At 53.5% G+C, this 57,671-nt stretch carries 49 protein-coding genes (2 of these 49 cut by a window edge); 28 read left to right on the top strand and 21 right to left on the bottom strand.

Going from position 1 to position 57,671, the window contains the following annotated elements; genetic code table 11:
• Window positions 1-1,406, bottom strand: the start of a protein-coding gene (locus Q0835_RS24685) for a type I polyketide synthase (RefSeq protein WP_298965254.1). It extends 6,220 nt beyond the left edge of the window; only the first 1,406 of its 7,626 coding nucleotides appear in the window; its start codon is at window positions 1,404-1,406; its stop codon lies beyond the left edge, outside the window.
• 366 nt (window positions 1,407-1,772) lie between these two features.
• Entirely contained in the window at window positions 1,773-3,311 is a 1,539-nt protein-coding gene (locus tag Q0835_RS24680) for a trimethylamine methyltransferase family protein (RefSeq protein ID WP_298965251.1), read from the bottom strand.
• Window positions 3,312-3,552: 241 nt separating this feature from the next.
• Here Q0835_RS24680 and bmt point away from each other — a divergent pair, with 241 nt between their 5' ends.
• From bmt to Q0835_RS24665, 3 genes are all read left to right on the top strand, one after another.
• Entirely contained in the window at window positions 3,553-4,581 is a 1,029-nt protein-coding gene (gene bmt / locus Q0835_RS24675; RefSeq protein ID WP_298820855.1) for a betaine--homocysteine S-methyltransferase, read from the top strand.
• A 162-nt stretch (window positions 4,582-4,743) separates the two neighbouring features.
• Window positions 4,744-6,087 carry a ferredoxin reductase family protein gene (locus Q0835_RS24670; protein WP_298965248.1) on the top strand — a complete coding sequence of 448 codons (1,344 nt, stop codon included), beginning with the start codon at window positions 4,744-4,746 and terminating at the stop codon, window positions 6,085-6,087.
• A gap of 166 nt (window positions 6,088-6,253) precedes the next feature.
• Window positions 6,254-6,679, top strand: coding sequence for a PaaI family thioesterase (locus tag Q0835_RS24665; protein ID WP_298820851.1), 426 nt, complete (start codon window positions 6,254-6,256; stop codon window positions 6,677-6,679).
• Between the two features lie 20 nt (window positions 6,680-6,699).
• On the opposite strand, the gene Q0835_RS24660 is transcribed toward Q0835_RS24665, so the two are convergent.
• A complete protein-coding gene (locus Q0835_RS24660) occupies window positions 6,700-7,911 on the bottom strand; it encodes a GGDEF domain-containing protein (protein ID WP_298965245.1) in 1,212 nt (403 codons plus the stop codon).
• 313 nt (window positions 7,912-8,224) lie between these two features.
• Between Q0835_RS24660 and rplM the strand changes: the two genes are divergently transcribed.
• The 3 genes from rplM to Q0835_RS24645 all read left to right on the top strand — a co-directional run bounded on the left by rplM (window position 8,225) and on the right by Q0835_RS24645 (window position 10,762).
• On the top strand, window positions 8,225-8,692 hold the full coding sequence (rplM, locus tag Q0835_RS24655) for a 50S ribosomal protein L13 (RefSeq protein WP_298820847.1): 468 nt from the start codon (window positions 8,225-8,227) through the stop codon (window positions 8,690-8,692).
• 2 nt (window positions 8,693-8,694) lie between these two features.
• The gene (rpsI, locus tag Q0835_RS24650; protein ID WP_298820845.1) at window positions 8,695-9,171 is read left to right on the top strand and encodes a 30S ribosomal protein S9; all 477 of its coding nucleotides are present in this window, start codon (window positions 8,695-8,697) and stop codon (window positions 9,169-9,171) included.
• Between the two features lie 193 nt (window positions 9,172-9,364).
• Window positions 9,365-10,762 (top strand): MATE family efflux transporter, encoded by a 1,398-nt coding sequence (locus tag Q0835_RS24645; RefSeq protein WP_298965242.1) that lies wholly within the window; start codon window positions 9,365-9,367, stop codon window positions 10,760-10,762.
• Here Q0835_RS24645 and Q0835_RS24640 read toward each other — a convergent pair.
• On the bottom strand, window positions 10,751-11,203 hold the full coding sequence (locus tag Q0835_RS24640; protein ID WP_298820841.1) for a helix-turn-helix domain-containing protein: 453 nt from the start codon (window positions 11,201-11,203) through the stop codon (window positions 10,751-10,753). The genes Q0835_RS24645 and Q0835_RS24640 overlap by 12 nt on opposite strands.
• A gap of 69 nt (window positions 11,204-11,272) precedes the next feature.
• Here Q0835_RS24640 and Q0835_RS24635 point away from each other — a divergent pair, with 69 nt between their 5' ends.
• A complete protein-coding gene (locus Q0835_RS24635; protein WP_298965239.1) occupies window positions 11,273-12,514 on the top strand; it encodes an MFS transporter in 1,242 nt (413 codons plus the stop codon).
• A 23-nt stretch (window positions 12,515-12,537) separates the two neighbouring features.
• Here Q0835_RS24635 and guaD read toward each other — a convergent pair whose 3' ends face one another.
• Together guaD and Q0835_RS24625 are read right to left on the bottom strand one after the other, a co-directional pair.
• Complete coding sequence (guaD, locus tag Q0835_RS24630; protein ID WP_298965236.1) at window positions 12,538-13,842, bottom strand: guanine deaminase; 1,305 nt, start codon at window positions 13,840-13,842, stop codon at window positions 12,538-12,540.
• A gap of 153 nt (window positions 13,843-13,995) precedes the next feature.
• A complete protein-coding gene (locus tag Q0835_RS24625) occupies window positions 13,996-14,931 on the bottom strand; it encodes a hypothetical protein (RefSeq protein WP_298965234.1) in 936 nt (311 codons plus the stop codon).
• A gap of 390 nt (window positions 14,932-15,321) precedes the next feature.
• Here Q0835_RS24625 and speB point away from each other — a divergent pair, with 390 nt between their 5' ends.
• Complete coding sequence (gene speB / locus Q0835_RS24620) at window positions 15,322-16,278, top strand: agmatinase (RefSeq protein ID WP_298965231.1); 957 nt, start codon at window positions 15,322-15,324, stop codon at window positions 16,276-16,278.
• Window positions 16,279-16,321: 43 nt separating this feature from the next.
• Here the strand turns inward: speB and Q0835_RS24615 are convergent, their stop codons facing one another.
• A complete protein-coding gene (locus Q0835_RS24615) occupies window positions 16,322-16,918 on the bottom strand; it encodes a DUF6653 family protein (protein ID WP_298965228.1) in 597 nt (198 codons plus the stop codon).
• A gap of 314 nt (window positions 16,919-17,232) precedes the next feature.
• Between Q0835_RS24615 and Q0835_RS24610 the strand changes: the two genes are divergently transcribed.
• Window positions 17,233-19,557, top strand: coding sequence for an EAL domain-containing protein (locus Q0835_RS24610; protein ID WP_298965225.1), 2,325 nt, complete (start codon window positions 17,233-17,235; stop codon window positions 19,555-19,557).
• Between the two features lie 28 nt (window positions 19,558-19,585).
• On the opposite strand, the gene phaC is transcribed toward Q0835_RS24610, so the two are convergent.
• Entirely contained in the window at window positions 19,586-21,391 is a 1,806-nt protein-coding gene (phaC, locus tag Q0835_RS24605; RefSeq protein WP_298965222.1) for a class I poly(R)-hydroxyalkanoic acid synthase, read from the bottom strand.
• Between the two features lie 333 nt (window positions 21,392-21,724).
• On the opposite strand from phaC, the gene Q0835_RS24600 reads away from it, so the two are divergent.
• The 5 genes from Q0835_RS24600 (at window position 21,725) to recJ (ending at window position 27,795) form a co-directional block, all read left to right on the top strand.
• Window positions 21,725-21,973 carry a hypothetical protein gene (locus Q0835_RS24600; RefSeq protein WP_298820822.1) on the top strand — a complete coding sequence of 83 codons (249 nt, stop codon included), beginning with the start codon at window positions 21,725-21,727 and terminating at the stop codon, window positions 21,971-21,973.
• 382 nt (window positions 21,974-22,355) lie between these two features.
• Complete coding sequence (locus tag Q0835_RS24595) at window positions 22,356-23,573, top strand: LL-diaminopimelate aminotransferase (protein ID WP_298965220.1); 1,218 nt, start codon at window positions 22,356-22,358, stop codon at window positions 23,571-23,573.
• A gap of 23 nt (window positions 23,574-23,596) precedes the next feature.
• On the top strand, window positions 23,597-24,919 hold the full coding sequence (locus Q0835_RS24590; RefSeq protein WP_298820818.1) for a homoserine dehydrogenase: 1,323 nt from the start codon (window positions 23,597-23,599) through the stop codon (window positions 24,917-24,919).
• A 51-nt stretch (window positions 24,920-24,970) separates the two neighbouring features.
• On the top strand, window positions 24,971-25,966 hold the full coding sequence (gene glpX, locus Q0835_RS24585; protein WP_298820816.1) for a class II fructose-bisphosphatase: 996 nt from the start codon (window positions 24,971-24,973) through the stop codon (window positions 25,964-25,966).
• Between the two features lie 11 nt (window positions 25,967-25,977).
• Window positions 25,978-27,795 (top strand): single-stranded-DNA-specific exonuclease RecJ, encoded by a 1,818-nt coding sequence (gene recJ / locus Q0835_RS24580; RefSeq protein ID WP_298965218.1) that lies wholly within the window; start codon window positions 25,978-25,980, stop codon window positions 27,793-27,795.
• Between the two features lies 1 nt (window position 27,796).
• Here the strand turns inward: recJ and Q0835_RS24575 are convergent, their stop codons facing one another.
• Entirely contained in the window at window positions 27,797-28,423 is a 627-nt protein-coding gene (locus tag Q0835_RS24575; RefSeq protein ID WP_298965214.1) for a LysE family translocator, read from the bottom strand.
• 140 nt (window positions 28,424-28,563) lie between these two features.
• On the opposite strand from Q0835_RS24575, the gene Q0835_RS24570 reads away from it, so the two are divergent.
• From Q0835_RS24570 to Q0835_RS24555, 4 genes are all read left to right on the top strand, one after another.
• A complete protein-coding gene (locus Q0835_RS24570) occupies window positions 28,564-28,755 on the top strand; it encodes a hypothetical protein (RefSeq protein ID WP_298820810.1) in 192 nt (63 codons plus the stop codon).
• A gap of 83 nt (window positions 28,756-28,838) precedes the next feature.
• Window positions 28,839-29,726: a nitrilase-related carbon-nitrogen hydrolase gene (locus tag Q0835_RS24565; protein ID WP_298965211.1), complete on the top strand. Its 888-nt coding sequence runs from the start codon at window positions 28,839-28,841 to the stop codon at window positions 29,724-29,726.
• A 115-nt stretch (window positions 29,727-29,841) separates the two neighbouring features.
• Window positions 29,842-30,327: an NUDIX hydrolase gene (locus tag Q0835_RS24560; protein WP_298965208.1), complete on the top strand. Its 486-nt coding sequence runs from the start codon at window positions 29,842-29,844 to the stop codon at window positions 30,325-30,327.
• Between the two features lie 148 nt (window positions 30,328-30,475).
• Window positions 30,476-31,996, top strand: coding sequence for an inorganic phosphate transporter (locus Q0835_RS24555; protein ID WP_298965205.1), 1,521 nt, complete (start codon window positions 30,476-30,478; stop codon window positions 31,994-31,996).
• A gap of 17 nt (window positions 31,997-32,013) precedes the next feature.
• Here Q0835_RS24555 and Q0835_RS24550 read toward each other — a convergent pair whose 3' ends face one another.
• From Q0835_RS24550 to Q0835_RS24530, 5 genes are all read right to left on the bottom strand, one after another.
• Window positions 32,014-32,751, bottom strand: coding sequence for an endonuclease/exonuclease/phosphatase family protein (locus Q0835_RS24550; RefSeq protein WP_298820802.1), 738 nt, complete (start codon window positions 32,749-32,751; stop codon window positions 32,014-32,016).
• 119 nt (window positions 32,752-32,870) lie between these two features.
• Entirely contained in the window at window positions 32,871-33,446 is a 576-nt protein-coding gene (locus tag Q0835_RS24545) for a sarcosine oxidase subunit gamma family protein (RefSeq protein WP_298820800.1), read from the bottom strand.
• Window positions 33,439-36,441, bottom strand: a complete 3,003-nt coding sequence (locus Q0835_RS24540; protein ID WP_298965202.1) for a sarcosine oxidase subunit alpha family protein — start codon at window positions 36,439-36,441, stop codon at window positions 33,439-33,441. The genes Q0835_RS24545 and Q0835_RS24540 overlap by 8 nt, the downstream gene beginning before the upstream one ends.
• Window positions 36,438-36,743: a sarcosine oxidase subunit delta gene (locus Q0835_RS24535; protein ID WP_298965199.1), complete on the bottom strand. Its 306-nt coding sequence runs from the start codon at window positions 36,741-36,743 to the stop codon at window positions 36,438-36,440. Before Q0835_RS24535 ends, Q0835_RS24540 begins: the two co-directional genes overlap by 4 nt.
• 13 nt (window positions 36,744-36,756) lie before the next feature.
• On the bottom strand, window positions 36,757-38,010 hold the full coding sequence (locus Q0835_RS24530) for a sarcosine oxidase subunit beta family protein (RefSeq protein ID WP_298820794.1): 1,254 nt from the start codon (window positions 38,008-38,010) through the stop codon (window positions 36,757-36,759).
• A gap of 390 nt (window positions 38,011-38,400) precedes the next feature.
• Between Q0835_RS24530 and Q0835_RS24525 the strand changes: the two genes are divergently transcribed.
• The gene (locus Q0835_RS24525) at window positions 38,401-39,513 is read left to right on the top strand and encodes an S-(hydroxymethyl)glutathione dehydrogenase/class III alcohol dehydrogenase (protein WP_298965196.1); all 1,113 of its coding nucleotides are present in this window, start codon (window positions 38,401-38,403) and stop codon (window positions 39,511-39,513) included.
• 169 nt (window positions 39,514-39,682) lie between these two features.
• A complete protein-coding gene (fghA, locus tag Q0835_RS24520) occupies window positions 39,683-40,510 on the top strand; it encodes an S-formylglutathione hydrolase (RefSeq protein ID WP_298820790.1) in 828 nt (275 codons plus the stop codon).
• Here fghA and Q0835_RS24515 read toward each other — a convergent pair.
• From Q0835_RS24515 to Q0835_RS24490, 6 genes are all read right to left on the bottom strand, one after another.
• The gene (locus Q0835_RS24515) at window positions 40,507-41,595 is read right to left on the bottom strand and encodes a lysophospholipid acyltransferase family protein (RefSeq protein WP_298820788.1); all 1,089 of its coding nucleotides are present in this window, start codon (window positions 41,593-41,595) and stop codon (window positions 40,507-40,509) included. The genes fghA and Q0835_RS24515 overlap by 4 nt on opposite strands.
• Window positions 41,592-43,025, bottom strand: a complete 1,434-nt coding sequence (locus Q0835_RS24510) for a cytochrome P450 (protein WP_298820786.1) — start codon at window positions 43,023-43,025, stop codon at window positions 41,592-41,594. The genes Q0835_RS24515 and Q0835_RS24510 overlap by 4 nt, the downstream gene beginning before the upstream one ends.
• A 56-nt stretch (window positions 43,026-43,081) precedes the next feature.
• Window positions 43,082-43,501, bottom strand: coding sequence for a DUF423 domain-containing protein (locus Q0835_RS24505; protein ID WP_298820785.1), 420 nt, complete (start codon window positions 43,499-43,501; stop codon window positions 43,082-43,084).
• 51 nt (window positions 43,502-43,552) lie between these two features.
• Window positions 43,553-45,595 carry a M3 family metallopeptidase gene (locus Q0835_RS24500; RefSeq protein ID WP_298965193.1) on the bottom strand — a complete coding sequence of 681 codons (2,043 nt, stop codon included), beginning with the start codon at window positions 45,593-45,595 and terminating at the stop codon, window positions 43,553-43,555.
• A 104-nt stretch (window positions 45,596-45,699) separates the two neighbouring features.
• The gene (locus Q0835_RS24495; protein ID WP_298965191.1) at window positions 45,700-45,915 is read right to left on the bottom strand and encodes a hypothetical protein; all 216 of its coding nucleotides are present in this window, start codon (window positions 45,913-45,915) and stop codon (window positions 45,700-45,702) included.
• Window positions 45,916-46,077: 162 nt separating this feature from the next.
• Window positions 46,078-46,686, bottom strand: a complete 609-nt coding sequence (locus Q0835_RS24490; RefSeq protein ID WP_298965189.1) for a pyridoxamine 5'-phosphate oxidase family protein — start codon at window positions 46,684-46,686, stop codon at window positions 46,078-46,080.
• A gap of 489 nt (window positions 46,687-47,175) precedes the next feature.
• Here Q0835_RS24490 and Q0835_RS24485 point away from each other — a divergent pair, with 489 nt between their 5' ends.
• The 7 genes from Q0835_RS24485 (at window position 47,176) to Q0835_RS24455 (ending at window position 54,714) form a co-directional block, all read left to right on the top strand.
• Window positions 47,176-48,531, top strand: coding sequence for a substrate-binding protein (locus tag Q0835_RS24485; protein ID WP_298820777.1), 1,356 nt, complete (start codon window positions 47,176-47,178; stop codon window positions 48,529-48,531).
• A gap of 106 nt (window positions 48,532-48,637) precedes the next feature.
• A complete protein-coding gene (locus Q0835_RS24480) occupies window positions 48,638-49,669 on the top strand; it encodes a branched-chain amino acid ABC transporter permease (RefSeq protein WP_298820774.1) in 1,032 nt (343 codons plus the stop codon).
• 3 nt (window positions 49,670-49,672) lie between these two features.
• Window positions 49,673-50,881: a branched-chain amino acid ABC transporter permease gene (locus Q0835_RS24475; RefSeq protein ID WP_298820772.1), complete on the top strand. Its 1,209-nt coding sequence runs from the start codon at window positions 49,673-49,675 to the stop codon at window positions 50,879-50,881.
• An 11-nt stretch (window positions 50,882-50,892) separates the two neighbouring features.
• Entirely contained in the window at window positions 50,893-51,648 is a 756-nt protein-coding gene (locus tag Q0835_RS24470) for an ABC transporter ATP-binding protein (protein ID WP_298820770.1), read from the top strand.
• Complete coding sequence (locus tag Q0835_RS24465; protein WP_298820768.1) at window positions 51,645-52,424, top strand: ABC transporter ATP-binding protein; 780 nt, start codon at window positions 51,645-51,647, stop codon at window positions 52,422-52,424. The genes Q0835_RS24470 and Q0835_RS24465 overlap by 4 nt, the downstream gene beginning before the upstream one ends.
• A 142-nt stretch (window positions 52,425-52,566) precedes the next feature.
• Window positions 52,567-53,670 (top strand): calcium:proton antiporter, encoded by a 1,104-nt coding sequence (locus Q0835_RS24460; protein ID WP_298965187.1) that lies wholly within the window; start codon window positions 52,567-52,569, stop codon window positions 53,668-53,670.
• Window positions 53,671-53,769: 99 nt separating this feature from the next.
• Entirely contained in the window at window positions 53,770-54,714 is a 945-nt protein-coding gene (locus tag Q0835_RS24455; RefSeq protein ID WP_298965185.1) for an ornithine cyclodeaminase family protein, read from the top strand.
• A 27-nt stretch (window positions 54,715-54,741) separates the two neighbouring features.
• Here Q0835_RS24455 and Q0835_RS24450 read toward each other — a convergent pair whose 3' ends face one another.
• Window positions 54,742-55,593 (bottom strand): GNAT family N-acetyltransferase, encoded by an 852-nt coding sequence (locus Q0835_RS24450; RefSeq protein WP_298965183.1) that lies wholly within the window; start codon window positions 55,591-55,593, stop codon window positions 54,742-54,744.
• A gap of 280 nt (window positions 55,594-55,873) precedes the next feature.
• Here Q0835_RS24450 and Q0835_RS24445 point away from each other — a divergent pair, with 280 nt between their 5' ends.
• Window positions 55,874-57,671 carry the 5' portion of a caspase family protein gene (locus Q0835_RS24445; protein ID WP_298965181.1) on the top strand. 914 nt of this gene lie beyond the right edge of the window, so only the first 1,798 of its 2,712 coding nucleotides appear in the window; its start codon is at window positions 55,874-55,876; its stop codon lies off the right edge, out of view.

Genomic DNA, 57,671 nt, shown 5'->3' with positions numbered 1-57,671 from the left:
TAGTCCAGGTACCTGCCGGCAAGTTGCTGGAGCGCTTCCTTGGATCGTGCGCTAACTACAAGCGGAGCTTCAGCCGCAGGTGTTTGCTTTGATTTCTTTTTGCCTTTGCCAGGAAGCGGGTCCGCATCGCCAATGACGGCATGCGCGTTGGTGCCGCCAAATCCGAAGGAATTGATCCCGGCCAGTCGGCGTTTCCCATTGCGCTCAAGCGAAATCGCCTCTCCCGCAACCTTCAGATTCAGTTCATCAAACGGGATATCGGGATTGGGAGTGTTGAAATGCAAGGACTTTGGAAAGAGATCTTCCCGAAGCGCCATGACGGATTTTAAAAATCCAATCAGGCCAGATACCGGTTCAAGGTGGCCAACATTTGTCTTCACCGAGCCGATCGGAAGCACATCACTTCGTTTTTGGCCAATAACCTTGCCAAGTGCATCTGCTTCGGCTGGATCGCCAACACGCGTCCCAGTCCCGTGTGCTTCGACAAAGGCAAGTTCTGACGGGTCTATTTCCAATCCTTCATAAATCTCCCGAAGCAGATCTGCTTGGGCGTAAGGCGAGGGCAGAGAAAGACCCACTGTTCTTCCGTCGGCGTTGATCCCTGTCGCCAACAGTTTTCCGTGGCTCTTTGCACCTTCCGGTATTCCTGCGCGGTCAGCACGCAGAACAAGTACCGCGCCGCCTTCCGAACGCACATATCCATCTCCGTTGGCGTCAAAGGCCTGACAGAGGCCGGTTGGCGAGAGCATTGTTGCCCTAGAGAAACCGACAAATGCAAAGGGACTGAGAAGCAGGCTGACGCCGCAAACGATTGCGGTGTCGATCTGCCCGCTTTCAATGGCTGAAACAGCCTCATGCAAGGCGACGATGGAGGAAGAACAAGCGGTGTCGACGGTAAAGCTTGGGCCCCGGAGATCGTAGATATAGGAAATTCGGTTTGAGACAATGGACAGCGTGTTGCCGGTCATGAATTGCATGTCGGCCATGGCAGGATCCACCAGAAAACGATGGTGGTAGTCCAAAGAGGATGCGCCTACATAAACTCCGGTATTTGAACCTGCCAGATCGCTCGGACGCATATTCGCATGTTCAAGCGCTTCCCAGACCAGCTGAAGGAGCAATCTTTGCTGCGGGTCCATTTGGACTGCTTCACGCGGGGAAATGCCAAAAAATGATGGGTCAAATCCCCAGACATCATCGAGTTGCCCGGCTGCAAAGGTATACGTCTTTCCGGAAGTAGATTGCGAAGGATGTGAAAAACGAGTCAGCGGCCAGCGTTCCGGCGACACGGAACTCACGGCGCATTCGCCATTCTTCAGAAGAGACCAGAATTCGCCAGAATCATTGGCACCTGGGAGACGCGTAGAATAACCGAGAATGTTTATGTTTGAGGTAAGAGACGCCACAGAACAACCTGTTTTATTTATCGGGATCGGTCAAGTCATTGAGGTATTTAATAAAATAATGGTCAGCGAATTCGCATCTCAAACAGCTCCCTCAAGCTTTAAACCTGCTTGGCACAACCGATCCCCGAATACTTGTGCGCAAGCTTATCGCATGCTTCTGAGCGTTTCCAGCGTCAGAAACCCGCAATGATTGGGAACCTTTAACTCAAGCTGGAAACTTCTGGAAGACTTTATGCAAAAAATCCGCTGGTCTTCCTTCAGTTATTGCTAACGTGCATCAGTTTTTCGCAGCAAGCACTATGAAATTGCTCAAAAAAAGACGCCCTGCTATCTGCAGGGCGCCCAATGTCGATGGCGAAAGGTCGTTCAAACGTTGCTGTCGGGAAAAGATGCCTTGCGTTTGGCCATGAAATCCAACAAGGCATCGTCGATTCCAGGGTCAAGATCAGGTCCCGAATAGGCCCTTAACTGTTCCTTCCATCGCGAATTCGCACGCATTGCAGCATCCAGTTCGCCGTCTGCGAGCCATTGCTCATATGAGTTGTTGTCGGCGATCGCTGAGCGATAGAATGCGCTCTCGAAATTGCGCTGCGTGTGCGAGGCGCCTAGGAAATGGCCTCCGGGCCCAACTTCTTCCAGGGCATCCATTGCCAGGCTCTCATCGGAGATATCGATGCCCTTTGCGAGCACGTGCATCATGCCGAGCTGATCGGCATCCATGACAAATTTCTCGTAAGAAGAGCAAAGACCGCCTTCCAGCCAACCCGCGGAATGGAGAGCGAAGTTCACACCTGACTGAACGGTTGCGAGGATTGTTTGCGCAGATTCTTGCGCGGACTGTGCGTCAGGGCTCTTCGACGCGGTAAATGATCCTCCCGAACGGAAGGGAAGATTGAGCCTTCTGGCCAGTTTCGCGGCTCCGTTGAGCAGCAATGACCCTTCCGGGCTGCCGAATGTTGGGGCTCCGGACTGCATGGATATGGAGCTGACAAAGGCTCCGAAGACAACGGGGGCACCAGGCCGCACAAGTTGTGTCAGAGCGCATCCGGCCATTGCTTCGGCCAAAACTTGAGCGAGTGTACCGGCAACGGTGACCGGGCTCATGGCGCCCGCCAGAATGAACGGTGAAACGATGCATGCCTGATTGTGCCGGGCGTAGACTTTAAGCGCTCCAAGCATTGTGGCATCGTAGACAAGCGGCGAGTTCGCGTTGATAAGCTGGATCATGACACATTTTTGGTCGACGAAGTCTTCGCCGAACACGATTTGCGCCATCTTCACCGAGTCTTCCGCACGTTCAGGAGCCGTTACAGAGCCCATAAAGGGTTTGTCGGAATACTTGATGTGAGCATACACCATATCGAAGTGGCGTTTGTTGACCGGTAGGTCCACAGGCTCACAAACGGTGCCGCCGGAGTGATGCAGCCAAGGCGACATATAGGCAAGCTTCACGAAATTCCTGAAATCTTCAATGGTGCCGTAGCGGCGGCCCTGGTCGAGATCAGTCACAAATGGGGGGCCATAAACCGGCGCAAAAACGAGGTTATTGCCGCCGATTTCAACATTTCGGGCAGGATTGCGCGCGTGCTGGGTGAATTGCGAAGGTGCCGATTTGAGGATTTCACGCAACATACCTTTCGGAAAACGAACGCGTTCGCCGTCGACCTCAGCGCCGGCGGATTTCCAGATTTCGAGAACTTCGGGATCCTCTCGGAACTCCAGTCCGATCTCTGCAAGAATCGTGTCTGTGTTCGCTTCAATCCGGGCGGCCCCTTCATCGGTCAGGACTTCATAGTTGGGAATGTTTCGTGAGATAAATGGGACAGCTATTGCGCCGGGGCCGGCTTGGCGCCTTTCTCTACGAGCATTCCTACCGCGTCGGCCAGATGGGGCGGCGTCAGACATTTCGTGTCTCCCAGTACAAATTTTAGTTGGCGTAGTCTCAATCAGGCGCATTTATAACCGGGCATCAGATGCGTCGCACAATGCCGTAAATGCGTCATGTAGCTTTGTTGCTGTGCTTTCACCAGTTTGTCCATTGACATTCTTGGTTCAAAAGGGAAAACAGCGATCGCAATGCAAGGCCTGCTTTGCCGACAGAGAGCTTGCGGACCTTCCCGAAAAATTTGAAAAGAAAGACAGCTGAATGTCCAAGCTGGAAAGCCTTTTGTCCCGACGCGGAGCGCTTCTTGCCGATGGAGCCATCGGTACCAATCTGTTTGACATGGGGCTTGTCTCAGGTGATGCGCCAGAGCTTTGGAATACGGACGAGCCAGAAAAGATCAAGGCCTTGCACAGGTCCTTCGTTGACGCTGGTGCTGATATCATCCTGACGAACACGTTTGGATGCAACCGTCACCGTCTCAAGCTACATGCGGCTCAGGATCGCGTGAACGAACTCAACAGTATTGGTGTACAGCTGGCACGCGAGGTCGCCGAGGAGACCGATCGTGAAATCCTCATCGCCGGTTCCATTGGCCCCACAGGCGAGCTGTTTCAACCTCTTGGCGCCTTGAGCTACCAAGAAGGTGTCGAGGCATTCAGGGAACAGATCGAAGGTCTGAAGGACGGCGGCGCAGATGTTCTCTGGGTAGAAACAATGTCAGCTGTCGAGGAGATGAAGGCGGCTGCTGAAGCAGCGAGCGAGTTTGATCTGCCACTTGTGATAACCGCAAGTTTTGACACTGCTGGCAAGACCATGATGGGCCTTGCTCCCGCAAGCCTTGGTGAGTTGCAAACCCAGTTTGCGTGTACACCGGTCGCGATCGGTTCCAACTGCGGTGTCGGAGCGTCGGACCTACTGGCGGCCATCATGGAAATTACTGAGGCCTATCCTGATGCGATTGTTGTCGCCAAAGCCAATTGCGGCATACCGCAAATTCAAGGCGACGAAGTCGTCTATACTGGAACACCCGAATTGATGGCGAAGTATGCTCACATGGCGATGGATGTCGGAGCGCGCATAATTGGGGGCTGTTGCGGAACGTCGCCAAGTCATCTTGCAGCCATGAGAAGTGCATTGGACAGTCATAAGGTTGGGCCACGTCCAACGCTTGAAACAATGATTTCCGAGATTGGTCCGCTGGTTTCTCCGCCGAATAAGAAAGCAGATGCGGCGCGTGCAGAAGGTGAGGCTGCAGGAGCCGGCCGCCGCAGAGGACGGCGCCGCGGTTGAGACTCGATCTACATCATAAACTTTGGTTCTAAAAGGCGCTCAATGAGCGCCTTTTTTGTCTGCCAGCCCTTCACTCCTATTGCGATCTTCAAAGTGAAACCCTAACGAATCCAAAGCTCGGACGACCGCATCGACGTTGTAGCCACAAATGGAAATCTAAAAGTGCGCTTGATTGGTTTCATCCTCGTTTTCATCGCATCGACTTTACCGCTTCTTTGGTACTGGCCATTGCTTTTATCCAGCGATCCGATTGCGATTTTCAGTCAATACCTCGGATCCACCGCACTCATTCTGATGGGAATTAACCAGTTCATCGCCACCCGTATGCCGGGGCTGGAATTCGTTTTCGGGCCACTTGATCGAGTTTACGTGTTGCACAAGTGGTTAGGTATCACCGCGATGGTGTGTCTCGGCCTGCACGACATCATTGACGCAGAAATCGATGGACTGCGAGGAGGGCCTTTGTCAGGAATCGCGGAAGACATCGGGGAGGTCGGTCTCTACGGCTTACTCATATTGACCATTGCTTCCGTGATCACCTTCATTCCATACCATCTTTGGAAATGGAGCCACAGGCTGATTGGAATTTTCTTCTTTTTCGGGGCGTTTCATTTTTTCTTTATCGAAAAACCATTTTCAAATCTGGAGCCGCTTGGTCTCTATGTTTCCAGCTTTTGCCTCATCGGCATATTGAGTTACCTCTGGATGGCGGTTCTCCGCCCTGTAGCAAGGCTAGGGCATGCTTATCAAGTTGCATCCGTCAGGCATCTCGGCGATTTGACGGAAGTAATCCTTCACCCTCAGGGGCAGGGCCTGAGACATGAACCCGGGCAGTTTGCATTTCTTTCAGTTAACGCAGTTGGTCTTTCCGAAGAACATCCTTTCACATTGAGTGCGGCGCAGACCCAAGATCGAGCATTGCGGTTTTCAATCAAGGAACTTGGGGACTACTCACGGCGCCTTCGTAGAGAGCTAAAGGTTGGGATGTCCGCCAGAATTACGGGCCCCTACGGTCACTTTACCATGCCAAAGGGAAGTGGTCCCCAGGTTTGGATTGGGGCTGGGGTTGGGATCACACCATTTCTTGCATTCACGGAAAGCGTGAAAACTCGAGAGAGCGGCCACGTGAAACTCTATTACTGCGTGCGAGAGCGTGGCGATATTCCCTATGCGCGCGAGTTGGAAGAGATTGCAATGAAGGCTGACAATCTCGAACTCATCATTATCAACTCAAACGAAGGCGTTCGTCTTTCAGCAGAACGTATCGTCGACGATCTCAGTGGACGGCTCTCGCAAGCACATGTTTTCTTTTGTGGGCCTGTTGAGATGCGCAAGGGCTTGAAGAGAAAATTGGTTTTGGAAGGGCTACCTGTCGGTCGATTTCATTTTGAAGAATTTGAGATGCGAACAGGTGTTGGCTTGAAACGATTGGCGATCTGGCTTTGGAACTATGGAGCTCAGGCGTATGAAAGGCGCAGACCCAAACAGGCAAGTCCGGCAGAATAGTCAATTCCTTCGGCTCGTCTCACTGGGACATTGTCGCCACCCACGAAGCGTTTGATAGTCTTTCACAGCTCTTGTCGCCAAATCGCCGCTTGCATTTCGCGCTTATTGACGTTTACGTAAATGATGGAGAATTTTTCCACAATTTTGAATGAGATATGAGGTGCAGATGAAGCCGGTCATGACAGCTGTGGACGTAATGGCTTTGCTGGACAAGGAGTTCCCGCAGATACATGCAGGTGGCCGGGTGTACTCGATCGACGGTGTTTCATCTGGTGTGGCAGTTGTGCGATTGAGTGCAAACGAAATGCACTTGAGGCCAGGGGGAACGGTATCCGGTCCATCAATGATGTCGCTGGCCGACTTAGCAGCTTACGTGGTCATACTTGCACATATTGGCCCTGAGGCTCTCGCGGTGACAACCAATCTAAATATCAATTTTCTCCGCAAACCGAACCGGGGAGATCTTCTGGGCACTTGCCGTCTCTTGAAGCTCGGCAAGAGGTTGGCTGTTGTGGAGTGCACGATCGCAGGTGAGGGTGAAGAAGCGCCGGTTGCACATGCAACGGCGACCTATTCAATACCACCGAGATGATTCATCTGAGTATTTGGATGTCACGCGGATTGCCTTGAACTTTCCTGGTCAAACAGTCCCTCCAATTTGGGCGTGTATTCGACCACCTGACCTCGGCCCGAGCGTTTGGCAGCATAAACAGCGAGGTCGGCCTTGTGCAGTGCCGACTTTTCCGTGTCCCGGGTGTTCGTAAGATATGCTCCAACGCTCAGGCTCGGAACGAATTCAATGTCTTTGTGCCTGTAGGGCGCTTGCGATGCCTCCAGAATAAGCGAACACCGTTCTCGAAACAGGCCCCTGGAAACATCTGGCATCAGAATTACAAATTCATCGCCCCCATAGCGACCTATCAAATCGGTTTCCGTTCTGATGCAGTCATTCAGGACGGAAGCTATGTGTTGAAGCAGTTTGTCTCCCGCTGCATGACCATACTGATCGTTCACTTGTTTGAAATAGTCGACGTCCACAAAAAGAATGCCAAGATTTCCACCTGCCTCCGGCGATGCGAAAAACCGTGCCAGATATGTCGAAACAGTGTCTCTGTTATAGATGCCCGTTAGCTTGTCGTAACGAGTCAGTTCAAGCAGCTGCTTGTCCTTTCGCATGATTTGGCGTGTTGTTCGGATATAGGCAGCTGCTGGGAACAAGCCGATGAGCAATGTCCCCAGAATGAGATATCCGCTGATTTGTTGAAAAACCTCTTCCAACTCATCTTCGAATTTCGTCACGTCTACATAGACCTCAATCGCGCCTATGGCCTCACCTGAAGGAAGGACAGCGGGTAGGTAGACCTCAACATAAGTTTCAAGCTGCGAGGTTTCTGTTTCATGGTCTTCTTTTTCGTGAACAAAAACGAGCGGAAGACCGCTTTCATACACACGGACTGCGGTGGCATTTACGGCAGTCGAGGGTTCCAGGACACCCTTGTCGGAAAGAAGTGTTCGCACACCCTCCCGATTGAACATCTCAAAACGGATAACGTCGACCAAGGCAAACGAACTTTCCAGTCGGTCGAGTTCGGAAGGTGTGGCAACTCCCTTTTCGACCATCCGGCGCGAACTCGGCGTCGTTGCGAAGAAGTTTTCGGCCCAGTTGAGTGCACGCACTTCAGCGTTCTTGCGAATGGCAACCTGGACTTGCCAGTCAATAAGTTCGTCAAGTGCTGCTGCCACAAGCACCACAACGGCAATCGTGCCCGACAACGCGAATAGGATCGGCTTACGGTTTTCCCTGATCAGGCCGGCCAAACCCATGATATCGCCTCCGGTCATTTGCGGAAATACCTTAGGGGGCAACGCTTAAGCGCGAGTAAAACCGCTCAGCCTTTGTCGAATGATCGCGAAGAAGGGGCCTACGATTTGAAACATGAATTTTGTGGTATTATAATACCGTTTTTCTAAGGTATTGAAAAATATGAGAAAAATTCAAAGAATGTTCATTTTTTGTAATTGACGGTAATAGTCTGTCGGCGTATAAGCGCACTCGAACGAATTCAAGGTCCGTTCGCAGGCTTTCTCTTAAGTCGCGCGGACCTTTTCTTTAACCGACCAATTATGGATCAAACCCATGAAGACCTACTCTGCCAAGCCGGCTGAGGTCGAGAAAAAGTGGATCTTGATTGACGCAGAAGGCATGGTCGTCGGCCGTTTGGCTGCCTACATCGCCAACCACCTGCGCGGCAAGCATCTGCCGACCTTTACACCTCACATTGACACCGGTGACAACATCATCGTCATCAATGCTGACAAGGTGGTGCTCACAGGCCGTAAGTACGACAACAAGAAATACTACTGGCACACTGGCCACCCGGGTGGCATCAAGGAACGTACAGCTCGTGCGATCCTGGAAGGCCGTTTCCCTGAGCGCGTTCTGGAAAAAGCTGTCCAGCGCATGATGCCAGGCGGTCCTTTGTCCAACAAGCAGCTGAAGAACCTCAAGGTTTATGCTGGTCCGAACCACCCGCACGAAGCTCAGTCGCCGGAACTCGTCGACGTTAAGGGCCTTAATGCAAAGAATGACGGCAAGAGGGCTTAACGATGGCTGAGCTGCAATCCCTGGAAGAATTGGGCGGCGCGGTCGAAACCGCAGCCCCTGAAGCACCGGTCCATGTTCAGAAATTGGACGCACAAGGCCGTGCATATGCGACCGGCAAGCGTAAAGACGCAATCGCGCGCGTCTGGATCAAGCCAGGTACTGGCAAGATTGTGATCAACAAGAAGGACTACACTGAGTATTTTGCTCGCCCTGTTCTTCAGATGATCCTTCAGCAGCCGGTCATGTTGACGGACCGTGCCGGCCAGTATGACGTCATCGCGACTGTTACTGGCGGTGGACTTTCCGGTCAGGCTGGTGCTGTGCGTCATGGTCTGTCCAAGGCCTTGACCCATTACGAGCCGGAACTTCGCGGTGTTTTGAAGAAAAACGGCTTCCTTACGCGTGACAGCCGTGTTGTTGAACGTAAGAAGTTCGGTAAGCGCAAAGCGCGCCGGTCGTTCCAGTTCTCCAAGCGTTAATCGCTCAAAAGACTGTTGCACCAAATATCTTCAAAGCCTGCCGGCTTCCTCCGGCAGGCTTTTTTGTTTCTGCGACTTTGGGCTTAGGCCCTTTTGTCTTTTCCTGTTTAATGGGCAATTCGGATCGACCTTGTATTTGGCAAATGACATCCGACACCCATCGGGTTTTGCGACCGAACCGTCCTAAGGCGTCATGAACCAGGCCAAATTTCTCACCGGAAGCTTATTCCGCCACATCACGGTGATGTCTTTGACCTCTTCGGTCGGCCTCATGGCGATTTTTGCGGTCGATTTTGTCGACATGATTTTCATCTCAATGCTTGGCAAAGCCGAATTGGCGGCCGCAGTCGGGTATGCCGGGGCTATTCTCTTTTTCACCACATCGTTCAACATAGGCGTCGCCATTGCCGCTGGTGCGCTCGTTGCCAGGGCACTGGGAGCCGGAGACAGAGAGCAGGCACGTCAACAGGCGGCCAACGCTTTGACGGTTGGCGTAATCTTCTGCAGCGTGTTTGCTGTCGCTGTCTGGTTTTTGTTGGACGAACTCGTGTCGCTTATCGGCGCACGTGAACAAACTCACGAGCTTGCCGTTCATTACCTTGCGATCATTGTGCCCACATTGCCCTTGCTTCTTCTGGGCATGGCGGGCGGCGCAATCTTGCGAGCCCATGGCGATGCCAAAAGAGCGATGATGTCGACGATTGCCGGCGGCCTGGTCAACGCCGTTCTAGATCCTATTTTGATTTTCGGATTGGATCTCGAATTGACCGGCGCCGCACTTGCAAGTGCGGCATCTCGCGTTGCAATTGCCTTTTTCGCGGTTGCACCGATAATCCGCTACCACGGCGGATTGAGCCTGCCCAATCCGAAAAAGCTGCTAATCGATCTTCCTCCCATTTCAGCGATCGCCTTTCCAGCCATCCTAACTCAACTCGCGACACCCGTTGGACAAGCCTGGGTTACCCGATCCATGGCCGAATTCGGGGAGGAGGCCGTTGCCGGCATGGCCGTGGTGGCCCGCATGTCACCGCTTGCCTTTGCGACAATATTTGCCTTATCCGGGGCAATCGGGCCGATTGTCGGTCAGAACTACGGTGCTGCGAAGTATGACCGGGTTCGTGGTGCTCTGAGAGAATCGCTGTTGTTTACCGCTATCGTTGTCGGGACGGCAGCTCTTGCGCTCTATTTTCTGCGCGGTCCGATTGCCCATTTGTTTGACGCCAGCGGTTTGGCACTCACATTGATCTATTTGTTTTGTGGTCCGCTCGCGCTCGCGTTCTTTTTCAACGGAGCGCTCTTTGTGTCCAACGCGTTTTTTAACAACCTTGGCAAGCCTTTTTACTCCACCTGGATGAACTGGGGCAGGCACACGCTTGGAACAATCCCGTTCGTTTGGATCGGGGGCGCTCTTTTCGGGGCACCCGGTGTGTTGATCGGTCAGGCCGCTGGAGGGATCGTCTTCGGGATAGCCTCATTGATCCTTGTGCGCCATGTGATCCGCAACGTGGAAATCCGACAGGAGGAAGTCAGCGGTCCAGGACTGTTTCAACGCCAGGCCCGGCAAGTTGTATTGTTCTTTTCACGAAGGTGAAGATGACTTGGAGCGTGACCAGGCTGGTGTCATAGGTGACGTTCCATGTGACTTTTTGCTGCTGATACGCAGCAGCTTCTGAAAATTGGGGCACTCCATATGGGACGGGGCAGGGCACTCGGCGACGTGACGGATCATGTCGCGCAATGAGCTCAGTCGCTGGATCTGCCGGTCCAGTTCATCCACGCGCACGTGAAGTTTTTGACGGGAAAGCGCAGGGCGGCCATCCGGGCCAAACATTGCTTTTATCTCGTCGAGTGAAAATCCGCCGGCTTTGCCAAGGTTGATCAGTGCAAGCTGATCAATGACTTCCGGCGTGAAAAGACGCTTCATGCCTCTGCGCCCGATGGAGGTGATCAGGCCTTTGTCTTCATAGTGGCGAAGGGCAGACGCAGCGATGCCCGTAGACTTCGATATTTCAGAAATATCCAATAATTTCATCTCTTGACCTCAAGTCGACTTGAGCTTGTAGGGTTGCGCAATTCCGATAGAAGTTCAAGGACAACGAACGTGCCCACGAATGCGCAAACCTCACTTCCTCCTCTCTGGTTGCAAAAAACCACGATCGCTTTGCTTTTGGTAGCGACCCTCAAAATCATGGCAAACGCGACCATCAGTCCAGCATTGCCCGGACTTGAGGATTTTTTTTCCGACAATGCCCAAGCCGCCTATCTCACGCGCTTTCTTGTGGCAGCACCATCACTAACGGTGGTTCTGATTGCACCAATTGCCGGGGTGGTCGCGGACCGGTTTGGTCGTGCGCCCATTCTGGTTGCAGGTGTCGTGCTGTTTGCGTTGAGCGGCAGTGCGGGCGCTTATCTGCCCGATCTGACGTCCGTTCTGGTCAGCCGACTTATTCTTGGGGTTGCCGTTGCCTTGACCATGACGGCTCAAATTGCCCTGGTTGGCGATCTTTTTGAAGGCAATCGCCGCAGCGCATTCATGGGCTTGCAAACAGCGGCCATTAATTTCAGCGGTTTTTTGTACATTGGGTTCGCTGGTTTCCTGGCAGGTTATTCGCCTCGCTGGCCATTCTTGATCTATGCTTTGCCGTTTTTGCTCTTGCCGCTTCTGTTGCCTTTGCTGCATCGGGAAAGACTGGATGCGGCTAATCGGGAACTTCCGGTCGAAGGTCAAAATGCAACGACTGAAGGAAACTGGTTCTTGCGTGCATCAGCCTTGTCGATACTCACAATGGCAACAGTGATGCTTTTCTTTTTGATGCCAAGTCAGCTGCCATTCTTTCTAACTGAGAACGGATTGGATGGAGCATCTGGTACGGCTTATGGTTTAGGCGCACTGACGTTGACAGGCGGCTGTGTGGCCGTCGTGTTCAAGCGTATTTGCGGTGTCATGGGGCTGTGCGCAACATTTTCGATCGGCTTTGCTCTCATGGGCACAGGATTTGCGACACTTTCCCTGGATGCAAGCTGGCCAACGGTTCTGGGTGGAGCTGTGCAGATTGGCGCAGGCTACGCGCTGGTACAACCGGCTCTCTTTCTGGTCGCATTAAATGTTGCGCCCCAAAGCAAGCGTGGCAGAGTTTCAGGAATGGTTACGACTGCTATGTTCTTGGGCCAAGTCATATCACCTTTGTTACTGACACCGCTGCTTCAAGGGTTCGGGTTCGGACTGGTCTTCTTATTGTCGTCGATAGCGCTCTTTGCATTTGCTTTCACAGCTCTCTGCATCCTTGTATTTCAGGCAATCGCGCTTCGGATATCTTTGCGGCCCCAGCCAGACCGGCAATAGGTCGGATGACAGACCGGCTGACCTCATGTCTTAGATGGCGACCCGGAGACGTATGTCTCAACAATGGAGCGATCATCGCCCAAAGTCTGCAGCACGAACAGTTCTTCTGAAAGTGTTTCGACGGTTTCCATGCGCAAAGCCATCGGAGGAGTAGCATGGGCATTCAACACCACGACGTCTGCATCCGTTCCTGGTTCCAGTGTTCCGATCTTGTCGGACAGAGAAAGAGCTTCGGCATTTCCCAGTGTCATCCAATAGAAACTGGTGAGCGGATGCATGCGTTGGCGTTGAAGTTGTAGAACTTTGTAGCCCTCGTCCAGTGTCCGAAGCATTGAATAGTTCGTACCGCCACCGACATCGGTTGCGATTGCCGTCCTGATGCCAGCACTTTCCATACCTGACTTGTCAAAAAGGCCGCTACCCAGAAAAAGGTTTGAGGTTGGACAAAAGACCGCAATCGATCTGGTTTCCCGCATCACCTGGAGTTCGTGACCTGTCATGTGGATGCAGTGACCGAGCAGTGTTTTGGCGCCGAGCAGACCGAAGCTCTCATAGACGCCGAGATAATGAGCCGCATCTGGATAGAGCTCCTGCGTATAGGCAATTTCATTGTGGTTCTCGTTGATATGCGTCTGCAAATGGCACTCTGGGTGTTCTTTCAAAAGTGTTCCGGCTGCTTCCAGCTGTTCCGATGTAGAGGTGATGGCAAATCGAGGAGTGATGACGTAATGAGCTCTGCCGCGTCCATGCCACTTTGAAAGAAGGGCTTTGCTGTCGTCATAAGAGCTTTGCGCCGTATCACACAGTTCGGGTGGCGCATTCCGGTCCATCATGGTCTTACCGCCAAGCATTAGCATGCCGCGTGCTTCTGCCTCCTCGAAATAGGCATCGACCGAATTTGGATGACTGGAGCAATAGGCAACGGCTGTCGTCGTGCCGTTGGCAAGGAGCGCGTTGTAGAACTCGCCGGCGATCCGCGTGCCATGGTCCTTGTTCGCAAAGCGAATTTCCGCTGGAAACGTGTAGTCGTTGAGCCAGTCGAGAAGCTGATCCGCCCAGGAGGCGATTACCTGAGCTTGAGGAAAGTGGATATGCGTGTCGATGAACCCAGGGACAATCAGGTGCGGCCGGTGATCCACAACTTGCGTATCGTCCGGTGCATTTGAGAAAACTTCCGAGTACGTGCCGCGTTCCAGGATTTTGCCGTCCGAAATCAGCAACGCACCATCCGGTTCATAGGAATAGGAGTTGATGTCTTCCGCTCCCTGAGGAGACGCCTGGAAAGTGAGCAGCCTGCCGCGCAGGATTTTGATGCTTTGATCAGCCAAATAAATGAGGGCCTTGTCCCGATAAGGATTGGAAATGGATTCGCCAACACACGAGTTTAGTCGTGTGACCGAACTGGAACAACGATAACTGAAGGCGATCACTGAGATCAGCGCGAACAGCCCAACATCAGTGTGGTCAGGCGGTTGGCAATGTCACCACTTTTTTGGTGTCAGCAACTTTTGCTGCAGGCTGTTAAAAAAACCTGTCGGCTTGTTGTAGATTTGGCGTACTTCGCTGTCGCTCGCGGTGCGTGGAGCACGGGTTGTCGTCGTCGAATATGAGTTGAGCGCTTCTTTGTTGATCTGAGATTGCGCAAATGACGGGACGGCCTTTGTCAGCAACTGAGTGTTTGATCGGAAGGGGCCGCTGCCATTCACGCCTACGTAGCTTGATCGCTCTCCGCCGACTTGGATGAAAAACTCTCCATTGATTTGGCCCTGCGAAGCCTTCGCAGAAAACTCGAATATCGCTGTTTGCCCCGCGGCAATAGCCTGCATCTGTTCGTAGGGTCGGCGGGTGTTGCGATCGAAAAACGAGACTTTGACCTCAACCGGGATCGCCAGATCGTTCTTAACAGGAACAATCGCAAGGTCGACAATTTCCATTGCGATCATTAGTCCTCCAACATCCGAAGAGGCCAATTGGATGGCATTGCCGGAGGGCAAAATGAGACTGTTCTCTTGACTGCTGTCGGGAGTTGTGGGCAAGCCCGATTTGAGAGGTTGATAAGGCGTAACAGTCATGATCGAGGCAATGACGCCGGCCCCAACGGCAAATCCTGCCCTTCGGTTGTTTGGCTGGAAAACGAAGCACAGCAAAACGCCAAGAACGACAACAATTGCAAAGACATAGAGCGGGGGAACTGCCAGATCGAGATGACGGGCCGAAACGGAAGTCATCTTGAGAACCGCTGAAGCTTGTTCCTTCTGTACGATATCGGCAATGGCCGTGATGGTTCCTCCGATCGCAGCACACAGATAGACGGTCATCATTGTGACCGGACTTACCGACCCGGAACGACTTTCCCGATTGGACTTCTTCTTTCCCTTGACCGGTGCTTGCGCCGAGGTTTCCTGAGTATCAGACATCCTGCGCCTCCAAAAATATTAAAAATAACGTAACGTAAAGTGTGAGTTACTTCAATCCAGAAGACACTTGGATGCGATGCTCATCTTTAAGTTGATGATGGAGGTGTAGTGGTCTCCAGTCTTGGCCGTGATGAGAGCGAGGATCATTTGGCTTGCGTCGTCGGTGACCTCATCAGGGCCATTCGCATTTTAGGCACTGAAATTCGCAGACCTATGGAATGTCCCCACAAATGGGAGATGCAGTAAACGGGTTTGACCAAAGGCTGTCGCTGCCTGTGAAATTCCGAAGTTCGAACCGACCGATTTTATCCTATGCGCAATCAGACGGTTATGACAGAAATACGATCTGGCTCACCTCCAAAAGCGCGCTCGACGCCCCAGGATAAAGACATGACATCGGATTTGCCTCGCCCGACCGACAACGCATTCTTGGGAAAGAACGTCAAAGGAGGCTCGCACGAACCGACTTATGCCGGTGCGCTGTCGTTCATGCGGCGTCGATACAGCAGGGATTTGTCTGATGTCGATCTGGCGGTATGGGGAATTCCTTTTGATGCTTCGGTTTCGAACAGACCCGGAGCGCGTTTCGGCCCTCAGGGCGTTCGCCGGGCCTCCGCAATTTTTGATGGCGACCCTCAATACCCCTTTCAAATGGACCCCTTTGAAAACCTCGCCTGCGTAGACTATGGCGACTGCGTTTTCGACTATGGAAAAAATGCAGACATTCCGGAGCATATCCAGGCACAGGCGTCCGAGATTCTATCGAGCGACACACATCTGTTTTCTATCGGAGGCGATCATTTTGTCACCTATTCGCTTTTGAAAGCGCATGTGGCAAAGCACGGACCGCTTGCACTCGTTCAATTCGATGCGCATCAGGACACCTGGTCAGACGAAGGCGACCGAATTGATCACGGCACCTTTACAGGACGTGCGGTGCGGGAAGGCCTGATTGATCCTGAGCGTTCCATTCAAGTTGGTATACGTACCCACGCCCCCGAGACTTGCGGCCTGGAGATTGTCTACGGTCACGAGATGGATGATCTGGGTATCAAGGGTGTCGTTGAGAGGATCAAGGATCGGGTCGGGGGAGGAGCAGCATACATGACGTTCGATATCGACTGCCTGGATCCGGCTTTTGCACCTGGTACGGGGACACCGGTGTCTGGTGGACTTTCCTCACGAGAGGCTTTGTCCATCTTACGTGAGCTCGGAACACTGAATTTTGTTGGGGGCGATGTGGTGGAGGTTGCACCGGCGTATGACCATGCGGATATCACCTCAATTGCAGGTGCGAGTGTTGCCTTGACCTATATCGGGCTCCTGGCAGAGCGGAAGGCCAAATAAACCTGATTAACCGTTATGACTGGATTAGAGACCTGAGACTATCTCAGGCGCTTTGCAGTCCGGACCTGGAATTGTCGTTCACTGCTTCGATAGACCAGAACCGGTAAAGGGCGGTTTTGTCCTGCATGATGCTGTGAAGATGGATCAACTTGCGGAAACAAACAAACTGTGTGGCATAGGCGACCGTAAGGCCTGAAAGCGCGAGCAGTAGGGACGCTGTGAAGCCGCCTGTCATCGCCACAAGTGTTCCGGTCCAAAACACGAGGTAAAGGGTGGTGATCCTGAAATTCAGATTTTGTGGGATTGGAACCACCATTCGGTTGAGCCAGACCCTTTCTCCAAAGCTGACCCGGCGTGCCCACCCACTGCGCTTTCCGGCCGCAATGAACAGACGTGAAAGAGCCAGAAACCCTGCCATTACGGCGACCGCGATCAAAATAGACCCAAAAGAGCCGAGCCACACATGCGTCCACAAGGCTGCGGTGAGCGCACAAGGTGCAACGATTTTGATATAGGTGACCATTGCAGAAGCCGGCCTTGCCATGGCTCCATGAGCACGCAGTTGCAGCGTTGGCTGCACCGGTGTGCGCGTCATGTGCTCATTGGCAATAGAAAGGCTTGGACGTTGTGTGGTTTGCATCTCTGGTACTTGCTGGTCCCGCTGGCGTGATCATAGCCGGGATATGACATGATAGGCAAATAACATCCGCTTCAAAACTGACCAGGAGGAGTTCCGAGTTTTCAGGGTATTCAAAGGAAATATATTGTAAAAAATAACAGTAATTTTAGTTTTGCAGTCGTGGAACCTAAACGTTTCTAGAACAGGTATATATTTATCAAAATAACTGTCAGTTTTACGGGGGTAAAGCTGTGTTTTGTTTCGTATTCATTGTTTTTTAGTTCCGGCTAAGCGAATATCGATTGCAGTTCAGATGCAACCGGCAGGGTGAATGAATGGACTTGCCTGAGAGCAAGCATGTCGAGAACGTTGCGAATGCAGATGATCTCGTCTCATTGGCAACCGAGCTTGCCCGGCTCAACAAGATCAGCCATCTCGGCAAAAACGATGAGCTCCGGCCAAATGGGGCCTGGCTGACTACGCTCGTGAACCGGGTTGCCGACTATATTTTCGTAAAGGACCGCCACAGCCGTTTTGTCATGGCTAACCGTCAGATCGCTCTCGACATCGGTTGCGAGGCCAGTTCGGACCTCATTGGTAAAACGGATCTGGATCTCCATTCCCAATCCATAGGCAATGCCTTTCTTTCTGCCGAAGATGAAATCATGTCGTCTCAAGAGGCGAAATACGATTTCGAAGAACTCCTCATCCTACCGAACGGCAGACGAAAGTGGTTTTCGTCTTCCAAGTTTCCCGTGATCGATGGGGAAGGGGCAACCGTCGGCATTGTCGGTATTTGCCGAGACATTACTGCGCGCAAAAATGCGGAACTATTGCAGCAAGGTCAAAATCAAGTCCTTCAAAAAATAGCGACCGGAGCGCCGTTGAGCGATGTGCTGGATACTCTGGTCTTGGCAATAGAAAGTCAGACGGAAGGAATCGTTGGGTCGGTGATGCTGCTTGACGAGAGTGGTCAACACTTGCTCAGCAGTGCTGGACCTTCTTTGCCAAAGGCTTACCTCGAAGCTGCCAATGGTGTTCCTATCGGGCCAAAGGCCGGTTCGTGCGGGACAGCGGCTTTTCGACAAGAGTGCGTTATTGTTAAAGACATATTGAACGATCCCCTTTGGGAAGACTTCATCGAGATCGTGTCACAGTTTGATATGCGTTCCTGCTGGTCGATGCCATTTTTCGGGCAGGACACGAAGCTCCTCGGTACATTCGGCCTCTATTCAAATGAGGTGCGGGCACCCAGTGACTATGAACAGAACCTGGCACGGGAAGCTGCGCGCCTGGCTTCCATCGCCGTTGAAAGGGACAAGGCCGAAAGCCGGATTCGCTATCTTGCAAATCATGATGTTCTGACAGGCCTTCCCAACCGGCATGAATTCAAGGCCAAGCTTGAACAGAAAATTGCTACCTGCCACGAAACCGGCGGTCCAGTTGCAGTTGTTTTTGTCGACCTGGATAATTTTAAGATCGTGAATGACAGTTTCGGACACGCCATTGGCGATCAGGTGCTGATGATTGTCGCCGAGCGTATCATGTCTTTGCACGGTCACGAGCATGAAGCCATCCGTTTCGGCGGCGACGAGTTCGTTTTGATTTTGGATCGCGATGCAGCGCAAAAGGGTGAACTGGCCAGTTTCATGAGCCGATTGCGTGATGAGATTATCAAAACAATTCGTATTGGAGATCTTTCCTTCCATATTACCTGCAGCATCGGGGCTGCTTGCTATCCTGAGGACGCTGCAGATGCCGCCGAACTGTTGCGGAACGCAGACAAGGCTATGTTTGAGGCCAAGTCGTCGGGGCGGGATGGATTCAAGGTATTTGAACAGACACGTCCAGAAAAGTCGCTGAACCGTTTGACCTTGCTTGAAGAGATGCGCACCGGAATTGAAAACGGTGAATTTTTCCTCGAATACCAGCCGCAATACAATCTGGAAAGCGGACGTATCGTTGGCGCGGAAGCTCTCGTTCGTTGGCAGCATACCGCGCTGGGCCGCTTAATGCCGGCAGAGTTCATTACTCTTGCAGAGGACAGTGGTCTGATCGTGCCGCTCGGCCGGTGGGTAATGCATGAAGCTTGCCGCCAGAACAAGGAATGGCAGGACAAGGGCCTCGCACCTATCTCTGTTGGCGTTAACGTATCCGCAAGGCAATTCCGGGAGACGGGTCTCATCTCAGATGTCTCGGCAGTTCTTGCAGATACTGGCCTGCCAGCACAGTTTCTGGAACTCGAATTGACCGAAAGCCTGTTGATTCAGAATGCCGAGCAGGCTGTGCAGTTGATGGAGAGTTTTCGGCACATCGGATTGAACCTGGCTATTGACGATTTTGGCACAGGCTATTCCAGTCTGGCATCATTGAAGAGTTTCCCGCTGACGAGGCTCAAAATCGATCAGAGTTTCATCCGGGATCTCGACTTCGATGAAAGCGACCGCAGTATTGCACGCGCGATTATTTCGCTCGGGCGGGAGCTGGGGCTTTGCGTGGTTGCCGAGGGCGTAGAGACGGCAAAGCAGCAGGCGTTTCTCGCAAGCTGCCGGTGTGAAATCGTCCAAGGGTACCATTTCGGCCGTCCGATGCGTGCGGACAAGCTCGGCAAACTGCTGGCGATGACCTTAGTTTCGCTCGATGCCCGTTCGGGTCGATGAGTAACAGATTTGAGCGTTTGTTAGGGTCCTAAACCTTTGTCATCACATAGGAACCCGGCGCCTCTTCCAGGATCTTGGTGCGATTGGCACCTGGTTTGCGAGCCTTCGCCAAAGTATCATCGTTTGAGCGGATCCATTGATCCCAGTAGGGCCACCAGGAGCCAGGATGTTCCTTGGCTTTTTTCAGCCAGTTTTCAAGCGTGCCCCGGGGTTCTCTTCCGGTCCAATACTGGTACTTTTTCTTGGCGGGCGGATTGACCACCCCGGCAATATGCCCTGACCCGGCAAGGACGTATTCAACTGGTCCGCCGAAACACCCAGACCCCACAAAGACGGACTTGGGAGGGGCGATGTGATCTTCTCGCGTTGCCAGATTGAAAATTGGGATCTTGACATCCTGCAGATCCAACGTCTCTCCGGCAATTTCCATTTCGCCCTTGGAGAGTTTGTTGTCGAGATAGCAATTGCGCAGGTAGAACGAATGATTGGCAGCCGGCATACGGGTGGAATCTGAATTCCAGTAGAGCAGGTCAAACGGGAATGGCTCTTTTCCCTTCAGATAGTTATTGACCACATAGGACCAGATAAGGTCATTTGACCGCAGCATGTTGAAGGCCGAGGACATTTTGGAGCCGTCCAGATACCCGTGTTCCTCCATGCGCTTTTCCAAAATGGAAATCTGTTCTTCGTCGACAAAAACTTTCAGATCACCGGCAAAGGTGAAATCGACCTGGGTCGTGAAAAAAGTCGAGGTCTTGATGCGATTATCGCCGGTACGGGCCATATAGGCGAGTGTGACGGCCAGCAACGTTCCGCCAACACAATATCCGATTGAGTTTACTTCCGATTGGCGTGTGGCTTTCTTGATGACGTCGAGCGTGTTGAGAATGCCTTCCTTCATATAGTGCTCAAAACTCTTCTGAGCCTGACGCTCGTCAGGGTTCACCCAGGAAATGACGAACACCGTATGTCCCTGGTCGACAGCCCATTTGATGAAGGATTTTTCTGGATTGAGATCGAGGATATAGAACTTGTTGATCCAGGGCGGAACAATCAGGAGAGGGCGCTTGAGGACCTCGGTTGTGGTCGACGTGTACTGAACGACCTGACAGACGTCATTTTGGGAAATCACTTTGCCGGGCGTGTTGCCCAGATTATCACCGAGTTTGAATTTCGAGGGGTCTGTTTGCCTGATCTTCAGTTCGCCTTCACCGGTCTTCAGGTCCTCAACCAGGTGCTGCATGCCTTTGACCAGGTTTTCGCCGTTGCTCTCCATTGTCAGGCGCAGCAACTCGGGATTGGTCAAGACGAAGTTTGACGGCGAAACGGCGTTTGCGATTTGGGTAACGTAGAATTCTGCCTTGTGGCGCGTGTGTTCATCAAGCCCATGGGCGTCATGGACCATGTCCTCGGCCCATTTGCTCGTGATCAGATAGAGCTGCTTGATGAAATCGAAAAACTGATTGTTTTCCCAATCAGGATCGGCAAAACGCTTGTCTCGCGGCGGTGTTTCGACTGCCGGTTCCGAGGCTTCTCCCATCATCCTCTTCAGCGATGAATTCCAGAGGTCGATGTAACCGCTCCAGAGGCGCGATTGCGCCTCGAATGCGCGCTGCGGATCGGATGTCCAGTATTCGCCCACCTGGGCCAAAGTTTTGACGACACCAGTCAACTCATCGGTCGACTCGTTTTTAATCTTGCCCTGTTCCCGAGGCTCGATATAGGCGGCGAGAGCTTTGCCGGCCTGTTCCAGTGTTTTTGCCAGGTTTTGGGCAAAAGCTTCAGGATTGTTGATTATGTATTGCAACATCGGGTGCTGGCGATCGTCAGCCATTGGCAGAGGTTCCCTCCGGTTTTTCGCGCCTCATCCGGTCTCCAATCCTGGCTCTCGAGACCGTGCGCGCTCAAATGCGTTATCTTGTTATAATCTTGCTGGTATTTTGAACTATCAGGTATCTATGACACAAGGGTGTGTTTCCGTCGATTGGATAAAAGCGGGGACCAAACAGCAGTTGTTGGCAGGCTCACTGGCCTGGATGAGCCATTGAAATCGCATTCAGACTGAAAACGGTTGCCTTCTCTTGTGGAATCGCCTGAAAGCAGGATCAATTAATAGGACATTGCGACGGCCGCATGTTCGGCGGAGCGCACACCCGGAAAGGGCTAGGTGAAAATGCGAAACAGATGCGCAAACGTACTGGCATTGACGTTGCTGCTGGCGCTTGCCTCATGCGCAGTCGGGCCCGGAACGCCATTGGTTGACGCGCTTAAAACCGATCCCGGTCCGCGGAATACCAATGTACCCGCCCCCAAAGGCTATGGCGCCATTGTCAATGCAGGTGAGCCAAGAGGATTGATCAATCCCGAAGATCGAAAGCAGACGGAAGCTTATCTGGAATCGCTTGCAGGCGAATGAGACCGCACATCTGCGGTGTTGCATTTGCCTTGATCACGTCACGAAAGGACGTTTCTCGGCCGAAAGTGCAAGCGAGTTTCTTTCACGCATGACGGCGTACCAAAAAATCGCTCTAAATTGCCAGCATTTTAAAAGAAGGTATCGCGATGATAGGCTTTACCAAGTGGTTGGTTCCAGTCATGCTATCAGCACGCCTTTGAATTAAATCGGTTCATATTTTTCAGAGACCTCGTGCAGCCAAATTCCATCCAAATTTTAGATGATTTGGGACGCAAAGACGGGTGCGCAATCTGATCCGGCCTGCTAAAAGACCCCCGCCGCGTCCGCGTCAGGCCTCCCGCATTGGCGTCGACAGTAATGATATCTCGCAAGGAACCGCGCCATGGAGGAATTCCACAAGATCAAACGGCTGCCGCCGTATGTGTTCGAGCAAGTCAACCGTCTGAAAGCAAAGGCGCGCGGGGCGGGAGCGGACATTATTGATCTTGGCATGGGCAATCCGGATCTGGCGACACCGCAACACATCGTCGACAAGCTGACGGAAGTTGTCCAGGATCCTCGGACACACCGATATTCAGCTTCCAAAGGCATCAACGGATTGCGTAAGGCGCAAGCCGCTTATTATGAGCGCCGTTTTGGTGTGAAGCTCGATCCCGACACCCAGGTGATTGCGACGCTTGGCTCCAAGGAAGGCTTTGCCAATATGGCTCAAGCCATTTCCGCTCCTGGCGATGTGATCCTGAGCCCCAATCCCAGTTACCCGATTCACACGTTCGGCTTCCTGATGGCAGGAGCCTCCATCCGCAACATTCCAGCCGAGCCAGGCCCTTCGTTCTTTGAAGCCCTCGAAAGGGCGGTCATTCATTCGGTTCCGAAGCCAATTGCGATCATCCTATGCTATCCGGCCAACCCGACTGCATTTTGCGCTGATCTTGACTTCTATCGGGATGTGGTCGCATTTGCGCGCAAGCACAATATCTTCATTCTTTCAGATCTGGCCTATTCGGAAATCTACTTTGGCGACACGCCACCACCTTCGGTACTTCAGGTGCCCGGTGCGATGGATGTCACTGTTGAATTCACCTCGCTGTCCAAGACCTTTTCAATGCCGGGATGGCGCATGGGTTTTGCTGTCGGCAATGAAAGGCTAGTCGGTGCTTTATCGAGGGTAAAGTCCTACCTCGATTATGGTGCTTTCACTCCAATTCAGGTCGCCGCAGCTGCTGCCCTTAACGGTCCGGAGGACTGCATAAGGGAAACGCGGGAGACCTATAAGCGTCGGCGTGACGTGGTCGTGGAAAGCTTTGGCAGAGCTGGCTGGGACATTCCGGCACCGGAAGCAAGCATGTTTTGCTGGGCACCGATCCCGGCCAGTTTCCGGTCGCTCGGCAGTCTGGAGTTCTCGAAGCTTCTGCTGGAACGCGCAGAGGTCGCAGTCGCACCGGGAATCGGATTTGGAGAACATGGCGACGACTATGTTCGCATCGGTCTGGTGGAAAACGAGCAGAGACTTCGTCAGGCCGCGAGAAATGTCCGCCGCTTCCTTGAAACCGCGGAGCAAAAGCTTCACAACGTCATCCCGCTCGATACCTCTGGTTAAACGGAACTGGATCCATTTCTCATATGTCTGAAACATTGAAAGTCGGCGTCGCTGGTCTGGGCACGGTAGGTGCGTCAGTCTTGCGCCTCTTGGCAAAACACGGGGGGCAAATTGCCCGCAAAACGGGGCGCGCGGTTTCCGTAACCGCTGTTAGCGCCCGCGACCGTAACAAGGATCGCGGTTTCGATGTTTCCGGATTCGAGTGGTTTACCGATCCCGTCGAAATGGCCGAACAAGGCGATATCGATATCTTTGTCGAATTGATTGGCGGAGACAGCGGTCCGGCGGAGGACAGTGTCCGGGCTGCCCTCGCGCGTGGCATTCATGTCGTGACGGCCAACAAGGCCTTGCTGGCCCGTCATGGTGTAGCTCTTGCCGAGATTGCAGAGGCCAATAGCGCTTGTCTTAACTATGAGGCGGCTGTCGCCGGTGGGATTCCGATCGTCAAGACTTTGCGGGAATCGATGTCAGGCAATGGCATAAGCCGCGTCTATGGAATTTTGAACGGCACGTGCAACTACATTCTGACACGGATGGAAGCCGATGGCATCAGCTTTGAAGATTGCCTGTCTGACGCTCAGCGGCTCGGATACGCCGAAGCTGATCCGACTTTCGACATCGAAGGCAACGACACTGCCCACAAGCTCGCCATTTTGACCAGCCTTGCATTCGGTACCAGGATTGCCAGTGATGATATCTATCTGGAAGGCATCACGTCCATCACGACGGAAGATATACAGGCGGCGGATGAGTTAGGTTACCGCATCAAGCTGCTCGGCGTTGCCCAACAGACCGAAACAGGCATAGAGCAACGTGTGCATCCGACAATGGTTCCGAAAAACTCGGCCATTGCGCAGGTCGATGGTGTTTTGAACGCCGTCGCGGTTGATGGAGACTTTGTCGGAGAAATTGTGCTGGCTGGTCCGGGCGCTGGCGGCGACGCGACCGCGTCGGCCGTCGTTGCGGATGTGGCGGATGTTGCCCGGGGTGACCGGACACCGGTGCTTGGCATGCCGGCTGTGGATCTCAAAGACTATCAGCGGGCACGGATGCGTTTGCATGAAGGCGGATACTACATTCGGCTTTCGGTCTATGACCGGCCCGGAGCCTTCGCTGAAATCGCTCATTGTATGGGCAATGCCGGCATTTCTCTGGAATCGATCGTTCAGAAACGGCACGCCGGCAGCGAGGCGCCTGGAAAATACGACGAAGACGCGCCTCAACCTGTCATACTGATCACTTATGAAACCACAGAAGTCGCCATCAAGGAGGCTCTGGAGGTGATCATGTCGAAAGGGGTTGTGGCCGAACAACCGCAAATGATTCGGATCGAAAACCTGAACTGATGTGTGTGTTCCCGCGCAGGTGTCTTGCGGGCAAAGAGACTGGAGATGTTGATGTCCGAAACTGAAAATCAGCCGGCAAGTGGACTTGACCGAATTCTGACGTTGGAACTGGCGCGTGTCAGTGAAAGAGCGGCTGTTTCGGCTGCGCGTCTACGAGGTCATGGCGATGAGATGGCGGCTGACCAGGCAGCAGTGGACGCAATGCGCCGGGAACTCAACCGGCTCCCGATCGACGGTACGGTGGTTATTGGCGAGGGCGAGCGAGACGAAGCTCCCATGCTGTATATCGGAGAAAATGTCGGAACCAAGCAGGGGCCGAAAGTCGATATCGCGCTGGACCCTTTGGAAGGCACGACGATTTGTGCCAAAAACCTGCCAAACTCACTGGCCGTCATTGCCTTGGCACCTGAAAATGATCTCCTCAATGCACCTGACAGCTATATGGACAAGATCGCGATCGGTCCCGGGTATCCCAAAGGTCTGATCGATCTTGATGCGCCGATTGCCGAGAACTTGGCGGCCGTCGCGAAAGAAAAAGGCGTCAAGATAGAAGAGATCACGGCCTGTGTTCTTGACCGCCCGCGTCATGCCAGGCTGATTGAGGAAATACGCGCCACTGGTGCTGCCATACGTCTTATCGGCGATGGCGATGTCGCAGGGGTCATTCATACAACTGACTCTGATGAAACCGGCATCGACATTTACGCTGGGATCGGAGGAGCGCCAGAGGGTGTTCTGGCAGCCGCTGCGCTTCGCTGTATCGGCGGCCAGATGCAATCCCGGCTCGTCATCACGCGTGATGAACAGGTTGAACGTGCGCACCGTATGGGTATTGAAGACATCAAGAAGAAATACACGCTTGAGGAAATGGCGGGGCCAGACGTGTTGTTTGCGGCGACTGGCGTAACTGACGGAAATTTCCTTCAAGGTGTTCGTTTTGGCCGAAACCATATCACCACACATACCGTGGTCATGCGCTCGTCCACAGGCACCGTTCGCTACATTAAGGCCCAGCACACGGATCTTGAAAAATTCCATTTGGATTGAGCCGGGACTGAATGATCGGGTTGACCGGAGATGAGGAACGGCGGCTTGTACTTGGGGTCGCCAAATCCGCAAATGACAACGCCTGGCGGGAACGGCTAAGTTCTGCCCAGGCCCGTTCCGCCATGGCCATATCCCAGCTGCATGGATTGCCCGATGTTTTGGCAAGAGTGATGGCGGCGAGGGACGTCGAGCCGGCAGACGCGAGCCAGTTTCTCGAACCTTCGCTCAAAACACTGATGCCAGACCCGTCGACGCTGGTTGATCTTGACGCTGCCGTGCACAGAGTTGCCGATGCGGTGAGCGCAGGCAAGAAAATAGCGATATTTGGCGACTATGATGTTGACGGTGCGACTTCGTCTGCAGTGTTCGCAAAATATCTGCAGTGGCTTGGCCTCGAACCCGTCATTCATATTCCCGACCGGATTATTGAAGGGTATGGACCGAATGGGCCTGCCATTGAGGCGCTGCGCGCAGATGGGGCCGAACTGCTGGTCACGCTAGATTGCGGCAGCACGTCGTTCGAAGCTTTTGAAACTGCGGAAAATCTCGACCTTGATGTTGTTGTGATCGATCACCACCAGGTCGGTGAGACGTTGCCGCCCGTGGCTGCGCTAGTTAATCCCAATCGACAGGATGACCTGTCAAATCAAGGACATCTTGCAGCTGTTGGCGTAACGTTTCTTTTTCTGGTTGGCCTGAATAGGGAGATGAGACAGCGCGGTGCCTTTCAGGGGCGCAAAGAGCCTGACCTCATGGCATTGTTGGATCTTGTTGCGCTTGGCACGGTGTGTGACGTGGTGCCGCTCGTTGGCTTGAACCGTGCCTATGTCACACGCGGGTTGGCTGTGATGCATCAAAGGCGCAACTACGGTTTGACTGCTCTGTCGGATACCGCACGCGTCAGCGGCAAACCCGCTCCATATCACCTGGGTTTTTTGATTGGTCCACGCATCAATGCCGGCGGACGCATCGGCGATGCCGCGCTTGGGGCGAGGTTATTGACAACCGAAGATCCAATGGAAGCTCGTGCGATTGCTGAACGGCTCGATCAGCTCAATACGGAACGACAGGCGATGGAAGCGGTAATGCTGGAACAGGCCGGAGCGGAGGCCGTTTTGGCGATGGAAGAACGCGACCCGGCGGTTCTCCTGACCGGTTCTGAAGACTGGCATCCTGGTATCGTTGGCCTGATTGCATCGCGCCTGAAAGAAAGTCACCGACGTCCAGCCTTTGCTGTTGCCTATGACGAGACTGGCAAAGGAACGGGCTCCGGCCGCTCGATACCGGGCGTTGATTTGGGCAAAACCGTCCGCAAGGCCGTTGAAGACGGGTTGCTTGAAAAGGGAGGCGGGCACGCCATGGCTGCCGGATTGACGGTCCGTCGTGAGAATGCGGCCGAGTTGGAAGCATTCTTCAATGACGAATTGAAATCGGACGTTGAGGCTGCAACAGCGCATCGCAGTTTGAAGGTCGATGCGGCTTTGACCGCGACCGGTGCAACGCTCGACCTGCTGGAACTTCTCGAGCGGGCCGGCCCATACGGCGCTGGACATTCAGAGCCGGTATTCGCGTTTCCGGCACACCGGGTTTCTTTTGCTGACGTTGTTGGCAATGGTCACGTACGCGCGACGCTTGCCTCAGGTGACGGGACCGCGTTGAAAGCCATTTGTTTCAAGGCAGAAGACAAGCCGCACGGTCGTATGTTGCTTGAAAATCGAGGCCGAAACTTGCATGTCGCCGGCTCGCTCTCAATCGATACATGGCAAGGCACACCCAAGGTTCAACTTCGTATCTTGGACGTGGCCGATCCGCAGAAGACCCGCGTTTGATCTATTTCTCCTGAAGCGCCAGGCGAAACCCCATCGAGACGAATATCAATCCGACCACCTTGTTCTGCCATTTCACAACGGCCGGGTTCTTTTTCAGATAGTCTCCAAGAACACCGGCACTAACCGCAAAAACGACTGTGCTGATCAGGCCAAACGCAACGAAAATGAGACCAAGAATGATCAGTTGTAGAAAGACCATTCCGTTTTCGGGTTGCACAAACTGAGGCAGAAACGAAAGGAAAAACAATGCTGTCTTCGGATTGAGCAACTCCGCGTAGACAGCTTGTCTAAATGCAGTGCCGGGCGTTACTACAGGTATCTTAATGTCGGTTAGATTGTTGGATCGTGCCATGAGCGCCTTAACGCCCAAGTAGATCAGGTAGGCGGCACCAAGATACTTGATTACGTTGAAGAGAACCGCAGATGTTGCGATGATCGCCGACAGGCCGAGAACAGCCAAAAGTGTGTGGATCACATCACCGACCGCTATTCCTGCTCCTGTCGCAATCCCGGCTTTCGCACCCGATGTTGTTGCCCGGGTAACGGTAAGCAGTGTGGCAGGACCCGGTATGAAAACAAATCCTAGAACGATGATCACGTATGTCAGCAATATGGTGGGTTCGATCATGTTTGTTTGTCCTTGCGTGAGATGCCTGGATCCTAGCAGGTCTTTTTGTGTTCGCCACAGGTGGCGGTAATGCCACATTAACCAAGCTCTAACGTCGCTGTCTTATGGTTGTGCTCACGAAGGAATCGTGAGGATCAGGCATGCGCGCTCAGAATGAGCTATCGCCGTATTTTGCGGAAATTGACCAGCGTACGACCCGCGCCCTGAAAGGGATACGCGAAGTGAGACGATCGGCCAAACTCAAAGCACTGCCGAAGGAACCCAAAGGGGTAATGATCGGGACAGGTTTTCTTGTTTTCCTGGCTGCCTTCATTGGATTGTTTTTGGATTAAACCAATCAATCCCTGCGTCCGACCTGATACAATTGCGCCTGGATTACTAAATACGGTTTTCGGCAATCTTTTTTTTGGGTGCCATGACAGATTTTTCTATCGCGCTGTGGTCTTTCAATCTGAGCCGTGCACCTGGGTCTGTTGAAGAATTCTCTTCAATGATCGAAGAGGGTATGGCGCGTGCGGCGAATGCCGGTGCAGATCTTCTGGTGATGCCCGAATATGCCATTGAGTGCTGTCTTGCCTTCAAGCCTGACGGGTTGGAGCCAAGAGAGGAAATGGCATTTCTTGCATCGATTGGCCGCCAGTTGCTACCTCACTTGTCCGCGCTTTCCAAGAAGTATGATCTTTCGCTTCTTGCCGGGAGCATGCCGTCCGAAACAAGGCTCGGCCTGACAAACACCGCATTCTTGCTATCGCCCGATGCAAGGGTGCGTCACCAGGACAAATTGAGTCTGACACCATTTGAGCAGAGCCCGGATACCTGGCATCTGGTTCCGGGCAGCGATCTCAAGATTTTTGAGATTAAAGGTGCAAGGGTTGCGGTTTTGATCTGTTTGGACGTGGAAATGCCGGCGCTAAGCTGCTTGCTTGCAAAGCACAATCCGGATTTGATCCTTGTTCCTTCCATGACTGAAAAACTGTCCGGCTATCATCGAGTCTTTGGGTGCGCCAGGGCGAGAGCGGTGGAATTGATGTGCGCGGTCGCAGCTTGCGGCACAGTTGGGCGATCAGAGGGGACAACGCAAAACGAGACCAATGTCTCAGGGGCTGCGCTTTATTTGCCCTGCGAAGAAGAGTTTGGATTTACAGGAATAGGTGCAGAAACTCCGGCGACTGACGGCATGGATAAAAGCGAGCCCTTCCTGATCGTAAATGCTCCGCTTAAGCAGCTTCGCAGTCTCAGGTCTGGGAATGCGGAAGTCTGGCCGGGAAACTGGACGGCAGACCATATTAAGACAGTCACCTGACAAAGCGGCGGCTGTAATTTTAATCCCCAGGATCATGCGCACCAAGTGCACTTTTTTCTGGACGGACGCAGCGGAAATCTCTATATAGCGCGCAATCAAACGATTAGGTATGGAGATGGCGGACGCCAAAGCAATTTCGACTCAGGATTCGTCCTGGCTGCAGGGTCTGGCAGGTTTGTTTTTCAAACCAGCCCGTCTGCAGATTGCTGCGCTGTGCGTCCGACCAGGAGAAAGTGAACCTGAAATTCTGCTGGTGTCCACCAGAGATACCGGGCGCATGATCTTGCCTAAAGGTTGGCCGGAAACCGACAAATCCGCCAGTGAAACCGCTAGCATTGAAGCTTATGAAGAAGCGGGTGTCATGGGTTTGGCTGAAACAAGACCATTGGGGAGTTTTCGCTCGTTCAAAGGCTTGGCAAGCGGTTTGAAAATTCGAACCAAGGTGTTGGTTTTCAAAGTGCGATTCGAAAAACAGCTAAAGGATTTTCCTGAAATCGGACAAAGAAAATGTGTCTGGTCACCGGTTTCTGAGGCCATGAAACTGGCTGATGAAGCTTCGTTGCGGCGTTTTCTGCGTCGTCACAGATCCGAAATTTCCTGATCCTGACATCAGACAAATTGTTTCAGGTATAGCTGCAGTTTGGTCTGAAAATGCGGGTCATTGGTAATACGGCTGAAGACTGGCCACTCGATAAACGTTGCCGTCTCGCGCGCTATGAGCGCACATCGGCGCATCAGGATTGCACTAATTGCTGACACGCAAGGACGCCAGACAGAAAGCACTCGACAAGGATCTCGACAGATTGGGATTCGTCGGAGATGCAGCTGAAGCCATGGGGCGCCGGCTAAGCGGTCCAGGGCTGGCGATAGTATTCGTGGCTCTCTGCGCAGCCGTGGCTGGTACACAAGTCATTTCCGCAACCTATTCCGATGTTTTTATCCTCGTCGCCGCAAGTGCAATTGGCGGCTACATGGCTTTGAACATCGGTGCGAATGACGTTGCCAACAATGTCGGCCCAGCTGTTGGTGCGCGCGTCGTAAGCTTGACGAGTGCATTGATCATCGCCGCGATTTGTGAAAGTGCAGGGGCCTTGCTTGCCGGTAACGAAGTCATGTCGACTGTTTCGAGCGAAATACTCAGTCCGAACGACGTCACGGACAACTTCGACTTTATGAAAGCAATGTTGACTGCCATGGCCGCCGCCGCGTTGTGGATCAATTTTGCAACGTTGATCGGAGCACCCGTGTCGACAACTCACTCAATTATCGGAAGCATTGTTGGTGCGGGCATTGCCGCCAGTGGATTTTCGGCGATCAACTGGACCACGATTTCGACGATTGCGGTCACCTGGATTTTCTCGCCGGTTCTGGGCGGGCTGATTGGTGCCGGACTGATGGCATTCATCAATGCGCGAGTGGTCTATTCCAAGAACCGGATAGAAGCGGCAAGGTTTTGGTTGCCGCTGCTGCTTGGTGCCATGGGAGCAACGTTTTGTGCGTATTTGACGCTCAAAGTGTCCGGCCGATTGGTCGATTTGCCTGTGTGGCTCACGATCCTTCTTCCGGCGTCCACCGGAATACTTGTCTGGCGCATCTACAAGGCCGTTGTTTTTACACAAACGGAAAGCATGGAGGCATTTGCCCATAGCGGTGCCAGCGCCCTGAAGGGTCTTTTTGCAATTCCGTTGATGGTGACCGCAGCGCTCTTGTCCTTTGCTCATGGCGCCAATGACGTAGCAAATGCAATCGGTCCGCTTGCCGCGATCGTTCTCAGCCAATCAAAGGAGTTCACTGATTTGAGCTTCTGGTTCATGGGAACCCTGAACCCTGTAATCCCGATTTGGGTGAGTGCAGTAGGCGCATTCGGTATTTCGGCGGGTCTGCTTTTGTTTGGACGAAGGCTGATTACGGTTGTCGGAAAAAAGATCACAAAACTCAGCCCGATCAGGGCCTTTTGTGTAACTCTGGCAACTGCAGCGACCGTTTTGGCCGCGTCCGCGTTCGGTCTACCGGTGTCTTCCACCCATATAGCAGTTGGCGCTGTATTTGGTGTTGGGTTTTACCGGGAATGGTATCGAAACCGCTATGTCGCCGATGATGGCATTATGAAACCGAGAAAACAGCTGCAAAACAGGGAAGAGCGTCAGCGCCGCCTTTTGGTCCGTCGTGCGAATCTGATGACGATTGTTGCAGCCTGGACCGTGACTGTCCCAGCGGCCGCGATGTTGGCAGCGGCTCTTTTTGGATTTCTCAAGATGATTATTTCTTGATGTGCTGAGAAGACAATTCACTCCGAGGTGGCCTCAACACCTTTTGCAAGGTGAGCAGCGGGTTCCAGGGTGAGATTGGCCCAAACAGGCAAGTGGTCGGATGCAACACGGGCTGTCTTGGATTTGTGAACACCTGCTTGTGTAACTGTGAATTCCGGGCTCGTGATGATCCGATCCAGGCTGCCGACGGGCATTGGACTGGGGAAGCTTCGTCCAGGGGTCGTTACTTCGTAGTGTTTCTCGAATAACTTGATGCTTCCGGCAGTATCACGCCATTCGTTCAGATCACCGATCAGTACCGTGGGCAGGTAGTCCAAATGCTCGTGCAGCTGATGCATGAGCGACGTAATCTGTTTTTTCCGGAAATGCCCGACAAGACTGAGATGCATCGCCGCAATCCGGAATTTCTTGCCAGCGACCATCAGGTCGGCAGTGACCGCGCCTCGCGGTTCAAGTTTCGGCAGATCAATCCTTTGATAGCTCAAGACACTTATGTTGTTGCGAACGAGGAGTGCGTTCCCGTGCCAGCCAAGGCTCTTCTCACTGGTTCCGAATGGAACTGGACGATAATCGGTTTCCGCAACAATGCTGCTTCTGTCCAAGGTGCTCTCTCTTGGTCCGAAGCGTTTATCGGCTTCTTGAAGCGCTAGAATATCGCAATCCAGTTCTCGGATAACTTTCAGCGTCCGGTCCGGTCTTCGCCGCGCATCCACGCCAATTGCTTTTTGTATGTTGTAGGAACCGATTTTCAGCATCCCAGCAATTGGCTGGGTTTTGCTCTATTTTGCAAGTGGTTGGGCAAGGAATTCAGTTAAATTGGTCTGTTCTCGCGGGGGGAACCGCGAATACAGGGTCTTCATTGCCGGAAGTTTGTTCAGGCTGCACTCAATTCTGAGGCTGATTGCACAAGCAGTCCGGACACATAGTCCATGAACGACACCCAGGCTTCAACGACAAAGGCTTCGTCACCTATGCGCCATACCATCACCGGAGACTTGTGAAATATCGTCCTTGATACGGTCCCGACGGGAAACGTATCAATCGAAAAATCGACGAAAATCCCCGTGTTCAGCAACCAGGCTGCCCTTTGTCCACTCACGATAATTGCCTCGGAACGTTCTGAGACATCAACGAGCGAGTGAGGTTCGGCCCCGAGTTTCCCTTCAATATCGGAAACTACAGACTGAGAAGTGTTCTCCGGTGCGAATAGCGTCCATTCATCAGGGCCCATCCAAAGGGCTGCGCGTTTGTCCGCGGTAGCAGAACTCAAAGGCAGGACCGGCAGGTCAACACCAAAGGCAGATCCAGCGGCCTTTAGCGATGCTTCCCGCAAGCGGAGCGATAACCGCGTGAGCGGGGCCGCCTTGAGAATCGAAACCTCATTGATGCTGAGCAGGGGAGGTTCTCCGGCGTCCGGCGTGATGAGGTCGCTTGCCATTAGGTCAGACATTGAGCCGTGCTCCTTCCTTGTCATAGAACACCGGTCCGGTGACTTCTACCGGTATGCTGCCGTCTGGCATGGGCACGTAAAGGGTTTTGCCTTCGAGGGCATGACCGTTTTTGACAATCGCAAGTGCAATGCTTCTGTCGAGCGCTGGACTGAAATAAGAGGAGGTTACGTGACCATCGGCCGGTGTCCCGATTGCCGGGTTCTCGGCTGTGGTAATTTGAGCCCCTTCTTCGAGCTTAACTTTGGGATCCTTGGTCAAAAGGCCGACAAACTGCTTGCGATTGTCAGCAACAAGGTCGGGTCTATCAAGACCGCGCTTGCCGACGAAGTCTGCTTTTTTCTTGCCGATTGCCCAGCTCATACCGGCATCTTGTGGTGTCACGGTACCGTCTGTGTCCTGACCGACGATAATATAGCCCTTTTCTGCACGAAGAACGTGCATGCTTTCGGTTCCGTATGCCGTGCCGCCAAATTTCTCAATTTCCTTGGCCAGTGTTTCCCACATCATTTTGCCATGGCGCCGGGAAACGTTGATTTCAAAGCCGAGTTCTCCAGTGAATGAAATTCGGAACAAACGACAAGGAACGCCGCAGAATGTTGCCTCTTTAACGCTCATATGAGGCAGGGCATCCGCAGAAAGGTCAACACCCTCCATAAAAGGTGCCAGGACGTCGCGCGCTTTTGGTCCTTGCAAAGCTGCAACAGCGTATTGCTCAGTGGTGGAGGTGATCCACACATCCAGTTCCGGCCATTCTGTCTGCAGATAGTCTTCCATTGTGGCAAACACGCTTGGCGCTCCGCCAGTCGTCGTGGTGACGTGAAAACGATCTTCCGCCAGACGGCCAATGACACCGTCATCTGTAATGAAACCGGCATCATTCAACAACAGACCGTAGCGGCAACGTCCCGGCGCCAGTTTCTTCCAGGGATTGGTATACAACCGCTCCAGGAACTCGGCTGCATCCGGACCGACCACCTCGATCTTGCCGAGGGTTGATGCATCAAAGAGGCCAACGCTTTCGCGAACCGTTTTGCATTCACGTGCGACGGCTGCGTGCATGTCTTCACCATTTTTGGGGAAGTACCAGGTGCGTTTCCACTGGCCAACATCTTCAAAAACGCCGCCATTCTCAACCACCCAATCGTGGGACGGTGTCTTGCGAACTGGATCGAAATAGTCACCGCGCGCAACACCTGCAAAGAGGCCGAAAGTCGTCGGCGTGTATGGCAGGCGGAATGTTGTCAAACCTACATCAGTTACGGGGCGGTCCAGCGAATCCGACGCAATTTGCAACGCATTCATGTTGGACAAACGACCCTGGTCGGTCGCCATGCCGGTTGTCGTGTAGCGTTTGATATGTTCGATGGATTGCATGCCTTCACGCACGGCCAGCTTGACGTCCTTTGCCGTAACGTCGTTTTGATAGTCGACAAATGCCTTGACGCGCGACGCATTTCGATCGTGAGGGAGCGCTCCGAGCGTTCCACCCGTTCCGGCTTCACCCCCGGTGGCGGTTGCATAAGACACCTTTGCGGATTTGCCAATGGCGGCCTTGGCAGCTTCTTCTCCGGCAGCATATCCGTCTTCCAGAACCTCTTGAAGGCCATAAAGTCCCTTGGAAGCACCCGCTGAGCGCTCTCGTTGAACTGAAGCCCCTGGAATGTAGGCACCTTTGTCTGAATCCCAGACCACCTTGCCGCGAGACTGTGAGTAGAGACTGACAGTTGGTGTCCAGCCACCGGACATCAGCAAGGCGTCACAGGAAATCTGACCTCCGGAGGCGACATTTCCCGATGTCATCATGCGCCCGAGCAACGCTGCCTTGACCCGTTTCCGGCCAAGTGTGCCGGTTACCATGCATCCCGCCTCGACGCGAATTCCTCGCGCTTTGGCAATTGCCATCAGGTTCTCAGGCGGGGTTTCGCGCAAGTCCACGATGCCGGCAACTTCAACGCCATGGTCAGCGAGATCGAAAGCGGTTTGCCAGGCTGTGTCGCAAGCTGCCGCCACCAGAACCTTGTGCCCAACCTTGACGCCATACCGGTTCAGGTAGGTTCGTCCGGCTTCCGCGAGCATGATGCCCGGTCGATCATTTTCAGGAAAGATCATGGGGCGCTCGATCGCACCCGAAGCGATCACCACTTCCTTGGCGCGTACCTGCCACAGGCGTTCACGCGGCAGTTTGGGATCAGGATTGGGCAGGTGCTCCGTGACGCGTTCTGCAAGGGCCAGATAATTATGGGCGAAGTAGCCGAAAGCTGTCGTGCGCGGCAGGAGCGTGACATTGTCCATCTGCTCAAGCTTGTTGATTGTTTCAGCTATCCACTCCGACGGGTCCTTTCCGTCGATGCTTGCACTGACTTCGCTGAGCAGTGACCCGCCAAATTCGGATTGCTCATCACAGAGAATGACTTTAGCGCCGGTCTCAGAGGCAGCAAGTGCTGCGGCAAGGCCGGCAGGACCGGATCCGGCGATCAAAACATCACAATGGGCGTAAATGTTGCCGTAAGTGTCCTGGTCAGGCGTCTTTGGTGGTTTGCCAAGACCGGCCGCGGCGCGGATGACGGGCTCATAAACGCGATCCCAGAACGCCTTCGGCCACATAAAGGTCTTGTAGTAGAAGCCAGCCGGGAAAAGTGGCGATAGCAGGTCGTTTACGGCTCCCACGTCAAAGCCGAGTGATGGAAACCGGTTCTGAGAGATGGCCTCCAGACCCTGATAGAGTTCCACCTGGGTCGCTCGCAGGTTCGGCGTCTGGTCTCCGTGCCGGTAAATGCCGACCAAAGCATTCGGTTCCTCCGAGCCGGACGTCACGATGCCGCGTGGCCGGTGATATTTGAAGGAACGGCCAACCAGGTGCACACCGTTGGCAAGAAGCGCCGAAGCGAGCGTATCGCCCTGGTGCCCCTGGAGTTCCTCACCGTCAAAGGTAAAGGTCAATTGTTCGGTCCGGTTTATCCGGCCACCTTTTTCCGTACGGAAGGGCTGGCTCATTTGCCGGCCTCCTTGGCAAGAGCTTCAAGGTCCGGCATCGGTTCACCGGCCTTGTAAAATTTAAGAAAATTGTCGCTGACAGTATCTCGCACGGCGTTGAAAAATCGGCCGCATCCGTGAATATGCCGCCAACGTTCGGCATATATGCCTTTGGTGTTGGAGCGCATGTAGAGGTAGTGGACCCAGTCTTCGTCACTGGTCTGCGAAGGGTCGGACGGACGGGCGATATGGGCTTCTCCGCGACAGGAAAACTCCGTTTCCGCGCGTTCCACTTTGCAATAGGGGCAGTAAACCAGCAGCATCTCGAAATTCCCCTTAGTGCGCCACGGCAGCCGCAGCCGCCTCGTCAATCAGGCGGCCGGTACGGAAACGGTCAATCGTGAAGGCCGCGTTGATCGGATGCGGCTCGTCCTTGGCAATGGTGTGCGCAAAGACATGCCCTGAGCCGGGCGTTGCCTTGAAGCCGCCGGTGCCCCAGCCGCAGTTCACATAAAGCCCGGGAACTGGTGTCTTGGACAGAATTGGGGAACGGTCGGGCGTGACATCAACGATACCGCCCCAATTCCGGAGCATGCGCATACGCCTGAAGTGCGGAAACAGTTCGCAGATCGCGTCGATCGTATGATTGCTAATGTGGATACCGCCCGTCTGCGAATAGGAAATGAACTGATCGGTTCCGGCGCCGATCACGAGCTCTCCCTTGTCTGACTGAGATATATACGCATGGATGGTGTTGGACATTACAACGCACGGGAAAGCCGGCTTTACCGGTTCAGAGACCAGGGCCTGTAGGGGGTAGGATTCGAGCGGAAGTCGAACGCCTGCCATTTCCATGACAACCGATGTGTGCCCTGCCGCGACGACGCCAACTTTCTTGGCTTTGATAAATCCCTTTGCTGTTTCCACGCCTTCAACCGCACCGTTTTGGTCACGTCGAATACCGGTTACTGCGCAGTTCTGAAGGATGTCGACACCAAGTGCATCCGCACCGCGTGCATAGCCCCAGGCAACGGCATCGTGCCGGGCGGTGCCACCAACCCGCTGAAGCGCCGCACCCATCACCGGATAGCGGATGTTTTTGGATATATTGAGAGGCGGACAGTATTCCTTGGCAGCTTCGGGCGACAGCCATTCATTTTGGACACCGGCCAACCGGTTTGCATGAATGTGTCTTTGGGAGACCTGCACATCGTGAACCGTGTGTGCCAGCATCATGACGCCGCGGGCTGAATACATCACGTTGTAGTTCAGTTCCTGCGACAAACCCTGCCATAGGTCAATTGCATGGTTATAGAGACCGGCGCTTTCTTCCCACAGATAGTTGGAACGCACGATTGTGGTGTTACGACCGGTATTTCCGCCACCAAGCCAGCCTTTTTCGACAACGGCGATGTTGCGAACGCCATGTTCCTTGGCCAGGTAGTACGCAGTTGCAAGACCATGTCCACCAGCTCCGACAATGACGACGTCATATTCGGATTTGGGTTCCGGATTGCGCCACTGCCGGCCCCAGTTCTGATGCGCGGAAAAGGCGTTCTTTGCCAATTCCAAGAAGGAATAACGCTTCATCAAACAGCGGCTCCGCACGTTGCGGCCGACATGCCTGTTCAGGCAGATACCAGCCCATTGTTTCAAACGCTTAAGGGTCGCAAAGCCCAAATCGGCTCGACCCACCCGTTGAGGGGCATATTCGCGATTGCGCTCTCACTTGCGTATAAGGTTTCGGTCGCAAGCTTGTCAGAAAGCGACATAGGTGTCGCATGCCTTGTAAGCAATTGCGAGCGGTGCGCAAAAACCTGCAAGTTTCTTGCCTTAAAGCCCAAGTCTCTATCGCTTTCCATAATCGTTTTTCTGACTGTTGATGCGCAATCAAAACATCTGATGCCGCATCGGTCCTTGCAATTGGGGCCTTGGAAGGTAACTCTCGCTTCAAATTATTGAAGTTAGGGAGTGCCATTCATGGAAGTTCGCGCAGCAGTCGCCGTTGGGGCCGGTAAACCTCTTGAAGTCACAACTGTGAATCTGGAGGGACCGCGCGCCTTCGAAGTGTTGGTTGAAGTGAAAGCCACCGGTATTTGCCACACGGACGAGTTCACGCTGTCAGGCGCTGATCCGGAAGGCTTGTTTCCTGCCATCTTGGGCCATGAAGGGGCTGGCGTCGTTGTCGAGGCCGGGCCTGGTGTGACCACCTTGAAACCGGGTGATCATGTGATCCCGCTTTATACGCCCGAGTGCCGGAGTTGCGAATACTGCCTCAATCCGAAAACCAATCTTTGTCAGGCAATTCGTTCTACACAGGGGCAGGGCCTCATGCCTGACGGCTCGTCTCGCTTCAAGACGCTCGATGGTGATCCGATCCTTCACTATATGGGCACGTCCACATTCGCTAACTACACGGTTGTGCCAGAGATCGCGCTTGCGAAAATCCGCCCTGACGCACCATTCGACAAGGTTTGCTATATCGGCTGCGGTGTCACGACCGGTATCGGCGCGGTCATCAACACGGCAAAGGTGGAAATAGGGTCACGAGCAATTGTGTTCGGCCTGGGCGGCATCGGTCTAAATGTCATTCAAGGTCTTCGCCTTGCGGGTGCCGATCAGATTGTCGGTGTCGATCTGAACGCTGAGAAAAAGGAAATGGCGGAACGATTCGGAATGACCGATTTCGTTAATCCGAGCGAGGTCGAAGAAGATCTTGTTCCTTATCTCGTCAATCTCACCAAGGGTGGTGCGGATTATACATTCGATGCAACAGGCAACGTGCAGGTCATGCGAACGGCGCTGGAAGCTGCGCACAAAGGCTGGGGCGAAAGCATTATCATCGGGGTGGCTCCGGCGGGGGCTGAAATATCAACCCGTCCGTTTCAACTGGTCACAGGCCGTGTTTGGAAGGGAACCGCGTTTGGCGGTGCTCGCGGGCGAACCGATGTTCCGAAGATCGTTGATTGGTACATGGACGGAAAAATCGAAATCGATCCAATGATCACGCACACAATGCCGCTTGACGACATCAACAAGGGCTTTGACCTGATGCATGCAGGGGAATCTATTCGTTCAGTCGTGATCTATTGATCCACGAAAAACTGAAAGCGGGTGTTGGCGCAAACGTTTCCTGGAGTGAGCCGCCGCCGGAAACACGGAGACCTGTCTCTGCAATGCCAACAGCTGCTTGCTCTACGCAAGATGTGTGACCGTTGCCTTCTGCCAGGTAGAAGGAACAAGTACGGATTTAAGTGTCTCGATGAAAACCATCTCTGAAAACAAGTCATTTGGCGGTGTGCAGGGCGTTTACAGCCACACGTCCGAAGCCACTGGCTGCGATATGACATTTGCTGTCTACATGCCGCCTCAAGCTGAAAGAGGTCCTGTACCCTGTCTTTGGTATCTCTCCGGTCTGACCTGCACCCATGAAAATGCAATGACCAAGGCTGGCCTGCAGGCGCATGCTGCCGAATTTGGTCTGGCGATTGTTTTTCCTGATACCAGCCCACGTGGCGATGATATCGCAAACGACGATGCTTACGATCTGGGGCAGGGGGCCGGCTTTTATGTAAACGCAAGCGAAACGCCCTGGAGCCCGCATTTCCAGATGGAAAAATATGTGGCGAGCGAACTACGGGACCTGGTCACCGAGCAATTCGGGATTTCGGTACACCATGGGATCACCGGGCATTCCATGGGCGGACACGGGGCTCTCACACTGGCAATGAAATACCCAGGTCACTTCCAGTCCGTTTCAGCATTCTCACCGATTGCAAATCCGACGCAATCAGAATGGGGGCGCAAGCAGTTGGACGCATATCTTGGCTCTGATGAAAGTCTCTGGGCTGCGCACGACGCAACCTTACTGCTCAAAGACATCGGTTGGAACAGTGATGTTCTGATCGATCAAGGTGGGGAGGACCAGTTCTTCGACCTTTTGAAACCGGATGCGTTGGTCAAAGCCTTGGTGGAAACCAAAACGGCACATCAGTATCGCCTTCAGGCCGGCTACGATCACTCGTATTATTTCGTGTCGACATTTGCACGGGATCACGTGGCTTGGCATGCCGAAAGGCTGACCAGCTAGGTCAAACGGCTGGTTTTGTGCCTTTCGGCATTTCCTTTTGCAAGCTCTTGCGCAAATGGTGTGCGCTCAAATGACTTTGGCAGTCTGAGTTCTCCCAACATGTACCATTCTTCGATGTTCTCCAGCACAATGGGTTCGAAGATGTCGTTGAGAGCTTGGACTGTGCTTCGAATGTCGTAGGCTTCTTCAGTTCCGATCCGTTCGACCGGCGGCAGTATGACCAATTTAAAGCGGGCAGGGCCTAACCTTGTCAGGTAGACCGGTACGATGGTTCCGCCACAGGAATTGGCGATCTTTGTTGCAACGACGGCATTGCCCTTTTCGGGTGGCTTGCGACCAAAAAACGGCAGATGAATCTGGTTCTCGCGCACCTCATCGATGAAGATTGTCATGGAGAACAGGCCGCTTCCCATCAATCTGTGCAGACGGTACGCGCTTCGTTGACCTGGCGGAAACAGGTATTGATTGCGTTCCTTGCGGATTGCGTGAACGATCTTGTTTTTAAAGCGGTTGGGCTCGGGCTGAAATGGTCCGATGCTTGGTCCGGACAGACCCTCATGGATTGCAGCAAAGACGGCTTCCCAGGTCGAAAGGTGCACCGATGTGAAGATCAATGGTCCGCCATGAGAACGGGCGGCTTCGAGATTTTCCACTCCTTCAACCTGAATGCGAGAGTTTTTCCATAACTTATTGACAATGCAAAATTCAGAGATCGTTCTGCCAATATTGATCCACCAGCGTTTCAAGCCAACTTGCCGTTGCCCGTCATTGGTCCACCGTCCATCGGTCAGGGCCGAGAAATTCCGCGCAATTCGTTGTGAAAAGATTTTGTGTCGATAGACCCAGCGAGACAATGGAACGAGCGACTGCCCAAAGCGAGAAACAAAGCCCGGCGGACAATGCTTGAGACATGCGTGAAAAGCATTGTTGAGACAGCCGTCAAAGGTATGCCGGAACCAGTAGAGCCTTGCGGTGGACCGCAAATCCGCTCTAGCGGCCGCAACGTCGCCAAATCGTGGTGCTTCCGGTTCCTTGCCAAGCGTTTCCGAAAATGGAATGTCTTCCAGCCGGACGGGCTTCATCATGACGATCGCGGATGCAGCGTCATGGGCAGGTTTTCACCAGGGCGAAGTGTCAGCCTTGCAACGGGCTGAACGTCGACACCTTCCTGAAGGCTCAGCGAAAAGTGCTGAGCCAAAATCGCAAGGCTCAAAATGGCTTCGGTCATCCCAAACTGAAGGCCTGCGCAGATCCTCGGACCGATGCTGAAGGGCACGTAGCCGTATTTGTTAGGCTTCTTGGCTTTCGGATCAATGAACCTGTCAGGATCAAACACATCCGGTTTCGACCAGAGAACAGGGCTCCGATGCATGAGCCAAGGAACAACCATGACCAGAGAACCCTTTGGAATAGGCTTGCCGCCAATGCTCGTGTCAGCCATTGCTTCGCGGGCAAGGATTGGAACCGGTGGATAAAGACGCAGCGTCTCCTCGATCACGGCCTTGGTATAGGGAAGGCTTGAAACATCCTGAAATGTCGGCGTGCGGCCAGCAAGAACAGTGTCGAGTTCCTTATGCAGCTTGTCTTGCACTGAAGGACATTGGGACAGCAGATACCAGGCCCAGGCCAGTGTGTTTGCCGTTGTCTCGTGTCCCGCCATGAATATCACGGCAGCTTCACTGCGAATGGCGTCCCGGCTTAGCGGTTTTCCATCGTCGTCACGCGCTTCCAACAGGCCGCCGATGACGGAAGTTTCTCCTTTTTCCTTCAAAGCTTCGTAACTGTCGATGATTTCGTCCAACACGGACATGATGCGTTCGATCGGCTTTTTGATCGCCCGCCCGCGCCGCCGCGGAAGCCATTCGGGGAGCCCGAACAACGAGAAAAGATCAATCTGATCGATGTGCCGCTGATAATCCGAAAATCCTTGAACAACCTCGGCTGCATAGCTCTTGCCGAGCTGACGTCCGAATATGGTCCTGCAAATGATTTCAGCCGTGAGATGCGCCATATCGGCGAGAGCGTCGATTTGCGCGCCATCGCCGGCTTTTTTCCATTCGTCGGACTTTTCCGTGATCGTGTCGATCATGATCGGCGCGAAACCTTTGACGCGGGACCCGTGAATGATGGGTGCCACGATTTTTCGGCGTTTCTTCCAGGTTTCGGTATCGCTGATGAAAAGGCCATCGCCGAGAAGAGGCTCAAGAGCGTGTCGCATCTGCGGGCTCTTGCGCTGCAAGACTTCGTGATTGCTTTGAAACGCTTCCCTGACGACGTCAGGTCTATTGCACACGACCAACTCTCTTGTGAAAATCTTTTTGCTTCGCAGCCTCCCTTGAAAGTCTTCAACGCCCCAGATCGAGAGGAAATTCCGCTTGGCCATGCCAATAAGTTTCCAGACCGGCGGCATTTTTTCGAAACGGAGCGGGTAGGGCGGAACAAAGTCTTCGGCCTGCGTTGCCTTGTTGGAAGGGGCAGCCTTTTGTTGGGCAGTCAATTGAGCAGTGGCGGTCACAAAACAGTCCCGGTTTCAGTCATCTAATGTGCAATAACTTAACTTGAGGCTTTTAATCAGTTGGGCTGAACACGTAAAGCGCTGAGCGCAAGTACAAGCCAACCGAAGAGGAGTGACATACCGCCTATTGGTGCTGCCATGTGAAACAATTTTTGTTCCATGAAAACACGCAATACAAGGTCTCCGCAGAACAACGAGAGACCGATGGCCATAAGCGCCACTGCTAAGGGTAGCAGCGGTGCTCTCCTGATCTGCGTCAATATGCCAACGCCAAGAATGATGGGGGCATGCGCAAGGAGCATCTGTGCTGCTGTCTGCAGAAGACTGGATTTAGCCGGCATGGACACGGCTTCAGCGTGCGCGGCCAAAGCCAGACACGCGACGCCAAAGCCACCTGCAATTCCACTGAAGACCAGACACAACCGTAACAAAAACTTTGTTGGGCCTCCATCCCGGAAGAGTGATCGTTCCCTCATGTTGTCAGCAGCCAAACTGAATACAGTGCGAGGATATGTGTGTGTTGTCGGTCAAGCTGCGAATCCACGTTTTTCCAAAAGGGCGTCTATTTTGGGTGTCCGGCCCCTGAAGGCAACATAAGCATCGGCAGGGTCTTGTTTGCCGCCCGAGGAATAGATGAACGACAGAAGCTTCCGCGAGACTTCCGGATCAAAAATATCTCCCGTCTCCTTAAACGCGTCGAATGCGTCCGCGTCCATGACCTCAGACCACATGTAGCTGTAGTAGCCTGCCGAGTATCCATCTCCCGAGAAGACGTGTTGGAAATGCGGAATGCGGTGCCGCATCGTTATCGCTCTTGGCATGCCGATTTTTGCAAGCCCGTCGGCTTCGAAGGACGAGGTTTCGACATCCTTTGGGTCTTCAACGAGATGGAGTTCAAGGTCCATCAGCGCAGATGCGGTATATTCAACTGTCGCAAAGCCTTGGTTGAAATTTGAAGCTGCCAATAGTTTGTCGAGAAGGTCCTTCGGCATTGCTTCACCGGTTTTGTAATGGACTGCGTATTTCGACAAGATTTCGGGCTCGGACAACCAGTGCTCGTAGAGTTGCGACGGCAATTCGACAAAATCTCGCGCGACGCTGGTTCCGGAAATCATCGGGTAGGTGACATCGGACAGCAGGCCGTGAAGGGCATGGCCGAATTCGTGGAAAAGTGTTCTGGCATCGTCAAAGGTGAGCAGAGATGCCTCATCCGCCGCACCTTTGGAAAAATTCATGACGTTGACGATGATGGGCGCAATGTCGCCACCGAGCTTTTGTTGCTTGCGGAACGCGCTCATCCAGGCACCGGATCGTTTCGAAGGACGCGCAAAATAGTCACCAAGAAACAATCCCGCATGCTTGCCGTTGCGATCCAACACTTCAAACACTCTGACGTCAGGATGATAGACCGGCAGTCCTGACAGCTCCCTGAAGGAAAGGCCGAACAATCGCTCCGCGGTCGCGAAAGCTGCCTGGATCATGTTTTCCAGTTGCAGATATGGTTTTAGGATCGCCTCATCGAGGTCGTGCTCGGCTTTGCGCACTTTCTCGGTGTAAAAGCGCCAGTCCCATGCTTCTATTTCGTGATTGTTGCCCGTACTTCGCGCCATTTCGGCCAGCTTTGCTTCCTCTTCGCGCGCCTGCGAAACAGCTGGTTCCCAGACCTTCGTCAGCAATTCACGGACATTTTCCGGTGTCTTTGCCATCGTGTCATCCAGTTTGAAGGCTGCAAAGTTTTCGTAGCCCAGCATGCGGGCTTTTTCCGCCCTCAATGCAAGCGTTTCCTTGATGATGTCCCGGTTGTCGGTCTGACCACCGTTCTCTCCGCGTGACGTCCATCCTTTGAAAGCCTCTTCACGAAGGCGTCTGTTGGTTGAAAACTGCAAGAACGGTTCGATTGAAGAGCGGGAAAGCGTGATGACGTGCTTGCCGTCGAGGCTTCTTTCCTTTGCCGCTTCTGCAGCTGCGTTCAACAGAAAGTCAGGTAAGCCGGCTCTGTCTTCCTCGCTCTCCAGGACGAGTTGAAAATCAGATTCGTCTTTGAGGACATTTTGAGAGAACCCGGTTCCCAGTGTCGCTAACCGTTGAGAGATTTCGGCCATACGCTCCTTGCCGGGTTCATCCAGTCCGGCACCGGCTCTCTGGAACATCGTTCGATAACGTTCCAGAACTCTCGCGTCTTCGGCATTTAGGTCAAGTGTTGTCCGCTGATCCCAAAGTGAGGCAATTCGATTGTAAAGCTTGGCGTTCAAAAGGGTTTCAGAGCTGTGTTTGGCAAGCTTTGGAGCAACGTCTCGTTCGATGGCCTGAATGTCTTTGTTTGTGTGTGCACCGGTGAGGTTGAAAAACGTCTGAGCAACCCTTGTGAGGTCCTTGCCGGCCTGTTCCAGAGCAACAATCGTATTTTCGAATGTCGGAGACGCCTCCTGATCGGCAATCGTTTTGACTTCGATTGTCGCTTGCGCCATTGCGTGATCGAAGGCCTCTTTGAAATGTTCGGGCTTGATGTCACCGAAAGGCGGCAGTTTGAATGGAGTGTTCCAATCGGCAATCAGCGGGTTATCGGTCATTGATTTCCTCAAAGGGGCAATTGGTGTGGCCTGATCGAGATATGGCGCAGAAAATGCAACCTTCCAAGTGTTTATCAGAGGAATAGAAGCTGATGCATCAGTCGTCACGGCAGCATGGCAAAGACGCCAGCGACCAGAAGAGCGCCCGAATAGAGAACAATCACGGGCTTTCTATGCCGGGCAACTTCCTTGCGCCGAGCCTCTGTGACGCCAACGTAAAGTCCAACTAGTGCCGGTACAGATAGCAAATGAATGGGACTGAAGGATCCCCGTAGACGAATGTCATAGATAAGAAAGCCTGAAAGAGCCGTCCAATGCATGAGCGCGCACTACAGATGGCCAAGCTGTTTGGGACGCAGTGTGCGCTTGGGCGCGCAAGTTTGGACAGTGCCGATAGCAAAGGCAGCATTTGTAGCAAATGCATGACATCCAATGAGCCAACCTGCATCCAGAATGGGAGGGATGTTCAGCGTGAACAGGACTTACCACATGCTTCGTGACGCTCGCACAGGCCACTCTGCATCGTATTTCGTGCCATCGAATGAGTGCCTGATCTCCTGCATGATCTGGCCCGGAGTAGGCAACTGATCTTTGGGAATGCGGACATCAGGGTTCCAAAGATCCGCACGCATAATGGCCCGTGCACACTGGAAATAAACCGTTTCGATGGTCACAACAATCACCGACCGCGGTTGTTTGTTCGCCTTTTCAAAGGAAGCCAAAAGGGTGGCTTCAACCGAGATGGCGGCCTGTCCGTTTACGCGAAGTACATTGTTCCAACCGGGTATCATGAACATCAGCGAGATCCGGGGGTCGCGTATGATATTGCGAAGGGAATCGATGCGATTGTTGCCGCGGCGGTCAGGCAAATGCAGTGTTTTCTCATTCTCGACCCGAACAACACTTCCTTCATCTCCGCGCGGTGAACAATCCAGGCCTTCAGGACCACAGGTGGTCAGGGCGCAAAATGGCGAGGCTTCGATGATCTGTCGGTAGGCCGGACTTAGGTGATCGATTTCTTTGATAGTTGATGCTTCTCCCACGGTTCCATAGTGCTCGTGAAGCGCGTCCAGAGACGTCAGAAGGGTCATCTTGAGGGTGTCCAGATAGGTAGATTCGAAAAATGCGGTGTGCGTACGAACCTTATCGATTGAGTGCCTTTTCCGTCAAATGCCTGTTGTCGGTCCTGAACTTGGTTTTGCATCTAAAACTTTGGTCTAACTGATTGAGTAGATAAAGAGATTGACCATTACGTCAAAGTAATATTGCGGTGCCATATAGTTCTTTAGAAAACCGCTGGGTTTGCTAGGTGAAAACGATGCTGCAGTGCGATATATTTAGTGGTGCTTTCCAGTACTTTTCCGCGAATACTTCGAAAGTCTAATGACTTAACTGATGGGCACGCGTCGATAGTCGTATTGCTGACCGGTATTGGACTTTTCTACAGTTGCCACAGCTTGCAGTTTTGGCGCAGAGGATCCGGAACTCCGGACGGGGAACGGGCCAGGATTGCTTGCCGCTGTACAGCTATTCGCAGGCGTATCCGAGGTGGGTGCGCCGTGCCTTTCTGGGAGGAAAGTATGAGTTTTATTCGTAAACCGCTTAACCGCCGTTCTATCCTGCGCGCAGGCGCATTGGGTGGTGCTGCGTTGGCAACCCCGACCATTTTTACAAGCAGGGCTTGGTCCGCCGGCTATCTGAACGAGCCGACCGGTTCAACTGTCACACTTGGTTTCAACGTCCCGCAGACCGGCCCATATGCAGATGAGGGCGCGGATGAACTGCGGGCCTATCAGTTGGCCGTCGAGCATCTGAACGGTGAAGGTGATGGCGGAATGCTGTCCACGTTCTCGTCCAAGGCTCTTAAAGGCAATGGTATTCTTGGAAAAAAGGTGGAATTCGTCACCGGGGACACGCAGACCAAGTCTGATGCTGCTCGCGCGTCGGCGAAATCAATGATCGAAAAAGACGGCGCCATCATGATTACGGGTGGGTCCTCTTCCGGCGTGGCCGTTGCCGTTCAGGCACTGTGTCAGGAAGCTGGTGTTATTTTCATGGCTGGCCTGACCCACTCGAACGACACGACGGGTAAGGACAAGCGGGCAAACGGTTTCCGCCACTTCTTCAACTCATACATGTCCGGCGCGGCACTGGCTCCGGTGCTGAAGAATGCCTATGGCGCTGACCGTAAGGCCTATCACCTGACGGCTGACTATAACTGGGGTTACACCACAGAACAGGCCGTGAAAGAATCGACCGAAGCTCTGGGTTGGGAAACGGTTGAAACCGTCAAAACACCATTGGCTGCGACCGATTTCTCCGCCTACATCACTCCGGTTCTTCAGTCCGATGCTGACGTGCTCGTGTTGAACCACTACGGCGGCAACATGGTGAACTCGCTGACCAACGCGGTTCAGTTCGGCCTTCGCGACAAACTCGTCAACGGAAAGAACTTTGAAATCATCGTTCCGTTGTATTCACGTCTGATGGCTAAAGGCGCGGGCGCGAACGTTAAAGGGATCTTCGGTTCCACAAACTGGCACTGGTCACTTCAGGATGAAGGCTCCAAGGCGTTCGTTAAATCCTTCGGCCAGAAATACGGCTTCCCGCCAAGCCAGGCAGCACACACGACTTACGTGCAGGCGATTCTTTATGCCGATGCATGTGAGCGTGCTGGAACGTTCAATCCTTGCGGCGTTGTTGAAGCTCTGGAAGGCTTTGAGTTCGACGGCCTTGGAAACGGTAAAACTCTTTACCGTGCAGAAGACCATCAGTGCTTCAAAGACGTTCTCGTCGTGAAGGGTAAGGAAAACCCAACTTCAGAGTTCGACCTTCTTGAAATCGTCGAAGTTACTCCGGTTGAGCAGGTCACTTACGCACCTGATCATCCGCAGTTCGCGGGCGGTGCTCTCGGCACTTGTAACCCGGGCGCTTAATACACCTAAAACTGACAGGCAGGGCGGTGAACCGCCCTGCCTGATCCTTTAAACACCGCGCGGTTGGGGGCAGGTCCACACGCGCTTAGGATCCGAGCGAAGAGCGATGGACGCGATACTTCTTCAAATTCTGAACGGGCTCGACAAAGGCTCTGCCTATGCGCTGATTGCGCTGGGGCTGACACTGATTTTCGGCACACTTGGCGTGGTCAATTTTGCGCATGGTGCCCTTTTCATGATCGGGGCCTTCTGTGCTGTCACACTCAACCGTCTGCTGAGCCTTTCGTTCACGACCATCGATCCGGAAAGAACCGATTTTCTCGGTAATCCGCTGAAAGTGGAAACGCCCTACGTCGAAACCTGGTTCGGACCCGAAACCGGGGCTGCCATCATTGACTGGTCGGTACCACTGGCAATCCTCTTCTCCATACCGATCATGGCACTGGTCGGGCTGTTCATGGAACGGGGGCTGATCAAGTATTTCTACAAACGTCCGCACGCTGACCAAATCCTCGTGACCTTCGGTCTTGCGATCGTTCTTCAGGAAATCATCAAGTATTTCTATGGCGCAAACCCGATCCCAACTCCGGCTCCAGACGCCTTTTCTGGCAGCTTCGACTTCGGTGTCTTGCTCGGCCTCGATCCCAATCTGATCATTTATCCCTATTGGCGGATCGTCTATTTCCTCTTCGCTGCCGGTATCATCAGTGCTGTTTTTGCCTTTTTGCAGTTCACGACGTTCGGAATGGTTGTCAGGGCAGGGATGGCAGACCGTCAGACAGTTGGCCTTCTGGGGATCAATATCGATAAGCGCTTTACTTTCATGTTTGCGCTGGCTGCGGTTGTCGCCGGCCTCGCGGGCGTCATGTACGCCCCGATCAATTCGCCCAACTACCACATGGGCATGGACTTCCTGGTCCTGAGTTTTGTCGTGGTTGTTGTCGGAGGCATGGGGTCGCTGCCAGGCGCTGTTCTGGCTGGTTTCCTCCTCGGCATTCTGGAGAGCTTTGCGTCAATGGCTCAGGTCGTCGCGCTGCTGCCAGGCATCAACCAGATCATCATCTATCTCGTCGCCATCGTAATCCTTCTGACCCGTCCTCGCGGTCTGATGGGGCGCAAAGGCGTCATGGAGAGCTAAGTCATGTTGGGATTGAATAAAAAAGACACCTACATGTTCCTGCTTGTCCTGGCTCTCGTGGTTTTTGCACCTTTCTTGCTGAACCCGTTTCCAGAGAACTCGGAACTGGCCCAGTTTAATGCCGGGTATCCGGATCTGATGCAGCGTTTCCTGATCTTCGGGATCTTCGCAATCGGCTTCAACATTCTCTTCGGTCTGACCGGCTATCTCAGCTTTGGCCATGCAGCATTCCTCGGCGTCGGCTCTTATGCTGGTGTGTGGATGATGAAACTGCTCACGATGAACGTCATTCCGGCAATCTTCATGTCGGTTGTCTTTGCCGGTCTGTTCTCTTTGCTGGTTGGTTACATCTCGCTTCGGCGTTCAGGGATCTATTTCTCGATCTTGACGCTGGCATTCGCGCAGATGTCGTTCTCGTTGGCTTATTCCGTGTTGACGCCGATCACGAACGGCGAAACCGGCCTCCAGCTGGCGCTGGACGACCCCCGGGTCATTGGCGTCAGTCAGGTCGACGGCTCTATTCCGCCTGCGAACTTTTTCGGTATGCCGATGCGGGAAAGCTTCGAAATGTCGATGGGTGGATGGCTCTTCACATTCAACGCTGGTTATTACCTGTGTGCCGTGGTCATGATGATTGCCTTCTACATCGCAATCCGGATCTTCCGTTCTCCGTTTGGCATGATGCTGCGCGCGGTGAAGTCCAACCAACAACGGATGAATTTCACCGGTTTGAACAGCAAGCCTTACACTCTGGCAGCGTTCGTGATTTCAGGCATGTATGCAGGATTGGCCGGCGGTTTGATGGTCGCGATGGATCCACTCGCAGGCGCAGAGCGCATGCAATGGACGGCCTCGGGTGAAGTTGTACTTATGACGATCCTGGGAGGCGCAGGTACCCTGATCGGGCCCGTACTTGGAGCCGGTTTCATCAAGTATTGTGAAAACATCTTCTCCAAGATCAACGACAACATCCTCTATGACTGGTTTGCAGCGTTGCCGGACGGACTGGCAGATGCTCTGGTGTTCATCATCCACCCATTCATCGGTAAGGGCTGGCACCTTACCCTCGGCATCATGTTCATGCTGATCGTGATTTTCCTGCCGGGTGGCATCATGGAAGGCATGGAGCGGATCGGACGTCTTTTCAAGCGGCGCAAGCCGCCTTCGCAAGACAAGTCTGCGCCTCAGGCATCCGCAGCCCCTGCAGAATAAGGTGAACTGATATGGAAATCCTACGCGTCGAGGGTGTGAACAAGTCGTTCGGCGGACTGCGGGCCCTCAACAATGTGAACTTCTCTGTTGAAGAAGGGACGGTTCACGCCATTATCGGCCCGAATGGAGCCGGCAAGTCGACCTTTCTGAACTGTATGATTGGCCGGCTGGCCCCGGACACCGGAACCGTGATGTTCGGCGACATATCACTAACCGGTATGAAGCCTCACGAAATCAATCAGATCGGAGTTTCACGTGTTTTTCAGACGCCGGAAATTTTCGATGATCTGACTTTGCTTGAAAACATCATGATCCCGGCGCTGGCAAAGCGCGACGGCGAATTTGCCCTTCATGCGTTCGCCCGCGTCGATCAGGACGCGGAAATTCATGACAGGGCGATGCACATGCTTGAAGATGTCGGCCTTGAAGACAAAAGGGCAGTGACTGCGAGCTCGTTGTCACGCGGTGACAAACGCCGCCTGGAATTGGCGATGTGCCTTTCCCAGGATCCAAAGCTACTTCTGCTTGACGAGCCGACAGCGGGAATGTCACGCGCAGACACCAACAACACCATTGATCTTCTCAAACGCATCGGCGACCGTGGCATCACCAAGGTAGTGATCGAGCACGACATGCACGTTGTGTTTTCGCTGGCAGAAAAGGTAACTGTACTTGCTCAGGGCACTATTATTGCTGAAGGCAAGCCAGAAGACATCAAGGGCGATCCGCGCGTTCAGGAAGCCTATCTCGGAGGAGCGCATCTGTGACCCTACTTGACGATCAGTTTGCCGGAAAACAAGCACCTGGCATCAAGCCCAAGAAAGCGACAGGTGCTGCACCGGCATATTTCTCTGCGTGGGACTTGCACGCCTATTACGGTGAGAGCTACATCGTGCAAGGCGTGGGGTTTGATGTCCGCGAAGGCGAGATCCTGGCGCTTCTCGGGCGCAACGGTGCCGGAAAAACGTCTACACTGCGGACAATTGCCCGCATGGACGATCCACAACTGACCCATGGCGAGGTTTGGCTCGATCATAAACCGCTGCACGAAATGAAAAGTTTTGAGGCAGCACGTTGTGGTGTCGGGCTTGTGCCGGAAGATCGGCGCATCATTCCCGGTTTGACCGTTCAGGAAAATCTGGAACTGTCCCAGATCGCGGAACCCAAAGGTTGGTCTATCGAGCGGATTTACGAACACTTCCCGCGTCTGGCCGAGCGGCGGTCGCAGGAGGCCGTAACAATGTCGGGTGGGGAGCAGCAAATGCTTGCTGTGGCCCGTATTCTTGCCCGGGACATCAAACTGCTGCTTCTTGATGAACCTTACGAAGGGTTGGCGCCGGTGATCGTTCAGGAGATTGAGCGGATCCTGGAGGGCGTGAAAGAGCTTGGCATGACGACCATTATCGTCGAGCAAAACGCAATTGCGGCTCTTCACCTTGCAGACCGTGCCGTCATTCTTGATATGGGCGAAGTGGTGTTCGACGGGTCTGCACAGGAAGTGCTCGACAACGCAGAACTGCGACAGGAATACCTCGCCATTTAATGGCAACATCATCGAACTGCCAAACCGGCGCTTTGCGCCGGTTTTTTTTGTATGAAGATTAGCCACTCGGCCTTGCGTATTGCAGCTGACATTGCGAGCAGCCTATAGTCGACTGCTGTTTCCAATCTCTGGTCCCGGGGGCGTGACCTTGCTGAAGTCCGAAATGCCAAGTCTGGCCGGGTTTCTCCTTTTTGCTGCATTTGCGTATCTGGGAGGTTTCTTGAAACCCGACGACATCGGCGTTGGTCCGTCGCTGTTGCTGCTGGCTCTGATCTTTGTCGTGGTCATGTGGTGCGCGTTTTCTGTTGTACGGCATGCCGAATGCCTTGCCACGTTGCTGGGAGAGCCCTACGGAACACTCATACTGACCCTGGCTGTTATCGGCATTGAGGTGGCCCTTATCGTCGCGATCATGTTGTCGGGCGATGCGGCGCCGACCATGGCACGAGACACAATGTTCTCGGTCGTGATGATCGTTATGAACGGATTGATAGGGATTTGCCTTCTGGTGGGCGGATTGCAACACAAGAACCAGTCCTACAATCTTGAAGGCGCGAAGGCGTTTTTGTCGGTTCTTGTTCCACTTGCCATATTTGCGCTTGTCCTGCCACGCTTTACGCACTCGGCGCCAGGCGGCGAGCTTTCTCCGCTCCAGGCAGGGTTTGAGGTGGTCATGTCATTGATGTTGTATGGCGTGTTTCTGGCGATCCAGACAGTCACTCACAGCGACATTTTTCGTCAACCGGACGCATTAGAGGATGGTGATCACGGCCATCATGGGATCGTGGTTCGCTCGATGCCGTTTCATATCGTCGGTCTTCTAGGGGCTTTGCTACCGATTATCTTGCTGTCCAAGAAGCTGGCGCTCTATGTCGAATTCGGGATTGACGGCCTTGGTGCACCAATCGCGCTGAGCGGATTTATTGTTGCTGCCCTCGTGTTGATGCCGGAAGGCCTAAGTGCACTACAGGCGGCAAAAGAGAACATGCTGCAAAGAGCAGTCAATATCTGTCTCGGCTCTGCTGTGGCGACCATCGGACTGACTGTCCCCGCGGTTCTTTTTGTCGGCTACTACACTGGTCACACCGTCGAGCTCGGCCTGGAGTCGGCCGAAATCGTACTCCTCTCACTGACACTGTTCGTCAGCTTGCTGACATTCGGCAGTCGAACCACCAACTATCTACTCGGGGCGGTTCATCTTGCGCTCTTTGCAGCATATGTGATGATGATCTTCGATTTATCGTGAGAGTATTCTGCTTTTGTCTTTGAAAAGATAGTTCTTGGTCCGGGTCGGCGAATATGTTTTGTTCCTCTAGGTATTAACCACACTATTGATTGACAACAGATGCTGCTGCTGAACGAAGACCAGACGCGTGATGCGCTTCCATTTCCGGATTTGATAGACGCCCTTGCAGAGATTTTTCGAACCGGTTGCAAGATGCCGACCAGGCATCATCACGACATGGAAATACCGGGTGAGCCTGATGCGACTCTCTTGCTGATGCCAGCCTGGCTGCCGGGCAAATATGCAGGGGTGAAAGTCGCGACCGTTGTTCCGGGTAACTCCGAGCGGTCGCTGCCTGCGGTTTCCGCACAGTATCTGCTTTCCGATGCAGGGACTGGTGAAATGCTGGCCCTGATCGATGGTGGTGAGCTCACCGCGCGTCGAACGGCGGCTGCTTCCGCGTTGGCAGCGCGCTATCTGGCACGTTCAGACGCACGTCACCTGCTTTTGCTTGGGACGGGACGGCTTGTTCCCAATTTGATCGCAGCTCACATGGCCATCCGCTCGATAGAGGAAGTTACGATCTGGGGGCGCTCGAAGGCGAAAGCGAGTGAGCTTGCAACGGAACTGCAGTCAACCTTTCCCATCAGGATCAATGCAGCTGATAGTCTGACTGAAGCGCTTGGGCAGGCTGATATCATCAGTGCGGCAACCCTTTCTTCAGAACCCTTGATAAAGGGAAAGGCCCTGAAACCCGGCGCGCATGTTGATCTGGTCGGGGCTTTCAAGCCAACCATGCGGGAAAGCGATGACGATCTTATCAAAAGAGCGGAAATTTTTGTCGACACAAGGGATGGGTGTTTGACTGAAGGTGGCGACATTGTCCAACCGCTCAAGGCCGGACTGATATCGCGTGATGACATTCGTGCGGATCTTTATGATCTTTGTAGAACCGATCATCCGGGTCGGAAATCAGACGACGCGATCACGATGTTCAAATCGGTCGGCGCGGCATTGGAAGATTTGGCCGGCGCCATGCTTGCCTATCGAAATGTCGAGCACTGAGTTCGGGCTCAATGCTCCAAGAGACTATTAGCCAAGTTCGAAGGTGGTTATTCCGAACATTTGGTCCAATGGCAGCTCCGGCGCTTTTCCCCGATACATCCGAAAGGTTTCGAATTCTGGAGACAACTCGTATTTTTCCGCGAGCAGAAGAGCAGCAGCATTCGGTTCGGGCGTATCCAGTATGACGAATTGTCCTTTAACCTGGCCTGCCAGAGTCCTGAACAAAGTGTCCGCAATCTCCGGTGTATCAGCGAACAGAGGACCGATTTTGAAGCCTTCGTGGCATTGACGGATAACGCCATAGCCCATCACGATACCGTCTTCCACAAAAGCGAAACCTCTTCGAGTCTCGCTCATGGGATCTGTCCAGCGCTTCAGAAAGTCTTCGCGTTCGGCCGGAAAAAAGCGTTGGTCGTAGTCCCGGATCGATGAAAAAACACCACGACCGAGAGGTGCAATACGCGGATCCATGGGAGTGTCACAAGTGGATGTCCCTATTTGGCGGATGTTCCGGTAGATGGATTTGAACCCGTGTTCTGCGTAGCTTGCGGTCTGTTCATTGACAGCATCAAGCCCTATTACGCGGGCATCCAGATATGACATTGCATGATGCCAGATTTGATGGCCGTAGCCTTTTGTCCTGAATTCACGTTTGCAAATGTAAAGGCCAATAAAACCATACCCGGTTCCGTATCGAACGCCGGAGATAACGTTGACGAGCTTGCCGTCGATTTCGCCAACGAAATAGCCAGTCGGGTCTGCGGAAAAGAACGCCGGTCCGTCTTCCAAGCCAGGGTTCCAGCCTTCCTCCATGGCCATTGTGAGGGGGATTTGGATCTCGTTTTCGGTCAATTGGCGGACTTGGAGTTCAGTGGTCATGGAAAATCCGGATGTCCTTATTTGTGATTTGTCACAACCTAGAATGACTCGGTTTGAATGAAAATCATCAGGTCAACAATTGAAATGGAAAAATGAAAACTGCTTTTGCACCCTAGGCTTGGCTTGCTTCCGAGCGGCAAGTGTGCATCACTTTACGCAAGGGCATACAGTCGTGGGGCGCTGATCGTATCGGCAAGATCGATCTCCTTGTGAGGTTTGTCACAGTCTGACATCTGCTTGAGCGCTAAAGTATCGTCGAGGTTACAGCGCTGAGGACGTAATGCAAAATCGGAAATCGCATCCAATCGTGCTCTGGTCCGCCGGACCAAAAGCTCCAAAACCACTTGCCAGGCTTCGCAGGGCTGTTCGGATCGGATTGATCAGCCTTCCGCTTGGGCTTGCTTTGCCCGGGCAATACGCACTTGCTGCACCTACGCCCGAAGATGGCCGAAGGGTTGCGCTGGTCATCGGCAACCAGGACTATGAGTATGTCGAGCCGCTGGTGAACCCGATCAATGACACGCTCGCAATTTCAAAGGTGCTGCGTGAGGCCGATTTCGATGTCACGATCGGCAAGAATCTCAACAAGAAAGAGCTTGAGAAAGTCGTTCGGAGGTTTCTGCGTGAGCTGAAAGACGGCGATACGGCGCTGTTTTACTATTCCGGCCACGCGCTTCAGGTTGGCGAATCCAACTTCATTTTGCCGATCGATGCAAAACTCACTTCCGAATATGATTTGGAGTTTGAGAGTCTGAAGGTTTCGCATCTGCTAGATTACATGAAGGCGGCTTCAAGCCTGCAAATCGTGATGCTGGATGCCTGCCGTGACAATCCGTTTGAAATCGGTAGCCTGTTTTGGGGTGAAGAGGAGTATTCCCTCGGCAAGACGCGTGGGCTTAGGCGTATTCCCAACAAGCTTGGCGCATTCATTTCATACGCAACGCGTCCCGGTCAGGTTGCCTTTGACGGCGAGGGGCCCATGAGCCCTTTCACCACGTCTGTGGTTGGGCATGCCCTCAATCCCGCTCTGGAGATCAAGGATCTCATGACCAAGGTGCGGGATGAGGTCGTCAAAAAGACCGGTGGCCAGCAGATCCCTTACGAGGATTCTACGCTTGTCACGAATTTCTACTTCGTACCGCCAAAGCCGGAGCCCATCGTAACGGCGCATCACCGGGTAACGGTTTCTGCGGGCAAGGAGGCGGTTCCGTTGAGGATACCGGAACCAGTGCAACCCGAAGGCGGTAGTCTGCAGGCGACCTTGACACTCTCTCCAGAGAAGGGCGAATTGCGATTGCCTGGTGGCGCAGTCGTGTCTGAAGGCGACGTTATTGGCGCATCTGAATTGGCCAGTCTGGAATTTGTGCCCGCGCAGTCTGGTGCAGGTAACGTTGAACTGATCGGATATGAGGTCAAAGACCAGTGGGGCGGCACAGCCAACGCAATTGCCTCCATTACGGTTGCCCAGGCGATAGAGCCCGTAGACGACAATAAGGACCAGGAAGAACGCGCCGAGCGTCTGCGGGACTTGTTGGCCTGGCTGACGGATCAGGCAACGTCCGGTGCCGTCGATGCGGATATCGGAGTTGGACCGGTTAACATCTATCCGGAAGCCCCGGCAGATGGTCTGCCGGCAACCAGCGATTGGTTGAAAGTCGTTTCCGTTGATCCGGACCTGCAGCTTTCATCAGAAGGAAGGCTCCTTCAAAGCGGTGACAGATTTCCCGTTTCAGCCCTGCCAACGCTGACCGTGCGCCCACAGATTGGCAGTGAGACCGAGGCCGGAAAGTTTTCCTTAGAACTTCCTGCCGCCACCGGTCAGGCGACAACAATCACTCAGATTGTTCAACCGCGTGTCACTCAGTGCGATCAGTTGGCGACACAACCTTTCGATCTGCAGGCCGTTACAGAGGGCCGATTGGCCAACGATCTGGATCCGGATGCGGTGGACAAAGCCTGCGCCGCCGCGATGGCATCCTATCCTGAATTCGGTCGGTTTGTATTCCAGCGCGGGCGCGGCGCATTTGCTGCCGGAAACCTTGAACAGGCGAGCGCTTATTTTGAGCAGGCCTATCAAA

Origin of the sequence: uncultured Roseibium sp. (assembly GCF_947499295.1) — a bacterium.
Lineage (GTDB): Bacteria > Pseudomonadota > Alphaproteobacteria > Rhizobiales > Stappiaceae > Roseibium.
Note: the sequence above shows the minus strand (reverse complement) of the source record. Positions and strands in the feature narration are given on the sequence as shown.

Bases quoted from the DNA above. Each gene is read 5' to 3' on its own strand.
- Q0835_RS24505 (WP_298820785.1), bottom strand. From the start codon at position 43,501: ATGAGGGAACGATCACTCTTCCGGGATGGAGGCCCAACAAAGTTTTTG.
- glpX (WP_298820816.1), top strand. From the start codon at position 24,971: ATGTCCGAAACTGAAAATCAGCCGGCAAGTGGACTTGACCGAATTCTG.
- Q0835_RS24610 (WP_298965225.1), top strand. From the start codon at position 17,233: ATGGACTTGCCTGAGAGCAAGCATGTCGAGAACGTTGCGAATGCAGAT.
- Q0835_RS24455 (WP_298965185.1), top strand. From the start codon at position 53,770: ATGCTGCTGCTGAACGAAGACCAGACGCGTGATGCGCTTCCATTTCCG.
- Q0835_RS24550 (WP_298820802.1), bottom strand. From the start codon at position 32,751: ATGCTGAAAATCGGTTCCTACAACATACAAAAAGCAATTGGCGTGGAT.
- Q0835_RS24595 (WP_298965220.1), top strand. From the start codon at position 22,356: ATGGAGGAATTCCACAAGATCAAACGGCTGCCGCCGTATGTGTTCGAG.
- speB (WP_298965231.1), top strand. From the start codon at position 15,322: ATGACATCGGATTTGCCTCGCCCGACCGACAACGCATTCTTGGGAAAG.
- Q0835_RS24535 (WP_298965199.1), bottom strand. From the start codon at position 36,743: ATGCTGCTGGTTTACTGCCCCTATTGCAAAGTGGAACGCGCGGAAACG.
- Q0835_RS24640 (WP_298820841.1), bottom strand. From the start codon at position 11,203: ATGAAATTATTGGATATTTCTGAAATATCGAAGTCTACGGGCATCGCT.
- Q0835_RS24625 (WP_298965234.1), bottom strand. From the start codon at position 14,931: ATGTCTGATACTCAGGAAACCTCGGCGCAAGCACCGGTCAAGGGAAAG.
- Q0835_RS24475 (WP_298820772.1), top strand. From the start codon at position 49,673: ATGTTGGGATTGAATAAAAAAGACACCTACATGTTCCTGCTTGTCCTG.
- Q0835_RS24565 (WP_298965211.1), top strand. From the start codon at position 28,839: ATGACAGATTTTTCTATCGCGCTGTGGTCTTTCAATCTGAGCCGTGCA.
- Q0835_RS24560 (WP_298965208.1), top strand. From the start codon at position 29,842: ATGGCGGACGCCAAAGCAATTTCGACTCAGGATTCGTCCTGGCTGCAG.
- fghA (WP_298820790.1), top strand. From the start codon at position 39,683: ATGAAAACCATCTCTGAAAACAAGTCATTTGGCGGTGTGCAGGGCGTT.
- Q0835_RS24615 (WP_298965228.1), bottom strand. From the start codon at position 16,918: ATGCAAACCACACAACGTCCAAGCCTTTCTATTGCCAATGAGCACATG.
- Q0835_RS24660 (WP_298965245.1), bottom strand. From the start codon at position 7,911: ATGGGTTTGGCCGGCCTGATCAGGGAAAACCGTAAGCCGATCCTATTC.
- Q0835_RS24490 (WP_298965189.1), bottom strand. From the start codon at position 46,686: ATGACCCTTCTGACGTCTCTGGACGCGCTTCACGAGCACTATGGAACC.
- Q0835_RS24545 (WP_298820800.1), bottom strand. From the start codon at position 33,446: ATGTCTGACCTAATGGCAAGCGACCTCATCACGCCGGACGCCGGAGAA.
- Q0835_RS24450 (WP_298965183.1), bottom strand. From the start codon at position 55,593: ATGACCACTGAACTCCAAGTCCGCCAATTGACCGAAAACGAGATCCAA.
- Q0835_RS24515 (WP_298820788.1), bottom strand. From the start codon at position 41,595: ATGATGAAGCCCGTCCGGCTGGAAGACATTCCATTTTCGGAAACGCTT.
- Q0835_RS24645 (WP_298965242.1), top strand. From the start codon at position 9,365: ATGAACCAGGCCAAATTTCTCACCGGAAGCTTATTCCGCCACATCACG.
- Q0835_RS24500 (WP_298965193.1), bottom strand. From the start codon at position 45,595: ATGACCGATAACCCGCTGATTGCCGATTGGAACACTCCATTCAAACTG.
- Q0835_RS24590 (WP_298820818.1), top strand. From the start codon at position 23,597: ATGTCTGAAACATTGAAAGTCGGCGTCGCTGGTCTGGGCACGGTAGGT.
- Q0835_RS24495 (WP_298965191.1), bottom strand. From the start codon at position 45,915: ATGCATTGGACGGCTCTTTCAGGCTTTCTTATCTATGACATTCGTCTA.
- rplM (WP_298820847.1), top strand. From the start codon at position 8,225: ATGAAGACCTACTCTGCCAAGCCGGCTGAGGTCGAGAAAAAGTGGATC.
- Q0835_RS24480 (WP_298820774.1), top strand. From the start codon at position 48,638: ATGGACGCGATACTTCTTCAAATTCTGAACGGGCTCGACAAAGGCTCT.
- Q0835_RS24570 (WP_298820810.1), top strand. From the start codon at position 28,564: ATGCGCGCTCAGAATGAGCTATCGCCGTATTTTGCGGAAATTGACCAG.
- Q0835_RS24530 (WP_298820794.1), bottom strand. From the start codon at position 38,010: ATGAAGCGTTATTCCTTCTTGGAATTGGCAAAGAACGCCTTTTCCGCG.
- Q0835_RS24575 (WP_298965214.1), bottom strand. From the start codon at position 28,423: ATGATCGAACCCACCATATTGCTGACATACGTGATCATCGTTCTAGGA.
- rpsI (WP_298820845.1), top strand. From the start codon at position 8,695: ATGGCTGAGCTGCAATCCCTGGAAGAATTGGGCGGCGCGGTCGAAACC.
- Q0835_RS24470 (WP_298820770.1), top strand. From the start codon at position 50,893: ATGGAAATCCTACGCGTCGAGGGTGTGAACAAGTCGTTCGGCGGACTG.
- phaC (WP_298965222.1), bottom strand. From the start codon at position 21,391: ATGGCTGACGATCGCCAGCACCCGATGTTGCAATACATAATCAACAAT.
- Q0835_RS24485 (WP_298820777.1), top strand. From the start codon at position 47,176: ATGAGTTTTATTCGTAAACCGCTTAACCGCCGTTCTATCCTGCGCGCA.
- Q0835_RS24665 (WP_298820851.1), top strand. From the start codon at position 6,254: ATGAAGCCGGTCATGACAGCTGTGGACGTAATGGCTTTGCTGGACAAG.
- Q0835_RS24680 (WP_298965251.1), bottom strand. From the start codon at position 3,311: ATGTCTGACGCCGCCCCATCTGGCCGACGCGGTAGGAATGCTCGTAGA.
- bmt (WP_298820855.1), top strand. From the start codon at position 3,553: ATGTCCAAGCTGGAAAGCCTTTTGTCCCGACGCGGAGCGCTTCTTGCC.
- Q0835_RS24540 (WP_298965202.1), bottom strand. From the start codon at position 36,441: ATGAGCCAGCCCTTCCGTACGGAAAAAGGTGGCCGGATAAACCGGACC.
- recJ (WP_298965218.1), top strand. From the start codon at position 25,978: ATGATCGGGTTGACCGGAGATGAGGAACGGCGGCTTGTACTTGGGGTC.
- Q0835_RS24525 (WP_298965196.1), top strand. From the start codon at position 38,401: ATGGAAGTTCGCGCAGCAGTCGCCGTTGGGGCCGGTAAACCTCTTGAA.